Origin of the sequence: Paenibacillus polysaccharolyticus (genome assembly GCF_023714295.1) — a bacterium.
In the GTDB taxonomy this organism is placed as follows: domain Bacteria; phylum Bacillota; class Bacilli; order Paenibacillales; family Paenibacillaceae; genus Paenibacillus; species Paenibacillus polysaccharolyticus_A.
This window is the reverse complement of sequence record NZ_JAMAUN010000020.1, coordinates 1-49,243: the sequence shown is the minus strand read 5'-3', so window position 1 is coordinate 49,243 and position 49,243 is coordinate 1. Positions and strand designations below refer to the sequence as shown.

The 49,243-nt window shown below is 46.1% G+C and carries 46 protein-coding genes, 1 tRNA gene, 1 rRNA gene, 1 other RNA gene and 1 riboswitch; of the genes, 12 read left to right on the top strand and 37 right to left on the bottom strand.

Features of this window, described 5'->3' with window-relative positions:
- Positions 1 to 318 precede the first annotated feature (318 nt).
- The 14 genes from M3629_RS27870 to rpoE all read right to left on the bottom strand — a co-directional run bounded on the left by M3629_RS27870 (position 319) and on the right by rpoE (position 13,745).
- Positions 319 to 588, bottom strand: coding sequence for a pro-sigmaK processing inhibitor BofA family protein (locus M3629_RS27870; protein WP_251512153.1), 270 nt, complete (start codon positions 586 to 588; stop codon positions 319 to 321).
- A gap of 56 nt (positions 589 to 644) precedes the next feature.
- Positions 645 to 920, bottom strand: a complete 276-nt coding sequence (locus M3629_RS27865) for a DUF2508 family protein (RefSeq protein ID WP_251512151.1) — start codon at positions 918 to 920, stop codon at positions 645 to 647.
- 191 nt (positions 921 to 1,111) lie between these two features.
- Positions 1,112 to 1,711 (bottom strand): recombination mediator RecR, encoded by a 600-nt coding sequence (recR, locus tag M3629_RS27860; RefSeq protein ID WP_062329683.1) that lies wholly within the window; start codon positions 1,709 to 1,711, stop codon positions 1,112 to 1,114.
- A 35-nt stretch (positions 1,712 to 1,746) separates the two neighbouring features.
- On the bottom strand, positions 1,747 to 2,058 hold the full coding sequence (locus tag M3629_RS27855) for a YbaB/EbfC family nucleoid-associated protein (RefSeq protein ID WP_251512149.1): 312 nt from the start codon (positions 2,056 to 2,058) through the stop codon (positions 1,747 to 1,749).
- A gap of 57 nt (positions 2,059 to 2,115) precedes the next feature.
- A complete protein-coding gene (gene dnaX / locus M3629_RS27850) occupies positions 2,116 to 3,861 on the bottom strand; it encodes a DNA polymerase III subunit gamma/tau (RefSeq protein WP_251512148.1) in 1,746 nt (581 codons plus the stop codon).
- A gap of 176 nt (positions 3,862 to 4,037) precedes the next feature.
- Positions 4,038 to 4,305, bottom strand: an RNA gene (ffs, locus tag M3629_RS27845) — signal recognition particle sRNA large type.
- Positions 4,306 to 4,456: 151 nt separating this feature from the next.
- A complete protein-coding gene (gene rpmE, locus M3629_RS27840) occupies positions 4,457 to 4,654 on the bottom strand; it encodes a 50S ribosomal protein L31 (protein WP_056698168.1) in 198 nt (65 codons plus the stop codon).
- 103 nt (positions 4,655 to 4,757) lie between these two features.
- Entirely contained in the window at positions 4,758 to 6,032 is a 1,275-nt protein-coding gene (locus tag M3629_RS27835; protein WP_251512146.1) for a radical SAM protein, read from the bottom strand.
- Positions 6,033 to 6,123: 91 nt separating this feature from the next.
- Positions 6,124 to 7,449 carry a transcription termination factor Rho gene (gene rho / locus M3629_RS27830; RefSeq protein WP_251512144.1) on the bottom strand — a complete coding sequence of 442 codons (1,326 nt, stop codon included), beginning with the start codon at positions 7,447 to 7,449 and terminating at the stop codon, positions 6,124 to 6,126.
- 497 nt (positions 7,450 to 7,946) lie between these two features.
- Positions 7,947 to 9,200, bottom strand: a complete 1,254-nt coding sequence (locus tag M3629_RS27825) for a UDP-N-acetylglucosamine 1-carboxyvinyltransferase (protein ID WP_251512142.1) — start codon at positions 9,198 to 9,200, stop codon at positions 7,947 to 7,949.
- 147 nt (positions 9,201 to 9,347) lie between these two features.
- Positions 9,348 to 10,202 carry a class II fructose-1,6-bisphosphate aldolase gene (gene fba / locus M3629_RS27820; protein ID WP_056698160.1) on the bottom strand — a complete coding sequence of 285 codons (855 nt, stop codon included), beginning with the start codon at positions 10,200 to 10,202 and terminating at the stop codon, positions 9,348 to 9,350.
- 259 nt (positions 10,203 to 10,461) lie between these two features.
- A complete protein-coding gene (locus tag M3629_RS27815) occupies positions 10,462 to 10,848 on the bottom strand; it encodes a response regulator (RefSeq protein WP_353056786.1) in 387 nt (128 codons plus the stop codon).
- Positions 10,849 to 11,074: 226 nt separating this feature from the next.
- Positions 11,075 to 12,679, bottom strand: a complete 1,605-nt coding sequence (locus M3629_RS27810) for a CTP synthase (RefSeq protein WP_251512140.1) — start codon at positions 12,677 to 12,679, stop codon at positions 11,075 to 11,077.
- A 493-nt stretch (positions 12,680 to 13,172) separates the two neighbouring features.
- Entirely contained in the window at positions 13,173 to 13,745 is a 573-nt protein-coding gene (gene rpoE, locus M3629_RS27805) for a DNA-directed RNA polymerase subunit delta (protein WP_251512139.1), read from the bottom strand.
- Between the two features lie 480 nt (positions 13,746 to 14,225).
- On the opposite strand from rpoE, the gene M3629_RS27800 reads away from it, so the two are divergent.
- Positions 14,226 to 15,380, top strand: coding sequence for a S8 family peptidase (locus M3629_RS27800; protein ID WP_251512137.1), 1,155 nt, complete (start codon positions 14,226 to 14,228; stop codon positions 15,378 to 15,380).
- 372 nt (positions 15,381 to 15,752) lie between these two features.
- Here M3629_RS27800 and argS read toward each other — a convergent pair whose 3' ends face one another.
- The 5 genes from argS to M3629_RS27775 form a co-directional block, all read right to left on the bottom strand.
- Positions 15,753 to 17,432 carry an arginine--tRNA ligase gene (argS, locus tag M3629_RS27795; RefSeq protein ID WP_251512135.1) on the bottom strand — a complete coding sequence of 560 codons (1,680 nt, stop codon included), beginning with the start codon at positions 17,430 to 17,432 and terminating at the stop codon, positions 15,753 to 15,755.
- Positions 17,429 to 17,854 carry a DUF1934 domain-containing protein gene (locus tag M3629_RS27790; RefSeq protein WP_251512133.1) on the bottom strand — a complete coding sequence of 142 codons (426 nt, stop codon included), beginning with the start codon at positions 17,852 to 17,854 and terminating at the stop codon, positions 17,429 to 17,431. The genes argS and M3629_RS27790 overlap by 4 nt, the downstream gene beginning before the upstream one ends.
- A 403-nt stretch (positions 17,855 to 18,257) precedes the next feature.
- The gene (locus M3629_RS27785) at positions 18,258 to 18,563 is read right to left on the bottom strand and encodes a DUF6171 family protein (protein ID WP_251512132.1); all 306 of its coding nucleotides are present in this window, start codon (positions 18,561 to 18,563) and stop codon (positions 18,258 to 18,260) included.
- Between the two features lie 3 nt (positions 18,564 to 18,566).
- Entirely contained in the window at positions 18,567 to 20,048 is a 1,482-nt protein-coding gene (locus M3629_RS27780; protein WP_251512130.1) for an alpha-N-arabinofuranosidase, read from the bottom strand.
- A 216-nt stretch (positions 20,049 to 20,264) separates the two neighbouring features.
- Positions 20,265 to 21,473 carry a hypothetical protein gene (locus M3629_RS27775; RefSeq protein WP_251512128.1) on the bottom strand — a complete coding sequence of 403 codons (1,209 nt, stop codon included), beginning with the start codon at positions 21,471 to 21,473 and terminating at the stop codon, positions 20,265 to 20,267.
- Positions 21,474 to 21,816: 343 nt separating this feature from the next.
- Between M3629_RS27775 and M3629_RS28550 the strand changes: the two genes are divergently transcribed.
- Complete coding sequence (locus M3629_RS28550) at positions 21,817 to 21,948, top strand: hypothetical protein (protein ID WP_260410934.1); 132 nt, start codon at positions 21,817 to 21,819, stop codon at positions 21,946 to 21,948.
- A 238-nt stretch (positions 21,949 to 22,186) separates the two neighbouring features.
- Here M3629_RS28550 and speB read toward each other — a convergent pair whose 3' ends face one another.
- On the bottom strand, positions 22,187 to 23,056 hold the full coding sequence (speB, locus tag M3629_RS27770) for an agmatinase (RefSeq protein ID WP_090924873.1): 870 nt from the start codon (positions 23,054 to 23,056) through the stop codon (positions 22,187 to 22,189).
- Between the two features lie 14 nt (positions 23,057 to 23,070).
- Positions 23,071 to 23,898, bottom strand: a complete 828-nt coding sequence (gene speE, locus M3629_RS27765; protein ID WP_251512127.1) for a polyamine aminopropyltransferase — start codon at positions 23,896 to 23,898, stop codon at positions 23,071 to 23,073.
- Between the two features lie 259 nt (positions 23,899 to 24,157).
- On the opposite strand from speE, the gene M3629_RS27760 reads away from it, so the two are divergent.
- Positions 24,158 to 26,236, top strand: a complete 2,079-nt coding sequence (locus M3629_RS27760; RefSeq protein WP_251512125.1) for a transglycosylase domain-containing protein — start codon at positions 24,158 to 24,160, stop codon at positions 26,234 to 26,236.
- A gap of 190 nt (positions 26,237 to 26,426) precedes the next feature.
- Here M3629_RS27760 and M3629_RS27755 read toward each other — a convergent pair whose 3' ends face one another.
- The gene (locus tag M3629_RS27755; RefSeq protein WP_123067156.1) at positions 26,427 to 26,930 is read right to left on the bottom strand and encodes a YwhD family protein; all 504 of its coding nucleotides are present in this window, start codon (positions 26,928 to 26,930) and stop codon (positions 26,427 to 26,429) included.
- Positions 26,931 to 27,031: 101 nt separating this feature from the next.
- Here M3629_RS27755 and M3629_RS27750 point away from each other — a divergent pair, with 101 nt between their 5' ends.
- From M3629_RS27750 to M3629_RS27730, 5 genes are all read left to right on the top strand, one after another.
- Positions 27,032 to 29,023: a M1 family metallopeptidase gene (locus tag M3629_RS27750; RefSeq protein WP_251512123.1), complete on the top strand. Its 1,992-nt coding sequence runs from the start codon at positions 27,032 to 27,034 to the stop codon at positions 29,021 to 29,023.
- A 10-nt stretch (positions 29,024 to 29,033) separates the two neighbouring features.
- Positions 29,034 to 29,888 carry a hypothetical protein gene (locus M3629_RS27745; RefSeq protein WP_251512121.1) on the top strand — a complete coding sequence of 285 codons (855 nt, stop codon included), beginning with the start codon at positions 29,034 to 29,036 and terminating at the stop codon, positions 29,886 to 29,888.
- A 293-nt stretch (positions 29,889 to 30,181) separates the two neighbouring features.
- Positions 30,182 to 30,319, top strand: a riboswitch (cyclic di-AMP (ydaO/yuaA leader).
- 3 nt (positions 30,320 to 30,322) lie between these two features.
- Positions 30,323 to 30,793 carry a C40 family peptidase gene (locus M3629_RS27740; RefSeq protein WP_435368286.1) on the top strand — a complete coding sequence of 157 codons (471 nt, stop codon included), beginning with the start codon at positions 30,323 to 30,325 and terminating at the stop codon, positions 30,791 to 30,793.
- Positions 30,794 to 31,154: 361 nt separating this feature from the next.
- Positions 31,155 to 31,649, top strand: coding sequence for a GNAT family N-acetyltransferase (locus M3629_RS27735; protein WP_251512120.1), 495 nt, complete (start codon positions 31,155 to 31,157; stop codon positions 31,647 to 31,649).
- A 151-nt stretch (positions 31,650 to 31,800) separates the two neighbouring features.
- Positions 31,801 to 32,157 carry a c-type cytochrome gene (locus tag M3629_RS27730; protein ID WP_251512118.1) on the top strand — a complete coding sequence of 119 codons (357 nt, stop codon included), beginning with the start codon at positions 31,801 to 31,803 and terminating at the stop codon, positions 32,155 to 32,157.
- A gap of 129 nt (positions 32,158 to 32,286) precedes the next feature.
- Here the strand turns inward: M3629_RS27730 and M3629_RS27725 are convergent, their stop codons facing one another.
- Positions 32,287 to 32,580 (bottom strand): 4a-hydroxytetrahydrobiopterin dehydratase, encoded by a 294-nt coding sequence (locus tag M3629_RS27725; RefSeq protein ID WP_251512116.1) that lies wholly within the window; start codon positions 32,578 to 32,580, stop codon positions 32,287 to 32,289.
- A gap of 212 nt (positions 32,581 to 32,792) precedes the next feature.
- Positions 32,793 to 33,086: a hypothetical protein gene (locus M3629_RS27720; protein ID WP_251512114.1), complete on the bottom strand. Its 294-nt coding sequence runs from the start codon at positions 33,084 to 33,086 to the stop codon at positions 32,793 to 32,795.
- Between the two features lie 235 nt (positions 33,087 to 33,321).
- Here M3629_RS27720 and motA point away from each other — a divergent pair, with 235 nt between their 5' ends.
- Both motA and motB read left to right on the top strand, forming a co-directional pair.
- A complete protein-coding gene (gene motA / locus M3629_RS27715; protein WP_251512155.1) occupies positions 33,322 to 34,122 on the top strand; it encodes a flagellar motor stator protein MotA in 801 nt (266 codons plus the stop codon).
- Positions 34,109 to 34,927: a flagellar motor protein MotB gene (motB, locus tag M3629_RS27710; protein WP_251512113.1), complete on the top strand. Its 819-nt coding sequence runs from the start codon at positions 34,109 to 34,111 to the stop codon at positions 34,925 to 34,927. The genes motA and motB overlap by 14 nt, the downstream gene beginning before the upstream one ends.
- A 200-nt stretch (positions 34,928 to 35,127) precedes the next feature.
- Here the strand turns inward: motB and rluF are convergent, their stop codons facing one another.
- Positions 35,128 to 35,829: a 23S rRNA pseudouridine(2604) synthase RluF gene (gene rluF / locus M3629_RS27705; protein ID WP_251512112.1), complete on the bottom strand. Its 702-nt coding sequence runs from the start codon at positions 35,827 to 35,829 to the stop codon at positions 35,128 to 35,130.
- An 18-nt stretch (positions 35,830 to 35,847) separates the two neighbouring features.
- The gene (locus M3629_RS27700; protein ID WP_251512110.1) at positions 35,848 to 38,187 is read right to left on the bottom strand and encodes a PAS domain S-box protein; all 2,340 of its coding nucleotides are present in this window, start codon (positions 38,185 to 38,187) and stop codon (positions 35,848 to 35,850) included.
- A gap of 331 nt (positions 38,188 to 38,518) precedes the next feature.
- On the opposite strand from M3629_RS27700, the gene tadA reads away from it, so the two are divergent.
- Complete coding sequence (tadA, locus tag M3629_RS27695) at positions 38,519 to 39,019, top strand: tRNA adenosine(34) deaminase TadA (RefSeq protein WP_251512108.1); 501 nt, start codon at positions 38,519 to 38,521, stop codon at positions 39,017 to 39,019.
- A 47-nt stretch (positions 39,020 to 39,066) separates the two neighbouring features.
- The gene (locus tag M3629_RS27690) at positions 39,067 to 39,639 is read left to right on the top strand and encodes a GNAT family N-acetyltransferase (RefSeq protein WP_251512106.1); all 573 of its coding nucleotides are present in this window, start codon (positions 39,067 to 39,069) and stop codon (positions 39,637 to 39,639) included.
- A 163-nt stretch (positions 39,640 to 39,802) separates the two neighbouring features.
- Here M3629_RS27690 and M3629_RS27685 read toward each other — a convergent pair whose 3' ends face one another.
- From M3629_RS27685 to rrf, 11 genes are all read right to left on the bottom strand, one after another.
- A complete protein-coding gene (locus tag M3629_RS27685) occupies positions 39,803 to 40,897 on the bottom strand; it encodes a hypothetical protein (RefSeq protein WP_251512105.1) in 1,095 nt (364 codons plus the stop codon).
- 271 nt (positions 40,898 to 41,168) lie between these two features.
- Positions 41,169 to 41,321 carry a small acid-soluble spore protein P gene (locus M3629_RS27680; RefSeq protein ID WP_251512103.1) on the bottom strand — a complete coding sequence of 51 codons (153 nt, stop codon included), beginning with the start codon at positions 41,319 to 41,321 and terminating at the stop codon, positions 41,169 to 41,171.
- A 22-nt stretch (positions 41,322 to 41,343) separates the two neighbouring features.
- Entirely contained in the window at positions 41,344 to 41,520 is a 177-nt protein-coding gene (locus tag M3629_RS27675) for a hypothetical protein (RefSeq protein ID WP_251512101.1), read from the bottom strand.
- A gap of 25 nt (positions 41,521 to 41,545) precedes the next feature.
- Positions 41,546 to 41,887 (bottom strand): hypothetical protein, encoded by a 342-nt coding sequence (locus M3629_RS27670; protein WP_251512099.1) that lies wholly within the window; start codon positions 41,885 to 41,887, stop codon positions 41,546 to 41,548.
- A 136-nt stretch (positions 41,888 to 42,023) separates the two neighbouring features.
- A tRNA-Ser gene (locus M3629_RS27665) sits at positions 42,024 to 42,112 on the bottom strand.
- Positions 42,113 to 42,308: 196 nt separating this feature from the next.
- Positions 42,309 to 43,592, bottom strand: coding sequence for a serine--tRNA ligase (gene serS / locus M3629_RS27660; RefSeq protein WP_251512098.1), 1,284 nt, complete (start codon positions 43,590 to 43,592; stop codon positions 42,309 to 42,311).
- Between the two features lie 277 nt (positions 43,593 to 43,869).
- Complete coding sequence (pdxT, locus tag M3629_RS27655; RefSeq protein WP_251512096.1) at positions 43,870 to 44,460, bottom strand: pyridoxal 5'-phosphate synthase glutaminase subunit PdxT; 591 nt, start codon at positions 44,458 to 44,460, stop codon at positions 43,870 to 43,872.
- A 19-nt stretch (positions 44,461 to 44,479) separates the two neighbouring features.
- Positions 44,480 to 45,361, bottom strand: coding sequence for a pyridoxal 5'-phosphate synthase lyase subunit PdxS (pdxS, locus tag M3629_RS27650; protein WP_024628815.1), 882 nt, complete (start codon positions 45,359 to 45,361; stop codon positions 44,480 to 44,482).
- Positions 45,362 to 45,543: 182 nt separating this feature from the next.
- The gene (locus M3629_RS27645) at positions 45,544 to 46,935 is read right to left on the bottom strand and encodes a D-alanyl-D-alanine carboxypeptidase family protein (protein ID WP_251512094.1); all 1,392 of its coding nucleotides are present in this window, start codon (positions 46,933 to 46,935) and stop codon (positions 45,544 to 45,546) included.
- A gap of 404 nt (positions 46,936 to 47,339) precedes the next feature.
- Positions 47,340 to 48,797, bottom strand: a complete 1,458-nt coding sequence (guaB, locus tag M3629_RS27640; RefSeq protein WP_090924897.1) for an IMP dehydrogenase — start codon at positions 48,795 to 48,797, stop codon at positions 47,340 to 47,342.
- A 359-nt stretch (positions 48,798 to 49,156) separates the two neighbouring features.
- Positions 49,157 to 49,243, bottom strand: a 5S ribosomal RNA gene (gene rrf / locus M3629_RS27635); the annotation flags it as partial.

The following is a 49,243-nucleotide window of genomic DNA, read 5'->3' as shown; positions in this document are numbered from 1 at the left end:
AAACTCTCCAATAAAGTTATTGAAAAGAGCGATAAGCTCATTTTGAATCTGACGAGATTAAAATCTCATTTTTGATCTTGCAAGCAAGATCGATACTCACTCGTTGTTCAGTTTTCAAAGATCAAACTTGTTTTTCCGTCACCATCTTGTCTCAGCGGCGACTTTTATAATATATCATACTTTGTTTGTTTTGGTCAAGCGTTTTTTTGAAGTTATTTTTGAAGTTTGTAATGAACTTCATTTGTTTCAAACAAAGCGTGTAACCAAGCAAGCAAAGCAACGAGATATAATGTACCATAGATCACACTCAGTAGTCAACTACCCGAATAAAGATATTTTCAACCCCAATAAAAGCCCCACCCCCGGGAGTCCCAGAAATGTAACCGTACCGATTGTCGCAGGGTTTAACGGGATATAAATTCCCGTTATCCAACCCGAGTAATTTACGATATATATCCCAACAGCGGCTAATACCACATGAATTCCGATGGATGCAAAGACTGATAATCCTAAGCGTTTTCTAAATAAAATAACGACCAGCGCCAACAGAGAGGCAACCAATATACTTCCCAGAATAACACTCTTCATACACTACACCTCCAACTATATATCATTTCAACAATATACACAGTCGCCTACTTTAGTTACATACTAAGCTCTTGATCGGCAGTAACCATATCCATCCCACTCAACCGCTTGGCCCGCTTCAGATGAATCTGGTATTTTCTCTCGGCTGCTTCAAGCACATATATGGCATAATCGATCTCATCCTCTCCTAGAGCATCCTCAAACTGTCTCATCGCTCGTTCCCACTCTTGTTTGGCCTTCTGTACATCCGCATAAACCAACTCCGCTTCCCGTTTCGCCAGTTCTCTTTTCCTTCCATCCCCTAAGCTTCGGTTTTTTCGCCATATCAACATAAACACCATCCCTTTTTATCCATATATCACACTCTCATACATATCAAGGTAGGGACAAACTTAGAACTTGGACATTTGCTTTTAAAATAAAAAAAGAGAGAGCTGTCAGCTCTCTCTTGGAAATAAATCAATTTATTGAATTGTTTTCTAATAAGCACAAACCTCATCAAGCTCACATGCAGCTAGATACATTAGCGCATCTCCCTGCGTCCTTCCAGTGCCTTCGAAAGCGTAACTTCATCTGCATACTCCAGATCCCCGCCTACGGGTAGTCCGTGGGCAATACGTGTCACACTAATTTCAAATGGACGCACTAGACGGGAAATGTACATCGCCGTAGCTTCGCCCTCTATATTGGGATTTGTCGCCAAAATCAATTCTTTCACTCGCTCATCACTCAAACGAGTCAAAAGCTCTTTCAAGCGTATATCATCCGGACCAATTCCCTCCATTGGAGAAATCGCCCCCTGCAACACATGGTAGTACCCATCGAATTCCTTAGTCCGCTCCATAGCTACCAGGTCTTTCGAGTCTTGAACTACACAAATAACGGACACATCTCTCGACTTATCCTGACATATCCGGCAAGGATCCGTATCTGTAATATTACAGCACACAGAACAGTAATGGAGATTACGCTTCACGCTCACGAGCGCTTTGGCAAAATCAATAACGTCATCTTCCTTCATGTTAAGCACATGAAAAGCTAAACGTGCCGCTGTCTTTGGACCAACGCCAGGAAGTCTGGTGAAGGCATCAATCAGCTTGGCTATCGGTTCAGGATAATACAATCGGTTGTGTCTCCTTTTGACAGGATCAGTTTATATTAAAATAACCCCGGAATTTTCATGCCGCCCGTGAATTTACCCATATCCTGATTCGCAATTTCGTCTGCTTTGGTCAAAGCATCATTCACAGCAGTCATGACAAGGTCTTGAAGCATTTCAACATCATCCGGATCTACAGCTTCGGGCTTGATCGTGATCGCGAGTAGTTTTTTATGTCCATTAATTTCAGCAGTTACCACTCCGCCGCCAGAAGTACCTTGAACCGTTTTGTCCGCTAATTCCTCCTGCGCCTTCAGCATTTGCTCCTGCATTTTCTTCACTTGTTTCATCATTTGGTTCATGTTGTTCATATCCGTCATCTCCTTTTATATAGTTATCTCAAATTATACACATTACTTCGTAATGTACTACTCTTTAATGACTACGAGATCTTCGCCAAATAACTGAATAGCTTCATCAATCCAAGGCTGTTTATCGCCTGAACCACCGTCTTCATGCTCTGGTTCAAGCTTAAAATCCTCCTTTGGCGTTTCAGAAGCTCCTTCCATCGCACCAGTCCAGTCCCTAAGCATCATCGTCACAAGTCGAGCCGGACGCCCAAGCTGTTCCGAAAGCACCCGCTCAATGACATCACGATTCGCCTGTTTTTCGGTTGTTTCACGGTGGATGTTGTTCTTAAAAGCAACCAGCACATTGTCTTCGAGCAGTGAAACCGGCTCTCCATCCATAAACCAAGCATGAACCGTAACTTTCTCTTCTTTGACACGTTGCAAAATCTGGCTCCATTTTTTGCTGATCTCCGTGAATTGCGGAGATCCTTTGCGCGCAATATATTGATCCAAATTCGCCGGAAGCTTCACTGGAGCGTTCGCTCTGGACATTGGCGCACGTGTTGCCGGTCGTGCAGGAGCATTTGAAGCCGCATCCCCACCTGACAGACCACTCTTGAGCGCCCGATCTAGCTTTTTCTCCAGCTCAGCAAGCTGCTGTTTCAATCGATTGATCTCTCCAGTATCAGCGGGTGCAGAAGGAGAAGTCACTCCAACCGATGAAGTAGCTCCGCCCATAGCCGGGATACTACACAGTTTAAGCAGAGCCACCTCAAACAATGTCTGCGGCTGAACTGCATATTTCATCTCACTCTGGTACCGATTCAGCGTATCGATCATCTGAAACAACTGTTCCTTCGTAAACGATTCCGCCATATCTCGAAACGATTCCGGATTCAACACCCGATCCGTCAGTTTGTCCGCATCCGGCACCATCTTGATCATCAGCAAATCCCGGAAATAATAGAGCAGATTCTCCATACATTTATCTGCACTCTTGCCTTCATGCATAAAGCCTTCGATCATCTGCAAAATATGACCGACATCCCCTTTCAGCAAGGAGGCTGCGAGCTTGGCAAATTGTTCTGAAGGGATACCACCTGTCATATCCATAACCTGCTGATACGTTACTCGCCCATCGGTAAATGAAGAGATTTGATCCAACACGCTAAGCGCATCCCTCATCCCTCCATCAGATAGACGAGCGATGTATTGAAGCGCATCGTGATCCGCTTCCATCCCTTCTTGTTCACAGATCAAAGCCAATCTGGCTGTCTGTTCTTCAAGAGATACGCGGCGAAAATCAAATCGCTGACAGCGCGATATAATGGTAGCAGGCAAACGATGAGGCTCTGTCGTTGCCAAAATAAACATCACATGTGGCGGCGGCTCCTCCAGTGTTTTGAGCAAAGCATTGAACGCCTCTGTCGTCAACATGTGCACTTCATCAATAATATAAACCTTCTGCCGGACTTCGGTAGGGGCATACTTCACCTTTTCCCGAAGATCACGGATCTCCTCGACGCCCCGATTGGATGCAGCATCAATCTCCTGCACATCCATAACAGCGCCGTTCGTAATTCGGCGGCAAGCCTCACATTCGTTACAAGGCTCAGTTGCAGGTCCGCGTTCACAGTTTACAGCTTTGGCCAATATTTTGGCTGCACTTGTCTTCCCCGTCCCTCGGGGACCGCTAAACAAATAAGCGTGGGAAGTCCGCTGTTCACGAATCGCGTTCTGCAAGGTCTGAATAATATGTTGTTGTCCCACCATATCCTGGAACGACTGAGGACGCCACGCCCGGTATAACGCGATATGCTCCATGATGCGTTACCTTCCTTCCACTTCGCATTCGAGTCCGTTGTCGTCACCCCATTATACTATATTCCAGAGTGAATCCAAACTTTATCTGACTCATTTCATGCGCAGTTTTTTCAACATATCAAAAAAGACCCCTGCATTCATACTGCTGCAAAGGTCTTTACATTTATAAGGTTAAGCCGTGCACCTGCTATCGATATTTGCGATCCAAGCGGCACCCCTGAACAATAGCTCAGGCTAGGCAACCCTCCGGCACAAGAGTGATCTCACTTATGGCTGCTTCCTTCCGGACCTGACCAGGTTCATGAGTACTCATTGCGGAGGACCCAACCGTCAACACCACGTTCAGGGACCAAACCTCACATCGACAAAACCTCTAACAGGAATTCAACCTCGCTATAGCGGATTGCGAGTTACAGGGCACCGCTACCTCCCCATCTAGCACGGTAAGAAATAGTATAACGTAAGGTAGTCCAAAATGCAACCAGCTGGAAAATGGAAACTCCGCGACGCTCTGCATAAGCAACTAAAAACCCCTGCCAAAATAGCAGGGGTGATTGGGATACAATAATTAGACAATTCACAAGGAATTGTACGATTAGATTCCGTATTTCTTTTTGAAACGATCCACACGGCCGCCAGCATCGATAAACTTCTGTTTACCTGTGAAGAACGGGTGGCACGCGGAGCAAATCTCTACACGAAGTCCGTCTTTAACCGAACCAGTCTCAAAAGTATTACCGCATGCGCAGGATACTTGACCAATCGTGTATTTAGGATGAATTGCTTCTTTCATTACCTTTCACCTCTTTCCGCCCTGAGCCTCAAGCGGACCCAGAGTAAATGGCACAACACAGCAGATTATAACACGGCCTAAACCCGGTTGCAATCTAATTCATTCAAGAGGTAATCAGCTTTTTAGGGCGAGCCATCCCTGCTGGCGGAACATGCGTATACGACCCGATGACAACATCCGGCAACTCTTCCGCGAAAATCTCCAGCATCTGCTTCATTCCCAAAATATCGCCCTGTGCTGGTGGAATTAACTCCAGATAGCTCTCCGGGTCAATATTCAGGTTACGCATCTGAATCAATCGTAGGTTGGTGCGGCGTGCAAATTCAATCATTGCCTCAATCTCTTCCTCACGATCCGTTACACCCGGGAAGATCAGATAGTTAATGGAGGTATATACCCCTTGCTCCGCAGCGTACTTCATTGATTTCTCTACATTAGCCAATGTATATCCACGAGGTTTGTAATATGCGTTGTAGTGATCATCCAATGCACTGATCGTACTCACACGCATCAGATCCAGCCCTGCATCCACAATTCCGCGGATATGATCATTTAAGCCCGCATTGGTATTAATGTTGATATACCCCATATCCGTAATGGAGCGCACTTCGCGAATGGCCTCAATAATTAACTTGGCCTGTGTGGAAGGTTCACCTTCACATCCCTGTCCGAAGCTAATAATAGATTCCGGTGTTTTCAGATGTTCCAGCATCACTTCAACGATCTCGTCTACACGAGGACGGAAGTTCATCCGCGTCTGTGGTGATACGAAGCCACTGTCATCCGGTTGTTCAGAGATACAACCGAAACAACCGGCATTACAAGAGTACGACACAGGGACGCCGCCTTCCCAGCGATTCAAGAAAGTGTTCGAAGACGTGAGACACTCATAACCCAGTGCACAATTGGACAGGTGGGTGTACAAACGGTTCTCTGGATACTTCTCCGTAAATCGTTTAACCCCAGAGCGCACATCGTTACGATCACAGTTCATCGGATTCCATTTCTCCGGAGTATCGGACTGGGAAGCCGTAACGTAGAAACCGCCATCTTTCCAAACGACAGCCGAATACCCAAACAACGGTAGCTTGTATTCCTTATCCGTTTTCACATAACCTGGCAAGCACAGACGCGTAAAGCCTTGCGGCAATAGTGCACCTACGGCTTGTGTATCACTCGGCAAAGGCAACATCTCGCCTGTATCCGGGTCCATGCCGATAGGACGGGTGCTTGGAAGACCAACCAATGTTGCACCATCCGGCAGAGGAATCAACTCATCCTCCATTATCTCCACAATCATATCTCCGCTACGGGCGAGTCCGTACAGGGAGGGATGATCAAAAACATTACCTTTTTCATCTGCGTATACTAAATACATGATGTTCTCCTCACATCTATTGGGTTAAACCTGACGACGAGTATATATATGGCAGGGCTACGTTATACGAACTCAAACTGCAGTTCAAACGTTAATTCGATGTTCCTGATGTAGCCGTTTGTCTTGGGGAACGGCGAGTTGTTGTCGTTCCAGCATTGCTGGAGGGCACATTGCCAGTTGCATCAAATGCAGCCAGGAACTCGGCATTCGTTTTACTGTTGCGTAGTTTTTTCAGGAAACCTTCAACGAAGTCATGGGAATCATTCATATTTTTACGGATGGCCCAGATCGTATCCAGCTCTTCCTTGCTAAGCAGCACCTCTTCACGGCGCGTACCGGAACGGCGAATATCGATGGCAGGGAAAATACGGCGTTCAGCCAATTTGCGATCCAGATGAAGCTCCATATTACCCGTGCCTTTAAATTCTTCATAAATGATGTCATCCATACGTGATCCCGTGTCAATTAACGCTGTTGCCAAAATGGTCAGACTGCCGCCTTCTTCTACATTACGAGCAGAACCAAAGAAACGCTTCGGACGATGGAATGCTGCTGGATCAATACCACCACTTAGTGTACGCCCGGATGGCGGAATCACCAGGTTATATGCACGGGCCAGACGTGTAATACTATCGAGCAAAATAACGACATCCTTTTTGGCTTCAACCAAACGCAGTGCACGCTCCAGCACTAGTTCCGCTACTTTAATATGATTCTCGGGCAGCTCATCAAACGTGGAAGCAACAACTTCCCCTTTTACCGAACGAGACATATCCGTTACTTCTTCTGGACGTTCATCAATCAACAGGACAAAAAGTTCAATTTCTGGATTGTTAGTTGAGATGCTGTTGGCAATTTCTTTGAGGAGAAGCGTTTTACCGGCTTTGGGAGGTGCTACGATCAATCCACGTTGTCCCAACCCTACAGGGGCAAGCACATCCATAATACGTGTGGATAAATGGCTCGGGGATGTTTCAAGAACCAGTTTCTTCTGCGGATACAGTGGGGTTAATGCCGGGAAGTGAAGTCTCTCCGCAGCCGCTGATGGATTCTCACCATTCACAGCGTTAACTTGCAATAGACCGAAATATCTCTCATTCTCTTTTGGCGTTCGACATTTACCTGATACAAGGTCACCCGTCCGTAAGTCAAACTTGCGAATCTGTGAAGCTGAGATATAAATATCTTCCGTGCTTGGCAAGTAGTTGATCGGCCTCAAAAAACCGTAACCTTCAGGTAAAATCTCGAGCACACCCTGCATAAACATCAAACCACTTTGTTCCGCTTGCGCACGGAGTATGGCAAAGATTAACTCTTTCTTTTTAAGGGTCCCGTAATAAGGAATCTGGTATTTCTTCGCCAGCTTATAGAGGTCCGTTAATTTCATTTCTTCCAAATCGGAAATTTGCAGATCCATATAATAACCACCTATTCAATTAATGAGTCCGTGAAATGGATAGTTTCGTTAGCTAATTCAAGCCATAGAAAGCAGTTCTACCACAATCTCTTCTATCCATTGTACGGAATGTAACCGTTATAATGCAAATACATGTCTTGGTGTGTAAGTTTCCGGGTGGAATGGCCATTACATGGCATGATCCTTAATGAGTGAACTCCAAACATGGGGCGATCGATCCGGGAAGACCGGCTATGAAGCGCAGGTTCAAACAAATCCGGGGATTGTAGAAAGGGAATGATTTTCAAAAACAATATAAAGAATGAAGTGCTCATAAAGCCTTATGATGTTTATTTCAAAAAAAGACCCTCCGGAACCAGAACCTGTTACAGTTCATCATATCCGGAAGAGAATGCAAAATCTATTAGAATAGTTTACCCCATTCTACTACAGGTTATGCAGCACCGCTACAAATCACGCTTGAAGCAGAATGTATACGATGCTGCATCACGTAATACCTATTCGGTTTCCCGCCAAACGTCTGCACCAAGCAAACGTAAATTGGTCACCAAATGATCGTATCCACGATCGATAAACTCAACTCCCGTCACCTCAGTAACTCCTTCACTGACGGTAAGTCCGGCTATGACTAATGCTGCTCCAGCACGAAGATCCGATGCTTTGACTTTAGCCGCATTCAGTGCACTGCCTTCAATAATGGCTGATCGGCCTTCCACACGGATTTTGGCGCCCATGCGAACCAGCTCAGGCACATGTTTGAACCGATTGCTGTATACAAAATCGCTGAGTACACTTACACCGGTCGCCTGAGTTAACACACTGGTCATTGGTGACTGCAGATCGGTGGGGAACCCTGGATATACCAGCGCCTTCACATCAACATGACTGTACTGCGGTTGTCCTATAACCCGAATACTTTCGTCCAACTCCTCGATACCCACACCCATCTCCAGCAATTTGGCTGTCAAAGCCTCCAAATGCTTAGGAATGACATTATCAATGAGTACGTCTCCGCGCGTAGCCGCTGCGGCAATCATGTATGTTCCAGCCTGAATACGATCTGGAATGATGGAGTGGCGGCAACCCTTAAGCTCAGATACCCCTTCAATTCGAATCGTCTCTGTACCTGCACCTTTGATACTGGCACCCATAGAATTCAAAAGTGTTGCTACATCTATAATCTCAGGCTCTTTAGCCGCGTTTTCAATAATTGTAGAGCCTTTGGCACGAGTGGCCGCCAGCATAATGTTGATGGTCGCACCAACACTGCTTACATCAAGATATATTTTAGCTCCGCGTAGCTCTTTGGCATACAAATGGATCGAGCCGTGTTCATTTGTTACAGTTGCGCCAAGCGCTTCAAACCCTTTGATATGTTGATCAATTGGACGAGGTTCAAAATTACAACCTCCAGGCAAACCTATTGTTGCTTCTTTAAAACGTCCAAGCAGTGCTCCCATCATATAATACGAAGCACGAAGCTTCTTCACAGGACCGTTTGGCATTGGAATTGATTTAATATCGGAAGGATCAATTTTCATCTGACTGCCTTCCCAAGTCACACGCGCTCCGAGTTCCTCCAAAATTTCTGCATATACGGCCACGTCACTGAGTAATGGCAAGTTATCGAGCACGACCTCTGACTCGGCAAGCAATGCTGCAGGAATAAGCGCAATGGCGCTGTTTTTGGCGCCGCTTATAGTTACAGTTCCCTGTAACGGACGTCCGCCACTAATCATTAATTTTTCCATAAAGCTTAATGTCCCCCTACGTGTTTTGCAGCCGATGAACGGCAATACGTGCTGATGGCTAACGATGTAGAAATAAGGTGTGAAAATGGAAAGACACCGGCTAGGCGGTGTTCTTCCATTTCACAGTATGGAACTTTTAAAGATAAATTACGCTTTGTTGTTAGAACCAAACTCACGGATTTTACCTTTAACGGTTTCTTTGATTGCATCACGGCCTGGTACGATGAACGTACGCGGATCGTAAGCGTTTGGTTTTGCTGCAAGTACTTCACGAACTGCTTTTGTGAACGAGATTTGGTTCTCTGTGTTCACGTTGATTTTGGAAGTACCCAAAGAGATTGCTTTATCGATATCGTGCTTAGGAATACCTGTACCACCGTGCAATACGAGCGGAACTTGTACCGCGTCACGAACTTCTTCCATTTCTTTGAATCCGAGATTCGGCTCGCCTTGGTATGGACCGTGTACGGAACCCAGGGCTGGCGCCAAAGTATCGATACCCGTTTCTTTAACGATACGGATACATTCGTTCAGGTCAGCGTATTGAATACCACCGATAACGTCGTCTTCTTGTCCGCCTACAGTACCAACTTCAGCTTCTACAGAAACGCCTTTAGCATGTGCATATTCAACGACTTTTTTAGTCATTTCGATGTTCTCATCGATGGAGTGATGGGAACCGTCGATCATAACGGATGTAAAGCCAGCATCGATCGCTTCTTTACATTTGTCGAAGCTTGAACCGTGATCCAGGTGAATAGCAACTGGTACGGAAATTTTCATGTCGATCAAGAGTCCTTCTACCATTTTAACTACAGTAGTAAAACCGCCCATGTGACGTGCTGCACCTTCGGATACGCCCAGAATTACTGGGGATTTCTCTTCTTCAGCGGCAGTAAGAATCGCTTGAGTCCACTCAAGGTTGTTGATGTTGTATTGACCAACTGCGTATTTTCCTTCAAGTGCTTTGTTCAACATGTCTGTCATAGATACTAATGGCATGGTTTCAATCCTCCTAGGGGTTTGGGTTGTGTCTATGGTTTTTAGCCGAAATCACATACGGGCTTATTATACCACATCCCATGTCAAATACTAAACAAGCTTTTGCAAAAATGCTGTGCTTTGCAGCACAGTTTTCACAGACACGGCATGATGGCGTTACCATTTCCAATATTCCCTACACAAACAGGTGAAATACACCATTTTCTTATAATTACGTGCAGATGGTAGTTGACGCAAAAAAATCCTGTATCGACAGGATTTAGCTGCACTTGTTCGCAGCGCCATTGCGAAGTTGCATATTGACGGCTACACGCATCTCATCGATATCAAACGGTTTCGTAAAATGCATGAGTGCACCCAGATCGGTAGCTTCCTTGATCATGTCAAGTTCTCCATACGCCGTCATCATAATAACCTTGATGTCTGGGTCGATCTCCTTGATATGCTTCAGTATTTCAAGCCCATCCATTCCTGGAATTTTCATATCCAGCAAAACCAGATCCGGCTTGTCCCTATTTACAATCTCGAGTGCAATCTTGCCGTTCGCCGCCTGAAACGTGTTATACCCTTCACTGCTGAATACTTCCATTAGTAGAATACGAATACCGTTTTGGTCATCGACAATCAGAACTTTTTTCTCTTCCACGCTGTAACCTCCTAGAATTAGGAAAGCATATACACACTACATCTGGATAACTATCCCATAGTCGTCATGATAAGTATTCTACCTCTTCCATTAAAATCCTTCTATTATCTCAAATTGACAAAGAGTAAATCAATCTACATCTTTACTAAAAAGAAAAGGATGCCTCCGCGCTATAAAAGCAGCCAGAAACATCCTCATAATGCCGGGATTTCACCGATTCAATTTATTATTTCTCCGCGTTCTCCAAAGAAGCTTTCACGAACTCTCTGAACAATGGTTGCGGACGGTTTGGACGGGAAGTGAATTCCGGGTGGAACTGCACTGCCAAGAACCACGGGTGTCCAGGAAGTTCGACAATCTCAACCAGGCGTCCATCCGGTGATGTACCGGAAATAACAAGACCTGCTTTTTCAATCGCTTCACGGTATTCGTTGTTGAACTCATACCGGTGACGGTGTCTTTCATATACCAGTTCGTCATCATAACAAGCCATCGCCAAGGAACCTTCTTGCAGCTTGCAAGGGTACAGACCAAGACGCATCGTACCGCCCAGATTTTCGATATCTTTTTGCTCGGGCAAAAGATCGATTACCGGGAACTCCGTTGCCGGGTTGATCTCCGAGCTGTTTGCGCCGTTCAATCCGACGATGGAACGTGCATATTCAATTACGGAAACCTGCATACCGAGGCAAATACCGAAGAACGGAATATTTTTCTCACGAGCATAACGGATCGCAGACACTTTACCTTCAATGCCCCGGTCGCCGAAACCACCAGGAACGAGAATTCCGCCAACACCGTGCAGCATGTCACCCACATTTTCATCTGTAACATCTTCGGAATGAACCCAGCGGATCTTCACATCCGCGTTGGAAGCAAAACCTGCGTGTGACAAGGACTCTACAACGCTCAGGTAAGCATCATGCAATGCTACATATTTACCAACGATCGCAATCTCAACCGTGCGCTCCAATTTACTGATCCGGTTTACCAGACCTTCCCACTCGCTCATATCCGGTGCAGGAGTAGTCAGCTTCAGGTGGTTAACCACGATCTCATCCAGTCCTTCTTCACGAAGGTTAAGCGGTACTTCATACAATGTACTTGCATCACGGCACTCGACTACCGCATTCTCGTCAATATCACAGAAAAGTGCGATTTTGGCTTTCATGTCCTTGGACAACTCATATTCCGTACGGCAAACGATAACGTTTGGCTGAATCCCGATGCTGCGCAATTCTTTCACGCTGTGTTGTGTCGGTTTTGTTTTCACTTCACCGGCAGCTTTGATGTATGGAATCAACGTAACGTGAATGTACATCACGTTGTCACGGCCTACATCACTCTTAATCTGACGGATCGCTTCCAAGAATGGCAAACTTTCAATATCGCCCACTGTGCCACCGATTTCGGTAATAACGACATCGGAACCCGCTTCACGTCCAGCGCGGAATACACGCTCTTTGATCTCGTTTGTGATATGTGGAATAACTTGAACTGTACCGCCCAGATACTCCCCGCGACGCTCTTTGCTGATTACAGAAGAGTACACTTTACCTGTCGTGACATTGCTGTTTTTGGAAAGATTGATGTCGATAAAACGTTCGTAGTGGCCAAGGTCCAGGTCCGTCTCTGCGCCATCATCTGTTACGAATACCTCACCATGTTGATAAGGACTCATGGTTCCCGGGTCAATGTTGATGTATGGATCGAATTTTTGAATCGTTACCTTGAGTCCTCTGTTCTTCAGCAATCTGCCCAGCGAGGCCGCTGTAATCCCTTTGCCCAGGGAGGACACAACTCCGCCCGTCACGAAAATATACTTTGTCACTGTTATTACCCTCCTAATATAAGTACAGAAATTCAGGCGATATATGGTGTTATCGTAACCCGTTTCCCAGGTAATCATCGTTAAAAAGAGCAATGGCAGAAATTAACTGAACCTGCAATCTGCTCTTCTCAGCGAAGACGGTTTTAACTACACATCGTTCCTGGCGAAAAATAATGCAAACTTTCCGGGAGCCTTCATCCACGCTTGTCCCATCTCTAAACCTCGTCAGTAGTTCCATTTTCGTTGTTTGAACATACAAAAAACAGGCCGAAAAGGTTTGGCCGGGAGCAGTCGGAAAAGTAATCATTTGACATCATTCTGCCTCTAAAAATACAAAAAGAAAGTACTCCCGCAGGACGGGGCACTTTCTCTAAAAAACATAAATATATTGTCGCTCATTCATAAGCCCATGCAATAGTTTACCCGTTACCCCGTCTGCTGTCAAGGCTGACTATCGGGGAAAAAACGGGCAATTTTTCGTCAGCAAAAAGGATTACCGTTTATCGGAATCGTCGTCAAATTCATCCTCGTCTTCGGACTCTTCATCGTCTTCATCGAGGTCTTCATCTTCCAAATCGTCATCTTCAACCAGCACTTCTTCTTCACTGTCTTCTTCATCGAAGATGTCGTCATCATCGTCATCATCGTCATCATCTTCGTCTTGATCATCATCTGTGCTGTCGAAGTCTTCGTCACTGTTGTAGCTGTCGTCCTCTTCACCGAAGTCTTCGTCTTCCAGATCATCATCTTCATCGTTGATGATACGCGGACGCTTCGCACCTGTCATGGAATCTTCTGATCCAGCAACCGGATACCAGCGTTTCAATCCCCAAAGACTCGTACCGACGCATGCAAAACGGCCATCGATATTAATTTCGGTATACAGCTGGGCGATATACTCGTTGATCTCTTCATCTGTCATTCCGCGCTGTTTCGCTACCTCATTCATCAAATCCCGGTAGTAATACGGCGTATTAGCCGCTTTCAGCACCATAAAGGCCAGATCCACCAAAGGGATCTCTCTTACCTTTTCTTTATCAATTTTCAAATTGAGCGAGGTACTCACTAAAGACACTTCCTCTCACACATAATTCGCATTATATCCCCTGCAAACTGGATCGTTACGTATAACATATCCATTAACAAACCTAAGTAAAACCTATTTAGCGTTAAAAAGCAAGTTTTTATGTAAGCATGTCCCATATTTACACAGTCGCCCTTTAATCCATATTGCAATCTGCTCATCTTGATCGACAGAATGATAAGTAAGCAATGAATACCATGTACGTTATCACTATGAACAAAAGCCCAAATCATATGTAAAAGACGGAGTCCCCTCCGCCTTCTGACTGTATACCCTCGTAGGATTGCTCCTCACCAGGTTCCCCGCAAGAGCCCTCTAGCCCTCCATCCATCATATGTACCTGCGCCCGTTTTGACACGGAGAGAATGTGTTTTTATAAAAAAAGGGCAAGTTCCCCATGCGCCGGGATGAACGCATTCATAGAATACCTCAGCATGTTCATCCCGAAGGGGGCAGCCCATAATGGACTATACCGGTTTATTGCATCAGTTGATTGACGGAATGAGATGCCCCGAGCCTGCACACGGGGGACGTTATCTGATTCGATTCGCCAAACCGCAGCAGTACGAGGCCTGTCTCGTTGAATTATCCCGAATGCGCAATGAATTCACCGCTCTGGGAGGCGTTCGAACCTCAAGGCTTGCCAGAACTCTCATCGCTCCTGTCCAGAGCCCGGACGTGTTATATCGATACGGGGACGACATTACGTTAGAGGAAGATATTCCTGTATCACTGCATTCTACTGCACTCCACAACAAACCAAGCACCCCTCAAGGCATACCCTGGGGTGTGAAACAGATTCGAGCCCCTAAAGTATGGTCTGTTTCGACAGGACACCGGATCAAAATTGGTGTTATTGATACAGGTGCAGATTACCACCATCCTGACCTACGATACTCCCTTGCCCGTGGCATTAATCTGTTGAACCGAAGCTTGCTTCCCCATGATGACAACGGTCACGGTACCCATATTGCAGGAACCATTGCCGCAGCCAACAGTACTGAAGGCATGATCGGCGTTGCCCCTCGTTCAATAATCTACCCCGTCAAAGCCTTTGATCACAACGGCTCTGCTTATGTCTCGGACATTGTACTCGGCATCGACTGGTGTGTACGCAACAAGGTGGATATTATTAATATGAGTTTTGGTATGAAAACACGAAGTAAATCTTTGCTTGATGTGGTTAACCGTGCGTATCATGCAGGGATCGTTATTGTGGCTTCGTCAGGAAATGACGGCAAACGCCGCAGTATCGATTATCCCGCTCGATATCCGCAAACGATCTCGGTTGGTGCTACCGACAAAAACAGACGTATTGCTTCATTCAGCAATCGCGGTGCTTATGTGGATGTCTATGCCCCCGGGGATAAAATCGTGTCCTCCTGGGTGCAAGGCAAGCACCATGAGATGAGTGGCACATCCATGGCAACCTCCCATGTGAGCGGCGCAATCGCACTGCTGCTCGCCAAACATCCCGGCTTGTCTCCAGCCGAGATCAAGACCCTTGTGAAGCGCGCGACGGTTCCGCTGCGCGCACGCAAAAGCACCACCGCGAAGAGTAAAATCCGCGGTGGCGAGCTAGACGCCCTCAAGCTGATGCAAGAGGGCGACGGGTAACCCGGCAGCGCATGTGCGAGCCGCCGGCACACCTATGCTGCGCAGCAACGGATGCCGGCCACTGCCGGGCATGCCTTGCGCAGCAGGCAAGAGCGAGAGCAGGCACAACCGAGCCTGCTCTTGAAGCAGTGCCCGCGGCTGTGCCGATGCAGGGCACTGCTTGGTGCCCACGGCAGGCGGCAAGCCTTTGCCCTTTACGGGTACTTGGCGATCATCGCCAGTACCTGCAAAGGGCCAGGTGCTGGCTGCTGCCAGCCACGGGCACAAAAAAAGTCTCCATGCCCGCGCGCATTAGTAAATGCTCGCGCGGGGGCATGGAGACTTTGCCTTCGGCCGAGCGGCAGGAAGGTGTCCGCCACTTGGCCGAAGAAATTACATTTTGTCTGGTGCGGATACGCCCACCAGACGGAGCGCTGTCGCGATGACGGTGCGAACGGCGCCGATCAACGCCAGGCGCGCCTGGGTCTGCTGCGCGTCTTCGATAATGACGCGCTCAGCCCGGTAGTAACTATGGAACAGGGATGCCAGTTCGTAAACATAACGAATGATGCGATGCGGCGCATAACCCGTAGCCGCCGCAGCGATCTCTTCAGGTAATTCTCCCATTTTACGAAGAAGGTCATACTCGTGCTCGGTAGTCAGCTTGGACAGATCGATCTGTTCCAGTGGCAGCAGCTCGATACCTTGCTCTTCGGCCTGACGATACACACTGCACACACGCGCATGCGCATATTGTACGTAGAATACCGGATTTTCGTTGGATGTCGAAATCGCCAAATCCATGTCAAAATCCAGATGGGAATCCATGCTGCGCATCGTGAAGAAATAACGGATGGCATCAATACCCACTTCATCCATCAGGTCTTCCATCGTTACAGCTTTACCTGTACGTTTGGACATTTTTACTTTCTCGCCATTCTGGAACAAACTAACCATCTGTGCAATCAAAACAACCAGCTTTTCCGGATCGTTGCCTAGTGCCTGCATAGCTGCTTTCATCCGAGGAATGTATCCATGGTGATCGGCTCCCCAAATGTTGATCATCGTGTCATAACCACGGGAATACTTATCACGGTGATATGCAATATCTGGCGTCAGGTAGGTATACGTACCGTCGTTTTTGATCAGAACGCGCTCCTTGTCATCACCATATTGCATCGTTTTTAGCCAGGTTGCGCCTTCTTTTTCGTAAATTTCGTTGCGGTCACGTAGCTCGTCCAACACGCGAAGCACCTCACCGTTATCATACAGTGACGTTTCACTGAACCAGATGTCGAAATTCACTCGGAAGCGGTTCAGGTCACGTTTGATCTTGTCGAGTTCTTTCTCCAGACCATAATCACGGAAATATGCCGCGCGATCTCCCGGGTGCATAGACAGCAAGCTGTCTCCTTTTTCAGCAACCAGTTCCTTCGCGAAACCTTTAATGTCTTCGCCATGGTATCCATCTTCCGGCATTTCAGCTTCTTGACCCAGCTCTTGCAGATAACGCGCTTCAATAGAACGGGCCAGATTAAATACCTGGTTACCCGCATCATTAATGTAATATTCACGAGTTACATCGTAACCTGCGTAATCGAGGATGTTGCACAGCGCATCCCCTACAGCTGCTCCGCGGGCATGGCCCAGATGCAGACTGCCTGTCGGGTTGGCGCTGACAAATTCCATCTCCACCTTTTTCCCCGCTCCAACATCGATTCTTCCGTAGTTCTCTCCTTGCTCATGCACCAAGTTAAGCACGGGATAGAGATAACTCTTGTTCAATTTGAAGTTAATGAATCCTGGTCCAGCAATCTCCGCCTTTTCAATTCCGGCTTCTGCAAGATTCAGGTTAGCGATGATTTCCTCGGCAATCTGACGAGGGTTTCGCTTAGCAATCTTGGTCAATTGCATCGCTGCATTGGTAGCCAGATCACCGTGGGACTTCTCGCGCGGTACTTCTAGCGAAATAGCTGGAAGCTCTTCCTGTGTTACGATGCCAGCAGCAACAATCGCATTGCCGATGGCTGTACTTACCCGTTCGTTAATCGTATCTAGTGGATTACGTGTCATGAATTTGGTTCCTCCTGTATATGCAAACTAATCGCAAAATGTCCGGTCTCTTCATCAAAGCGGTAAAAGTCGTAGCTCCACGCTGCGCGTGCGCTCAATCCCTGAATGGAAAGTTCCAGCTTCTGTGTATGCGTGGACAGGGCAAACGACATATATGGTGAACGGTAGAAACCTGGAAGCTTACGGTTTAATTCAAACGTCTGCTCCGACTCCACCTCACCATGACGTATAATCTTGATGGATTGTCCGCCCAGCTTCAATGTTGTACGGGTAATGCCTCCCTCGGGCCCAGCCTGCGGTTCTTCGTAACGAACATATAAGTATGCCCCCTTGACCACCGCTTCTCCCTGCATTTCCTGCAGTACATCTTCCCCTTCATAACGGCTGTGCAGCCGGATCTGAACCGGTCGCATCTTCGACATGAATGTTAACCTCCATTATATTCGAGGCGACGCAAAATCAGGACGGCCGGTGAGAACAGTCCTTCCTGTATGGTTGTGTCGCTATACACGCTCATATTCCGAATAACTTACTCTCCTACACTCTACTGTATAACTATATCCAGTTCACCCGCTCAATTCAAATCCAAATTCAGAGTTTTTTTGTTAAGACACCAAAAAGGAGAGCCGCATCCATATCGCGCAACCCTCCCTTAATTCATATCTATCTCGTTATTTTGCTTCATCATCTGGCTGTCTGACTTCATTCATTTTGCCACTTTGCTTCATGAAGCTTGCTTTCTTACTTCATTATAATGACAAGTGTTCAGGCAGTATAACAACATACATGTATACCCTGTTCCAAACTGAAAATGATGCACTCCGTTCATGCCCACTGCGATGCATACGGGTAAGGGCAGGTAGAATCGGCCAGTTTGGCACGCACTTGTACAAAACAGCCGCAGTGCCTGCATGTTGTTCCGTATTGCAGATCAGGGCAGCCTGAGCAGATCGCAAGGCGACGCTCATACTCCTCATCCTCTACCGTAGTGCGTGAGCGTGAAGCGATCTCCACCAGACGGGCCATTTTGGCATCACTGATATGAATATCATACTGGCTGTCACAACCTTTACAGGGTTCGTTTCTTCCCTCCCGGGGCTGCTGTTGGTATTGGTGATTGCTAGGCTTCATACTTTAACCCTGAACAGCGACCACACCAACGGAAGCCGGAGGTAACACAAAACGCAGTGTATTATTCTCTAAAACAAGCCCTTCCCAAGTTACAAGTTTCACCTGATCCGGCTGTTCAAATGTATTAAATGCCCCAAAGTCAGTGTTATGGAGCAACTGCCCCGATACGCTTGCCGCTTGACCTGCCTCCAGTTGCAAGACTACTTCAAGCTCATCCGTATGACTCAAATTACAAGCGGTTAGATGAATAACACCGTCTTTGTTACGTGAGGCAGACAAGCTAAGCTGCGGAATCGTCTCTTCTCCAAACGTATATCCCGGGCTATCATAGCTAAGATCCAGACGCTGCGCATCCATATGAACTTGATACATATCAAACACGTGGTACGTTGGCGTCAGGAGCATTTTATCCCCTTCAGTGAGCACAAGTGATTGCAGTACATTGACGATCTGGGCCAGATTTGCCATATGCACCCGTTTATTATGCTGGTTGAAAATGTTTAGATTTACCGCGGCCAGCACAGCATCACGCATTGTATTCTGCTGATAGAGAAACCCCGGATTAGTTCCCGGCTCAACGTTGTACCACGTGCCCCACTCATCTACGATAATCCCTACTCGACCCTCCGGGTCATATTTGTCCATAATCTCGGAGTGTTTTACGAGCAATTCATCCATAAACAAAGTTTTCTTCAATGTAGTGAACCATTCAGCCTCTCCAAAACCGGTGGCATTCCCTTTGTCTTCCCATACACCCGTTGGAATTGTGTAATAATGAAGGCTAATGCCATCCATGAAACGGGCTGCTTCCCGCATCAACACTTCCATCCACTCATAGTTGCTATCGTTCGGTCCACAAGCAATTTTATAGATCTGATTTCCTGAATAATTACGTACGTATGTAGCGTAACGACGATATTCATCCGCATAATACTCTGGACGCATGTTGCCACCACAACCCCAGTTCTCATTGCCGACACCGAAATACTTCAGCTTCCACGGTTCTTCCCGGCCGTTTTGCTTCCGCCAGTTCGCCATAGGAGACTCACCATCAAACGTAATGTACTCTACCCACTCCTGCATTTCCTGAACGGTTCCGCTGCCCAGGTTGCCGCTAATATAAGGTTCAGCCCCCAGCAACTCACACAATCTCATGAATTCATGTGTACCAAAATGGTTGTTCTCCTCCACGCCCCCCCAGTGAGTATTGATCATACGCGCACGTTTACTTTTGGGACCCACACCATCTTTCCAGTGATACTCATCGGCAAAACATCCGCCTGGCCAGCGAAGCACTGGAATGTTCAGCTTCTGAAGTGCCATAAGCACATCGTTACGTATCCCTTCTGTATTCGGAATAGATGAATCTTCTCCCACCCATAACCCTTCGTAAATACAACGTCCCAAATGCTCAGAGAAATGACCATATATATTGCGATTTATTAATCCTTTATCTGAATCAGCCTTTAAAATAACATTAACCATTATTTCAACCTCCTTGAAATATGTTGTCACCGCTTACAATAACCTGTTTCCAGATAGGTTTCAACCCTTTTATTTCCTGAACAAAAAGCCCTTTTCCACGTTAGTTTTCAGGGAAAAGGGCTTTTTTGGATATCATATCTCTTCAATCGAATCAAAATGCCGTAGATATCCGTTTTGATTTGAATTAGCAAAGACATAAATTCATTCTATCATTTGTTAATTTTGTTCTGACTTGAATAAAATTTTTGGTAACCATGTCATTCCACCATCTGTTGTTGCATAAACGGCAGGTGAACTCCCGCTTGTCACCACAAGCCAGCCAGTCTTAACTGCCGGGAACGAGATACGGGAGCTATAGCCTTTAACTTTCAGATCATGGTTTTTCCACGTGGAGCCTACATCAAAGGAACGTCCAATTCCAATTCCAATTCTGTCCGCTGCAGGTGAGCCAGCCGAGAGATAGGCAGTTTGATTTCCGATCAGTGCCATGTTACCGGGATGCCCGCCAGGATTAGCCGGGCCGGTCCCATTGCCCTCTTGATTGGCACCAGGAGCTGGCCCTGCACCTGCTGTCGATTGGGCAAAAACTTGCCTCCACCGCTTACCTTGATCACCGCTCGCATAGAGTGAATACGATTGCTGGGACATGCCCGCATCTCCATACAGGATAGCATATACCTGATATCCATTTGCATACAGGTCCGCTCCGCTCCATGTACCGGATTGAACCAGAAGAGTCATAGTCCAGTTCTTGCCTCCATCGCTCGTCTTCTCAAGCTTATAACCCAATCCGGGTACAGCTACAACCGCATATCCCAGCTTGTCTGTAGTGAACATAGCGGCCCTCGTGTTAGCCGGTGTAGTTATTTTACTCCATGTCATACCGCCATCGGCAGTTCGATATGCTCCGTTATAGGTGTATCCATAGCCCGTATTTTTATCCCTGAAATCAATCCGCTTGAATGGTGCTATACCCGGTGTATCAAGTCTCTTCCAATGTGAACCCCCATCATCCGTACGAATAAGATAGGTTACAGTAGAGTCTTTCGTTCCTGCGAGTGCATAACCGGTGACGTTATTCGGAAAATTCAACTGTTTAAACTGCCACTGCCCAGTATAAATAGATTGCCAGGTACACCCTGCATTCGAGGTTCCAATCAGGAATCCATCGCCTGCGGCTCGTCCGGTATTTGGATTAAGAAAGTCAATATCCGTGAATTGCAACTGTTGCCCTTCCACGCCACTGCCCTTTTTCAATTCTGATGTCAGTCCATGATCTCCTGTGCCACATGTTGCGGTTGAAGGTGCTGCGCTAGCATCAGGCAATGTATGAGCCTGTCCCGTTCCCCATAATAGTGTAAGCACTAGAGTTATCACACTTGCTCGTTTCCATGTCTTGGTGTTCTTGGTTGTCTTGATTCTCATTGGTAACACCTCCTTCTATCGTTTTACCCCAAATCGTGCATCATAACGTAACATTTCGGGTAAACGCAGATGACAATTTCGCAAGAAAAAAACCACCTTTACCCATGATGGAGTTCATCTGGTTAAAGGTGGTGTGCAATACGTTATGTGTCTCTGTCTCCATTCATTCTTTATGACAATGAATAAGACTGAATAGCCATCATAACCCGTCATGGCTACAACAGGTTGAATTATAAATATGGTTGCAATAGGAACATATGTGCTATAATTAGAGGTATGGACTTATGATTGAGTGTGGATGTTTTATGATCACCGCGTTGCTGTCCGAAAGGGGGTGACGTCGATGGTCAAACTTGTGGCGTTGCTTGATGTAATCCGGTGGATTGCTGCGATCCTCAGCATTGTGCTGAGTGGACGAAGGCTTTACCGTTGGTTGCGTAAAAAGTTTCGTAACAAGCAAAAACCCACCTCATAAGGTTGATCGCCTGACGGTGGGTTTTGCTTGAATAGCATTATTTAATTCTTGCACGCCGTGACAATCCACAGCCTTTCGGGTCCTAAGAGTCATTACCGTTGGCGCGGTAATGGCTCTTTATTTAGTATATGGTCGAACCCGCAGACTCTATACTTCACGACCGCAATATATTAATTAAATATATTACTAACACTTCTGTTTCCAGTATAACATAGCTCGAAACAGAAGTTAAGTTCACTTACTTCACGAATCCAAGCAGCATTTCACGAATCAACTTGGCAGCTACGATCTGTGTCTGTTGTGTCGGATCATAGATCGGGGCTACTTCCACCAAGTCACAGCCAACAACGTTCACATCCGATCCAGCAATCATGTGTACCGCTTCAAGCAGTTCTTTGGATGTGATTCCGCCAGCTTCTGCTGTTCCAGTTCCTGGTGCAGCAGACGGATCAAGCACGTCGATGTCGATCGTTACATAAACTGGACGGTTGCCCATTTTCGGAAGAGCTTCCTTCATTGGAGCCGCTACTTCAAACGGGTAGAAGTTAATGTTCTCACGACCATACTGGAATTCCTCGCGGGAGCCGGAACGGATACCGAATTGATAAATATTTTGACCGCCCATCAGTTCAGCAGCTTTACGCACAGGTGTGGAGTGAGACAGAGGCTCGCCTTCATAGTGTTCACGAAGGTCTGCGTGTGCATCAATGTGGATCAGGATCAGATCCGGGTATTTCTTGTACATCTGTTGAATCACGGGCCATGTCACCAGATGCTCGCCGCCCAGGCCAATCGGGAACTTGTCATCTGCCAGCAGGTTGCCGATGTACTCATGGATAACCTCAAGGCTTCGTCCCGCGTTGCCGAACGGCAAAAGCAGGTCTCCCGCATCAAAATAGGTCATATCCACGATACTTTTATCCAGATACGGGCTGTACTCTTCAAGTCCAACCGATGCCTGACGGATATGAGCCGGGCCGAAACGCGAACCCGGGCGGAAGCTGACGGTGTAGTCCATCGGCATGCCGTAGATGACCGCTTTGGAGTTTTCATAATCTTCAGAGCTGCAAATAAATACGTTTCCTGAATAAGCTTGATCCAGTTTCATTGTTCATTTCCCCTTTATTTCGTTAAATCTTCCACGAATTTTGGAAGTACAAATGCTGCTTTGTGCAGACGCGGAGAGTAATACTTCGTATTCATCTCCGGAATTTGAGTCTCGTCCACCTGAAGTGGATCATGCCTTTTGCTGCCCATGGTAAATGTCCATAGACCACTTGGGTAAGTTGGAATATTACAGCCGTACACATGTACGATCGGGAAGATTTCTTTGACGTCTTTGTTCACCTTCTGGATCAGATCCGCCTTAAACCAAGGGTTGTCCGTCTGGGCAACGAAGATTCCGTCTTCTTTGAGCGCTTCATAGATCCCCTGATAGAAACCGCGCTCGAAGAGCGGAGCAGCAGGACCCACAGGTTCTGTTGAGTCTACGATAATGACATCGTACTCATCTTTATGTTCAATAATATGCATATAACCATCGTTAACGAGCACTTCCACGTTCGGCTCATCGAGCTTACCGGCGATTTCAGGTAAATACATTTTGGAATATTCGATCACTTTACCGTCGATTTCGACGAGAACTGCTTTTTCTACAGACGCGTGTTTGATGACTTCACGGATCACACCGCCGTCACCACCGCCAACCACCAGCACTTTTTTCGGATTAGGGTGAGTGTTCAAGGCCGGATGTGCCGCCATTTCATGATATACAAACTCGTCCTTAACCGTCGTCATCACCATGCCGTCCAGTACAAGCATATTGCCGAATTCTTCGGTTTCAACCATCGCGAGATCCTGGAAATCCGTTTGCTCCGTGACGTAAGTCTGCTTAATCTTAGCGGTAATGCCGAACACAGGGGTCTGCTTCTCTGTAAACCACAATTCCATGATCGCTACCTTCTTTCCATAAAAGTAATGAGTGATCATTTTAAAATGCATAATCACTGGTCTGTTCGTCCACACATGCTTTAGTATGTTGTGCCGAACCCTACCTTTTCATTACCCTTTTGCATTATACGCGATAGATGATTCAACTGTAAAACGGTTTTCAGGCCAAAATTGGCTAGAATTTGTTCACTTCACAGCAAGACTGAATATCCCGGTTGTTCCCTTCCCATACTGGAAAGAAAAGAGAGGAGCCCGTTCCATGAACAAGCCAAGTGTCAAGACCCGCAAACGCGGGTTCCGTGTACTCCGATTCTTCAAATATCTATCCATATTGATGGCGCTTGGCCTGATTGCCACAGCTGCTATTCTGGTATATCTATACGCTACCAGCCTTCCCTTGGCTGACTCGGATCGCAACTCCAGACTACTTGATAGTCAAGGCGAGGTGATTGCCACATTTTCCGCTGGCGGCAAGGATTCTATCCCCGTTCAACTTCAGGATATTACCCCTGACTTAGTGAACGCTACACTAGCCGTAGAGGATCGCAAATTTAGACAGCATTTCGGCTTTGACATCCAGGGCATGGGGCGGGCGGTTCTTGTCAATATTCAGCACATGCGAATGTCTCAGGGAGCAAGTACGTTAACGCAGCAGCTGGCACGTAACCTCTACCTATCCCATGAGAAAACCTGGACACGCAAAGCCAAGGAAGCGATGTACACCGCACAGCTAGAGATGAAATACAGTAAAGATGAAATTTTGCAGATGTACCTGAATGAAATTTATTACGGTCACGGCGCTTATGGCATTGAGGCAGCTGCGCAGATGTATTTTGGAAAATCCGCAAAGAAACTTGATCTGGCCGAGAGCGCTATGCTTGCGGGTATTCCGAAGGGACCGACTTATTATTCACCCTACAATCATATGAAAAATGCCAAGGATCGGCAGAAAATCGTACTGAAAGCCATGATCGAAACGGGTAAGATTACGCAAAAACAAGCAGACTCCGCCTATGAAGAAATGCTGAATTTCAAACCTGAGAGCGAGCGCAAGACAGTGGAAAACGCGCCTTATTTCCGCGACTATATTCGAAATCTCGCTGTGAAGGAGCTCGGCATCAGCGAAGCGATGCTGGATCACGGCGGGCTGAACATCTACACGACACTGGATTTACGTGTGCAGAAAGCTGCGGAAACGGCCGTTGTCAAAGGCATGGATGCAAAAAGCGAGCTGGAAACGGCACTCGTGTCCATTGACCCCCGCACCGGTTACATTAAAGCGATGGTTGGTGGCAAAAACTATCGTACCAATCAGATCAACCACGTGCTGACGACAACACGCCAGCCGGGATCAGCCTTTAAGCCGATTATGTATCTCGCTGCTCTCGAATCGAAGCAGCTTACCAGTGCATCCATTTTCAACAGCGAACCTACCCTGTTCCACTATGACAATGATCGCAAAACCTACAAACCCGGTAACTTCGGTGATAAATATTTGGGCGAGATTGATCTTCGGCAAGCCATCGCTGCGTCCGACAATATCTATGCTGTGAACACTATTATGAAGGTTGGCCCTGAGAAAGTCGTAAGTATGGCCCAGAATCTTGGTATCACAAGTAAGCTGAGTCCTGTGCCATCTCTGGCACTAGGTACTTCACCTGTCAGTCCGCTTGAGATGGCCTCCGCCTTCTCCGTTATTGCTGCCGGAGGACAAAGGACACCCCACGTAGCCATCTTGCAAATAACAGACGCGGCAGGACGCGTATTGTACGAATCTCCGCAGATCCAAGCAGAAACAGTGGTTGAACCGGCAGCAGCCTATGTATTGACACGTCTGATGGAAAGTGTGTTCGAGAACGGAGGCACGGGCAATCGGGTATCTGCTACAATTAAACGCCCGGTAGCCGGCAAAACGGGAACAACGAATACCGATGCCTGGTTGGTTGGATTCACCCCAGAGCTGTCCACCGCTGTATGGGTTGGCTACGATCAGGGCAAAGCGATCTCGACATCGGATGGCCGGCGCGCTGCACCGATCTTTGCTCAGTTTACGGAACAAGCCCTTGCAAGTGTACCACCCAAAATCTTCTCCGTACCTGATCAGGTCGTGAGTGTATACATTAATCCGGAGACCGGAAAACTCGCAGGCAACGGCTGTGAAGATAAGCGCCTGGAAGTGTTTATTCAAGGAACGGAGCCCACTGAAGTCTGCCGTGGCGAGGAAGAGAAACGGGATGCTGCGCAGGATGAAAAAGAACGTGCGGCAGAGAATCAAAAGGGAATTCAAGAGCAGAAGCATTCCTGGTGGAGTGATTTCAAACGCTGGTGGGTAGAGTGACGCATATCCGTAATGACTTGATTGCGTCATGAGATTACTGGGTTTAACAGACTCCATTCCATTTCAAGGAGTCTTCATAAATATGCAGATGACTGTATGGAGCCTTCGCTACGTCTTCATCTCATAAAATAAAACAAGCCCCGCAACCAGCTATTCCGGTTCGGGGCTTGTTGCTTTATCCTTTTTCCCCTTAGGCAAGTGCCTCTTTCAATTCATCCGGGGATGCATTCCACCATTCTTCATTATGAGAGATCAAAAGCGTCTTCAGTGCCGCTTTGTCTTCCGGTCCCAGCTCATCCAGCATAAATCGGCGTTTCATCGCATAATCCATCCGGTTGACGTGATCCGCAAGCAGTTTCCAACCTCGTTTGGCTTCCGTATCAATCCACATCTCACATGCCGTTGCCCCGCCATACAACTGTCCTTGCTCTGTACGATCCACAGCGACCCATACCAACCATACTTGGCGACCATTTGGAACATCTTCACGATTGGTTGAAAACTTGATTCCCCGTTCCACTTTACTCTTCGCGTGCATGGCACCAACGTCGATTTTGGCTTCACCCTGATCAATGATGACCGGTGAAAGGTTGTTCAGGTCAATGGAACCTGCACCGAAACCTTTATGTTTGCTTTTAGCACTCACGATATTCAAGGCAATCTGTTTCTTGCCGTTTTGCTCATTTTGGTCCATGTTCATAGCCTCCAAGAGTTGATATAAATATTTTAACTAATAATCGGCCCATTGCAAACATATACATGCTGTAGATGCTTGTCAACGGGAGGTATTTAACGATGATTCCACGACGCGCCAAGAGCTGGCTCATCATATCCCTGGCCTTATGCCTATTTGCAGGAGGGGTATGGATCACACTCGGTTACAATCGCTCCATCTCATCTGAGTTACCCGTACTCGCTCCAGAATCGGGCAAGCCTCCAGCCAAAACAGGAGCCCCCGCCCCCCCGGAAAGCGTACAATCTCCTACAGCCGAGGTATACAGCAAACGTGTGGTGGAATACCACATGGATGTGAAGCTAAACGAGGGGAACACACTACAAGGCACGCAGACCATAACCTGGACTCATCCGGGAAAAAAAACGGTGAATGAACTGTATTTTCATATGTACCCTAATGCATTCTCCTCTGGGGATACTACATTTATGAAAGAATCGGGCGGTAAACTTCGCGGCGATGTCATGCCCACAGATGGTTATGGCTCCATGAAATTTACTGACATGCAGACGGAGGACGGGCTCTCTCTGCTTCACCGGATGCAGTATGTACAGCCGGATGACGGAAACATCAAAGACAAAACGCTGATCAAGGTTCGTCTACCCAAACCCGTCAAAGGCGGGGAAAGCATCACAATCCGTACAACGTTCGAAGTGAGTTTGCCTAAAATTTTCGCAAGGATGGGCAAAACGGATGATTTTGTCATGGCAGGTCAGTGGTTTCCTAAACTCAGTGCCTACGAGCCTGTTGGAAGACGGGGCCGTACCGTAGAAGGCTGGAATCTGCATCAGTATCACGGGAACTCCGAGTTCTATGCCGACTTCGGTATATACAGTGTGCGTATCCGGGTACCCGAAACATACAAAGTAGCCGCAACTGGATTCCCAACGCAGCAGGCAGCCTTGAAGAACGGCGAAAAGGTATATCAATTTTATGCCGATGATGTGCATGATTTCGCTTGGGCCGCCTCGCCTGATTTTGTCTATGCGGAAGAACCCTTCTCTGCTCCCAACGTACCTGGCGTACGTATCAAACTCTACCTTGATCCGGCACATCAGGATTTGAAGGAACGTTATCTCTTTGCCGCCAAAGCCGCATTAACGAACTACAGCAAATGGTTTGGTCCCTATCCTTATGCCACGTTATCTATCGTCGTCCCGCCAAAAGCTGCAAACGGGGCCGGAGGTATGGAGTACCCTACACTCGTTACGGCTTTTGGAGCAGATGATACAACACCGGGTTACGATCTGGAGCGCACCGTTGTACATGAAATTGGACATCAATACTTCTACGGTATGGTTGCGAGCAATGAATTTGAGGAGGCCTGGCTGGATGAAGGGTTTACCTCCTACGCAGAAGATAAACTGATGGAACAGGAATACGGACTGATTCCGAACCTGTCGGTACAATCCGGTCTGATCACCTCTCCGGCTCCTCTAACACAGCCATCGTGGAAGTTTGACTCACAGAGTCAATATGCTTCCAACGTGTACACAAGGGGCAAACTGGTGCTTCTCGGCATTGAACAGCAAGTCGGAGCGAAGACCATGGAACGAATCCTTTCGACATATGTAAAAAAATATCGTTTTAAACATCCCGCAACGGGTGATTTTCAGAAGGTGGTTGAGCAAGTCACCCGCACCTCCTGGGCGGATTACTTTGACCAGTACGTCTACCGCAGCGGCATGGCTGATTTTGCTGTAGAGAAGATTAACGTTTCTTCTATAGAGAAGGATGGCAAAAAAATGTACGAGTCCTCTGTCACCATTGCCAAAAAAGGGAGTGACTTCCCCAAGGTTCCTGTTCGGATTGCGTTTGAGGACGGCCATACTGTAACCAAACACTGGGATGGCCGCGAGGAACGCATCACCTACAAGCTCACATATACATCTCCTGTCACCTGGGCCATGACCGACCCTTTGTATGACATCGTGCTCGAAAATCGCCATATGAACAATTTCCTGAGAACTAAACTGGATGAGCAAGCCAAATTTCGCTGGAACATGGGTTCTACGAAACTAATTGAAGCCATATTCGGAGGTCTGTCATGGTGAGGTGGAGACAGTGAAAGCAAAAATTCGTGAAGGTTGGTTTCTCGTCCGTCAGCATATGTTTATTGCGGCACTCTTGTTTATCTATCAATTAATGTGGGGTTACTTCATCTATCGATTAGTTCAATCGGCTGTCGTTCCTCTATTACTACGTTATCCAACGGATGATGTCGGCGAACTAAGCACACTTTTATTCAAAATGGAAAGCCAGCTCAGCTTGTCTGGTCCGGAGGTCCGGCATTACCTGTTGATTGTGGGCGGCATGTTGCTACTTCGTCTTCTAATCAGTCCTCTTATTCAAGCAGGGCTGCTTTACTCCCTGCAGCATTATCATTCTACAGAGGAACGCATTCCTTTCATTCGGGGTATTAAAAAGTTATGGAAACCGATGATGCTGTTACACACCATACGTACCGTTCTCATTTTCCTGCCTGCGTATTGGCTCCTACCCAAATTGTATTCTACAATTATGGACAGCTTTCACTCTCTCCACTTATTACTCCCAGGCATTCCATATGTAGCAGGCTGGATTGTTTATGGCTGGATTGTACATCATGCAGTGCTCTATATGCAGTTTGGCATTTCTGACCCGGAAGCAGAAGGGCCAATTCACGGGACGTTCAAGGGACTATGGATTGCTGTGCGCCGCATCCTCGCTGTCATCGGTATTATGCTGGTGTTAGGAGTCGTTCATTTGTTTGTCTTTGGCGCATTCACTTCGGCCTCATGGTTCCTCACGGGGCTATCCGGATTAATCCTGCAACAATCCTATCCGCTTGCCCGAAGCCTACTCAGTATGTGGAAAGTATGTAGTCATTTCCGTTTATGGCAGTCCACAGCCTCCAGAAATGAAAATCATATACGTTAAACTAGGATGTTATACACCATCTGATATCGCTTTCAAATATAAAAAAATGTTACCCTCTCATGTTAAACATTTCATTCGTTATTGCGTATAAATACGCAAACCTCGACCTCCCCCCGTCAAAGGTCGAGGTTTTTTTTGCTAATTTTACTGCTAAACGTTGCCAAAGTACTAAGCCTCTGGTACAATAAGCGCAGTGAGTTTTTAGTAACAACTTTGTAATCTTTAAATCCTTATTTGTAACAACTTTAAATTAAATCCTTAAAATTAAATTTTCTTTTCATTTTTCAGGTGCATAACTAGCATAGCCAAATTCCTGGCACCTGGGAAGCGGGGGAACCAGTTATGGGTGAATTGATCTTGAAACAGAGGGATCATAGGGGACCTTCAACCGAATCCTTAAGCTAACCTCGCAGGCGTTGGAAGGGGTATATCACTTGTTTAAGAAGAAACTGACCGCAGCAGTACTTAGCCTCACATTTGCATTATCACTTGGAGCAGGCAGCGCATTTGCAGATTCTAAGATGGATAAAGTTATTGATTCAGCAATGGGAACTACATACAAAAGCGGAGGAACAACGCTTGACGGTTTTGACTGCTCCGGATTCACACGGTATGTATTCGACAAATTAGGTATTGATTTGGCTCGTCAATCTAGCTCTCAGTACGACATGGGGGATTCCGTATCTCGCATGGAGATGAGACCTGGAGATCTGGTGTTCTTTAACACAACAGGTAAAGGTGTATCCCACGTAGGCATTTTTGTAGGAAGTGGCAAGTTTGCACATTCTTCTTCTTCCAAAGGTGTAACGATCAGCTCTTTGAGTGAAAACTACTGGGCTAACCGCTACGTTGGCGCTAAACGGATCATGAGCACGGACGCGTATGAGTCATTGGCCCTTGACTAGGTACAAGCTGTAATCAACATGATGTTGGAACCATGTAACTATACTGTAACGAAATGCGAAGTACAAACAGAACCGCCCGGTACATTCTCCGCAGGAATGTATCCGGCGGTTTTTTTTATGCTTCCCGACTCTGTTTGGTTTTTGATGATGCAAATCATGGTGTGTGTATGAACCAGCAGATTCGTCTTCTTTCGTTTGTCCGTGCCCTTATCATGTTTTTACCCAGACCGTTATAATATAAACGGAATGAACCAGACTTTTGTTTCAATTTTTTTCTGAACATTGGAAGACTTGCCAAATGAACAGCTCTTTTGTAGAGTGAACAAAGACAGGTAACGGAGAAAGGAGCATGCACTGTTATATGAAGAATGACGCCCCTTTGACGTTTCATGTGGTGCCTATGCAGGAAGATCATGCTGAACTCATATGTAGCTGGCAATATGATCCGCCATATAATATCTACAGCTGGCTACCTTGGGAACAAATGAAAGCATTAGAAGTCGAGTTCGGTGATGCACAGCTCAGGCAAGAACAATATGCCGTCATTCTGGATCAACATGACCAGGTTTATGGATTCGCACAGTATTTTCCGCTCCAGCATGTCACACGTATTGGTCTCGGTATGCGCCCTGATCTGTGCGGTCAAGGTCACGGCAAAGCATTCGTTACTGCCATCGTACAAGAGGCCATCCGCCGGAAGCCATCTGATGAAATTGATCTTGAAGTACTTACTTGGAATAACCGTGCAATCCAGGTATATCTAAAGAGTGGCTTCGTCATCCAAGATACATATGAACGTCAAACCCCAAGTGGTTTAAAACCCTTCCATTGCATGGTTTATGAAGGCCCTAGATAGTAAACTCGCGATTCAATGGCTTCAATTGGTCTCTCTTTTGTGATTAGTTTAAAAATTTACCACAAAATGCTATGATGTAGCGACAGCTTCCGTTATAATGATAGGGATAGTTTGAGTTAGATGATCTTTCATTCTGGAGGGGACATAAGGGATGCACAAATGGATCATGAGCGGGGTATTTTTTGCAGCATGTGCTTTAGCTATTGTTTTAATGTTTACGCTTCCAGGCAAAGAAGAAGTGGCTCAGGAAGCCAAACCAAGCATGCCTGAGGTGGCTATGGACGCTGGACAGGCTGAGACACTAGTGAAAGCCAACTGTATCTCCTGTCACGGCGATCAGCTTCAAGGTGGCGTAGGCCCAGCTCTTGCGAACATTGGTAGTAAAGACGATGTGGAGAAAATCTATTCCACCATTGTCAAAGGTAAAGGCGGTATGCCTTCGTTCAAAGGCAAGCTGCAAGATGAGGAAATTGCCCACATCGCGATGTGGCTGGCAGAGAAGAAATAATCGTTTATGCGCGTAAGGTACCAAATCAAAGGCATTAAAGAGGCTCTCGTCCTCCCGATAGGGAGACAAGAGCCTCTTTGAACATGTATTGCAAACATCATTCTGAAGGTAACGTTGCGTGGTGGCGTATTACACTCTCATTTTCTCAAAAGCTTCGTTATATTGCTCTGCTTCTTTGATGTCTACCGATGTAATGCCGCCTTCATCCCAAGACGTAAGACGCAGTGTAACCGTTGTATAATCAATTGTGATGAAAGGGTGATGATTGAATGCCTCCGAAATTGCGGCAACTTCATCTACAAATGCAATCCCTTTCATATAGTTAGAAAACACAAATTTGCGGACAATCCACCGTCCCTCTTCCAGTTCCCAGCCTTCCAGCCTTCCCAGATGAGCTTCGACTTCCTCTTGCGTAAAAACCATGCGTTATCTTCCTCCCCATATGATGAGACATCGCGGACTTACATCCACATGACCATCGGCACCTTTGCATGCTGCCCATACAGCCTTAAAGGCAGGCCACCGCCCAGCGGCGCCTTTTTCATGAGTATCATCTTACCACGTCAAAGCACCAAAATCCATAGAACAGACGGCTCAGTGCCTTGAGGCGCAAGGTTTTATCGTCGTTACATCCTTTAGATTAAAGGTACAAACGTTAGCTCTTCTTCTCCAATCAAAATATGGATCCGGTGTTGGTCTTTGTCATGGATCACCACACCGCTCCCAACCGGAATGACGGATTCTTCTCCAAGCGCGTAGAACAAGTCCTCCGCCAGTGCTTCATCCACCTCGAGCTGTTCAGCTTCCCCTAGTCTCCCCCACTCTTCCGCATCCATCTCAAAGAAAACATAGCGATCCGGTATGCGTCCAATAGCGACCGTTAAATCTGTCAATATTCCTTCATAATCACGTCCATGCTTTACGCCCATTGACTTTTCACTCCCACTCACCTTGTAAAAGGCGGATTTGATCTTATTATACCTGAAAATAACCCTTAAAAAAAAAGCCCATCCGGTCGATAAATACTATACATGACCGTTTCATTCGTTTTCGGCAGCCATAGAGGTAGCCAAACATGCAACGGATTGCGGCACAGCGTTCGTCCGGAAGCCCGAATTCAGCCGCTTGAAAGGATTCAATTTTATCTCATGGATGAGGTGTATGATGGAAATTTCAACGATTATCGGACTAGTTTTGGGTTTAGTCTCCCTTGTATTTGGTATGTTTCTGAAGGGTGCTCCGCTGATCAACCTCGTTAATAACCCGGCAGCATACGTTATTATCTTCGTTGGTACGGCAGGAACCATCTTTATGGCGTTTCCTATGTCTGAAGTTAAGAAGATTCCGAAGTTATTCGGTATCCTTTTCAAAAAGCAAGAACTGATTGACCGCGTTTCTCTGATCGGCACATTTATGGACTGGGCTTCCACTACCCGTCGTGAAGGTTTGCTTGCACTGGAGTCAAAAGTAGAAGAGATCGATGATCAGTTCCTTCGCAGCGGCATGCGGATGATTATTGACGGTAACGACCAGGAATTTGTCAGTGATGTACTGATGGAAGATATTCATGCAACCGAAGAACGACATCGCGGCGGCGCACTGATCTTCGCTCAGGCAGGGATGTACGCACCGACCCTCGGGGTTCTCGGGGCCGTCGTAGGTCTGATTGCAGCACTCGCTGATCTCAGTGACATGGAGAAGCTCTCTCATGCGATTGCAGCCGCATTTATTGCAACCCTTCTTGGTATCTTCAGTGGTTACGTGTTGTGGCACCCGATGTCCAACAAGCTGAAGCGGATGTCCAAGAAAGAGATGGAAATCAAGTTGATGATGGTTGAAGGGCTCTTGTCTATTCAATCAGGTGTGTCAACTATTGCCATCAACCAAAAGCTATCCGTATTCCTGACACCTTCCGAACGTAGACAACTGGAAGAGAAGGAGGGATCATCAGGTGAAAAAGGGTAAAAAACACGAACCGCACGAAGAGCATATTGATGAAAGTTGGTTGCTTCCCTATTCCGACTTGATGACCTTGTTACTCGCCTTGTTTATCACCCTGTTTTCCATGAGTTCACTGGATGCAGCCAAATTCGAGCAAATGGCCTCCGCACTAAGCAGCGCACTCAACGGAGGCTCCGGCGTTCTGGATCATACGTCAATGAATCCAACAGAATCCAGTACAGACCTCGGCAAAAACAAGGATGTACCGAAGGAAATCACAAAGAAAACACCTGCGCAGATTACAGACGCCCAGATGGCCCAAAAAGAACAGGAAGATCTAGAGAAGCTCAAGAAGCGACTCGACAAGTATATTGCTCAGAATGGGCTTTCAGACCAGCTAAACACGAAGCTTAACCAGTCTGAGCTCAAGATCACCATTAGTGATAAAGCGTTGTTCTCCTCTGGGCGAGCAGATGTGAAGCCTGAATCACGTTCACTGGCCAAGGCGATCTCCAGCATGCTGCAAGAGTTCCCTGAGTACGAGGTTGTCGTATCCGGTCATACAGATAATATTCCCATTTCCAATAACCAGTATAAGGATAACTGGGATTTGAGTGCAGATCGCGCTCTGAACTTTCTGAAAATTCTTTTGCTGAATCCTCAGCTCGATCCTTCCAAGTTCACACCTAGTGGATACGGGGAGTATCATCCAATTGCTAGTAACGATACAAACATCGGAAGAGCACAGAATCGGCGTGTAGAAGTGTCCATTATCCGGAAGTATCAAAGTAACAATGCGAATGTTAAATCCGTGAATGGCGGCAATTAGCAGTCCTCAGCACGGAATGAGTTTAAGACCGTTCTCCTTGAAACTGATGGAGAGCGGTTTTTCTCTTTTTGAGGCATCGAGTATATGGGTGTCCTTCTGTATTTAAATGAAAAAGCATTGTCTCCTCTTAAAGGAAACAATGCTTTTTCATTCGTGCTAATGTCAAGGCGGGCCTTCACCCGTTTCATATGCAGTATTTCTTATTCTAGCGAATAGTCCAGTAAGCTGCCCAGTTCTGCTTTTTCAGCAGATGTAAGCTCCCGCCATGTTCCTGTTGCTTGCTCTCCAAGATGAATATTCATGATGCGAATCCGCTTCAGCTTGCGAACCTCATATCCGAATGCACTGCACATCCGCCGGATTTGACGGTTCTTGCCTTCCGTCAAAATAATACGGAACACACGGTCTGTCATTCTCGTTACGGTGCAAGGCAGCGTCATTTCCCCTAGAATTTTAACACCGGTACTCATTCCCTTTAGGAAACTCGGTGTGATTGTGCGATCCACCGTCACAATATATTCCTTTTCATGACGATTTTCTGCTCTCAAAATCCGATTCACGATGTCTCCATCATTCGTCATCAGAATCAAACCTTCCGAATCCTTATCTAGCCGTCCAATGGGGAAGATTCGTTCATGATGACCTACAAAATCAACGATATTTCCCTGAATATGCTGTTCGGTTGTACTTGTAATGCCCACAGGTTTGTTCAGCGCGATGTACACATGCTTTTTCTTCTCGCTAATCGGCTTCCCGTTAATTCGAACATCATCGCCTTCTTCTGCTTGACTGCCGAGCTCCGCCTTGATGCCATTAATGGTCACCTGACCACTTTCAATCAATTTGTCGGCTGCTCGGCGGGAGCAGTAACCTGTCTCACTAATAAATTTATTAATACGCAAAAGGTCATCTCACCTCATCTAGTTCTCTTCATCTGGTTGTTGTTCTTCCGCTGATGGATCTGCCTCCTGTAACTGTGTCTGCACTTCAGAAGCCGGCAGTTCAATAATGACAGTGGTCCCTCTATTCATAACGCTCTTAATATCCATCATGCCCTTATGGGATTGAATAATGCGCTGACTTACCATGAGGCCGAGTCCTGTGCCGGATTCTTTATTCGTGAAGAACGGCTCTCCAAGCTTTGGCATCATTTCTTCTGGGATGCCGATGCCTTCATCCTTAATTTCAATTCTAACCCGGTTGGCCTGCTCGTTAACCTTCAGCTTGATATGGATGCTTCCTCCATTCGGCATAGCTTCCATACCGTTTTTGAGGACATTGATGAATACTTGCTTTAACTGATTCTCTTCACAGTGTACCATAGCTGAATCCGAAGATGCATGCAGGACAAACTCAACCCCGTGAAGATGAGCCTGACTATCCAGCAATGAGATAACATCTCCAAGAATGAAACGAATATCTCGTTCCTGAAAATGAACGGCTTGCGGCTTGGCCAGGATCAGAAACTCTCCAACAATTAAGTTGATTCGGTCTAGCTCGGATAACATCAGATCGAGATGACGGTGATTTAGCTTGTTGCTTTCCTGTTGCAACTGCAAGAAACCACGTAGCGTTGTCAGTGGATTACGAATCTCATGGGCTACACCAGCGGCGAGCTGTCCAACTGTCGTCAACTTCTCCGATCGTCTAAGCAGCTCTTCCATCCGATTACGGCTTGTAATATCTCTTGAGACACTGATGAGCGCTGTAATCTCACCAGCCTCGTCTCTTACAGGTGCTGTACTTACACTGACTTCAACCCGGGTTCCGTCTTTCTTCATCCAGATCGTTTCGTTAGACGTAATCGACATGCCTTCAATAAGCTGTGCATGCTGCTGCTTCATTTCCTCTTCCGCCTCAGGAGGAATAATTTTCAGCGAACGCCCTTCCACCTCACGGCTACGAAAACCATATAATTGTTCAAATGCACGGTTAACCCGTAGCACTTTTCCTTCAAGGTCTGTTATATGAATTGCATCTGCCGTTTGGTTAATGATAGACTCCAGATGCTCCTTCACTGCCCTATTTTCTTCATACATCTGTTTCAGACGACTTGTATAGTGACCCAGATTTCGAATCATCGCATTAATCCGGTTGGCAAGCTGCCCGAGCTCGTCCTTGCGCTTAATCTTCAAACGGAAATCAAAATGCCCATCCGCCACATCATTTACCTTGCCCAAGATCGATTGGATGGGGCGTGTGATGTAACCAGCGAGCAAGTAACTGCCAAAGATCACAATCTCCAGCAAAACCAGAGATATTGAAGCATGGCTGACCAATTGTTCGGATACCATCGAAGATATTTGCTTGTAATCCATGACAATACTGATTACATAGGAAGACTCGTTTGGTGTGAAAATCGGAATAAAACTCTTCAAAACCTTCTGATCATGTGTTTCACTCACAAAGGACACATTCTGCCCTGTGCGAACAGCTCGTACCACAGCACGATGGTCTTCATCTACCGAGCCATACTGATATGTACCAAACCGTATCGGTCTGTTATTCAGTTTGCTAAAGTTGATATCTCTTCCATCATCGCTCATATCTGGGCTCGCAAACGTCAACGGATTAATTCCTGTAATCTCCAAAATGGAGGGATTGACTTCGCGGATTTTAGTTAAGATTTCATCCGGGCTAGAGATCTTCACATAGTCATCTACTTCAGTATTATTATAGAAGGGGTTAATTATGTAATTTCTCTTGCCATCATGATAATAACCCCAGATATCAATATCTGTAGGATTGGACGTCGAATACTCGAAACCATCTGACCAGAAATGATCCAGCTTCTGTCCCTCGGGAATGGTTACCTGATGCTTCTCAAATAATTGTTTAAACGCCTGGTACCAGTACGTCATTGATTTCGTGGAAAGTCCAATCTCCTTTGGATCAGAGGACCGGTTAACCACAATATCATCATCGGTCTGTTCCAGCAGTGAGATATGGGACACACCTACTTTTTTACTCACACGAACTAGATCTTCATTGGTAATGTTCTTGATGTCTGGGTCTAATTCCTCTGCTGCCATAATAGAAGCAAGCCACAGATTGTTTCCGATCTGTCTTTTTACATAATCTGCACTGTACTGATTCTGTTCGACAGAAATTGCAATCTGTTTCGCAGTAAGCACCATCTTGTTCTCACTATCCTGCCTCAGATTCTCTTCTGTAGTATAATAACTCAGTGCGATATTTAATACCAAAATAACGAGCACTGAGCACGACATAATCATGGATAATTTCGTTTTAATAGACAAATTCGTTCTTCACCTCTCGGCTTATGCCCTCTGGCGATATATGGCAAAACCTATAACCATCATAACGCTTGTATGACTATTTGAAAAGGATAATCGCCCTTCGCCCGAAAGTTACCACTCTGGCTGAATAGATCGAATATTGTTGTTTGTTCACTTCTCATGAAATGCAATGAAATCTATCACTTAATTTGTCCACAAATCCACAGGGTTGTGGATAGTATGTTCATAACTATGTGATTAACTATTAGTTATCCACAGTTCTGTGCACAACATGTTAACAAACCGAATGTTTGTTCGCCGAATAAACGTTGATGAAAGGAGTTTTACACCTATGAAGGATGATTTTCCTCAGCCTGATCTCACAGCATTGACCGAAGAGGAATTGCATGAATATTGGATGAGGCAGGCTATTGCAGAAGCCCACAAAGCCGAGGCACTTGGTGAGGTACCAATTGGAGCCGTAATTGTGCGTAACAACGAGATTATCGGTCGTGGGTATAATCTGCGGGAAACCACACTCGATTCTACTGCCCATGCGGAAATGGTAGCCATTCGTGAAGCGAGTGAGGTCATTGGAGCTTGGCGATTACTGGACTGTGCACTGTACGTTACTCTGGAACCTTGTCCAATGTGTGCCGGTGCGATTGTGCAATCTAGGGTTCCACGCGTTATCTTCGGTACCGCCGATCCCAAAGCAGGCTGTGCAGGGACACTAATGAATTTACTCCAAGAACCGCGCTTCAACCATAGAACCGAGGTTATCCGTGACATTCTGCAACCAGAGTGTTCTTCCATGCTAACGCAATTTTTTAGACGTTTACGTAAAAAATAATACACTGATCCCAACGAAAAAATGCATAAGAAAGGATGTCTGCTACAATGGCACTCACACTATACGATACAGCTCACGGTATAAGTCTTCGTTTACTCACCACTCAGGATGCACAAGCCTATCTTGAACTGATTGAGCTTACACGCATCCCTTATCAAGCAGTTGAACCCGTTCGCGAAAATGATTTCTACACGCTTGAAGCTCAGACCCGGCGGATTGAGGGTCGCGTGCAAGCTGCTGACGAGGGTACCGGTTATCAGTTCGGCATCTTTACGATTAAAGATGATCTTCTCATTGGGCAGGTCAGTCTGAACAATGTTGTACTCGGCGTTGCAAACTACGCAGATATGGGGTACTTCATCCATCCAGACTATCAAGGCGGTGGCCGGATGACTGCAGCAGTGAAGCTGGCTGTAGCCTATGGGTTTCGTGCTCTAAAATTAAACAGGGTGCAGGCCGCTGTACTCCTCTCAAACCATGGCTCTAAGAGGGTACTGGAGAAAAACGGGTTCCAGCCCGAAGGAATCGCTCGTAAATATTTGAAAATAAATGGAGTCTACCAGGATCATCAAATCTACGCCGTGCTTGCAGAAGATTTAGACGATGAATCGCAGCGGTAGGCCCATTGCCGTGCCTCAGCTATCGTCTACATAAAAAACACCATACATCCCTTGTGAAAGAAGCCGTGTGATGACCAAACAAAACCCGCCTAGATACTAGCAGGAAAAGAGCATTCTCTGCTTGAGTATCAGGCGGGTTTTGTTCATAGATCAGGTTTAGATATTAATATCCGTAGGAGGAGTTCATCAGTTGCTCGAACTCTTCCATTGTAATTACATCGTCACCTGTCGGGATATTGATTTTGAATTCAGGCTTTTCGTTAATTTTAGTGTATGTGTTCGAACCAGTGAAGGCCAATTTCATTTCGTCTTTGGTATCTTCCGGTTTGATCAACATGTCAGCTACCATTTTTTGATAAACCGGGAAGTCGTTTTTATCCAACGCGAAATCAATGTTGAATGTGTTGATTGTCAGAACGTCTTTCAATTTATCTAGATCTTTAGCCATTTCAGCTTGATCTGTTTCAGAGATTTTCAAATCTTCTTTGGCTTTGTCGATATCTGCTTGGCTCAGTTGCAACATATCTCTGTACTCTTCTTTGGAGACAATATCCATCACTTTAGGAAGCGCTTTGGTTACCAGTACAGTAACTGCTTCTTTCACATTGTCATTGTTTACTGAGAATTGTACGACCTGCTTCGCGTCCACACCTTCAGGCAACTTTGCATCTTTGGTATCGAGGTTTTTGAAGAACTTGGCTTCATCATATTCACCCAGTACCGCATCCATGATTTCGTTGCTCAGCTTTTGTGTTTTGGCAGCGTCCAGTGCTTCGGGATTAAATTCAGTACCCTCTTGCTCCGCCAGCTTTTTCAAGTCGAATTCAATAAATTTGCCCACCATGTTTTCCGGAATCGGGAAGAATGGGATGTTTGGCACTTTTATATACAATTTCTCTTTGGTCATTACCATAGGAATGTTAAAAGTCATTCCCATATCACCTTTAAGCTCGATGCCAACGGTCATCTCTGTCTGCATTGGCTCGCTTTGGTATACACCGGTGACATTCAGCTGTGCGTCCTTCAGCATGCTCATAAACTGCGTCATGCTTGGGTCAGTCTGAGATGAATCAGCAGGTTTATAACTCAATTCATTGATTGTAAAGTTTGAACTCATTTCATACGAAGTTAATTTAGAAGCATTTGTTGCAGCCGTCTTCAATGCCTCTTTAGGTTCCTGCTTGCTACTACATGCTGTTAAAGCCAAAGATACGGTTAACAACAACGTAAGAAGAAGCGCCCCCATGCGTTTAGTCATTTGTTTCTCTCCTCTCGTGATAACCCCAAAAAAATAATTCAATATCAATGATATACCATCTCCACCGATACTGAAACCTAATTTGGGAAAATTGTGATTTTTCCTCTGGAAAATGGCTAGAAAGACCTATGTCAGGTACGGGATGATCTGACTGCTAGTCTTTCCATATGTATGAATACGCAAAAGCCCCCTGTTAGGTAACAAGGGACTTTTGAAATGAAGTGACTTTTTGATGTGTGATACTTATCTTATGCCCAAAGACATGATAGGGTTATCCCTCTGGATTTAGATGATCCACATGGTTCTGATTCTTCACTTTTTTAGAGCCAGACAATGGTTCCTGCATGGAAGTGCGCTTGGATGAATGACGTTGCTGATGGTTATCCTGAGCTTCGGGTACGGGAATTGCTTTCGGTTTACTCATATAAGTGCCTCCTCATTATAGGTTAAGAATGAGATGGATCTCTATCTTCCGTTTTATCATGATTTAATGCATCCTGATGGCGGCGATCATTGGAATCTTGCTGTAGTTGTTGCGCATGATGGCTGTTAACACCAGTCTGTAGCAGATCTTCAACAACATTTTGCAGGTTTTTATCCACGCCTGATCTGGCTTTAGTCATTCCATTCGGCTCCTTTTGGTTCGTGTTAAGATTTCGTTATCGATTGCAGTGACTGAGCACACTCGTGAATATGCCGAGTGTAGTCATGCGCGAGTTCCTGAATCGGTTCCGTACGTTCATCCGTTGCCCGTCCATCTCGTTCCACGTCAACTAGCTCTACACTGACCTCACGGGAATCAACATATTGGCATTTAAAATCAAAAGAGTACATTTCGTGGCCTGCTGTTGCAATGTGTATCCGAATCGCTTGATGATTTGCTTCGTCTGCCATAACCTGTGCCTGATCACCCACATTTAAGACTTCAGGCAAACGCTCCTGCCAAGCACCTACAAGTTCGTTCTGATCAATGTTAAGTTCGCGGTTCATCTTTACCACCTCCACTTCTATAACGTGCGGAAATGATGTTGTTTTTATGCATGCTGAGTAGTTACTCGTTTATATAAAATCAAATCAAAAAAGGACCCGAGCATTATTTGCTCGAATCCTTGTTATAAGTGTAGTATGGCGGAGAGGGTGGGATTCGAACCCACGTGGGCTTGCACCCTAACGGTTTTCAAGACCGCCCCGTTATGACCGCTTCGGTACCTCTCCAAAATTATTTTATAAACTTGCCACGAAAAGTATCATACCATAGATTAATGATGGAATGCAAGTTTTTATTTAAAGTTTATGTTTGTACGGGATTTATCAGCTGCCGGCACTGCAACACATCATCCGTTCCACCCGCCATCCTCAAATGGCGAATGGAGTAAGATGATTTGTTAATTATGCTATCTTAAACTTCGTACTATTTACGGCGAGCAATGACTTCAATTCCACCCATATATGGACGCAATGCTTCTGGAATAATCACTGTTCCGTCTTCTTGCTGATAGTTCTCCAGAATGGCTGCTACTGTACGTCCCACTGCCAGTCCTGATCCGTTCAGTGTGTGTACAAATTCAGGTTTAGCCTTAGGCTCTCTGCGGAAACGGATATTGGCACGACGTGCCTGGAAGTCTTCGCAGTTAGAGCATGATGAAATCTCACGGTAGGTATTGCTCTCAGGCAGCCAAACTTCAATATCATATGTTTTAGCCGAAGTGAAACCCATATCTGCCGTACAGAGCGTCAACACACGGTAAGGCAAGCCCAGAAGTTGTAGTACACGCTCTGCGTTTTGTGTCATTTTCTCCAGCTCATCATACGATGTCTCTGGTGAAGATAGCTTGAGCAACTCTACCTTGTTGAACTGATGCTGACGGATCAAGCCACGAGTATCCCGTCCAGCTGAACCAGCCTCTGAGCGAAAACAGGAACTATATGCAACGAAATGCTTCGGCAGATCATCGGCATTCAAAATCTCTTCACGGTGGTAGTTCGTTACGGGTACTTCTGCTGTTGGGATCAGATAATACTCGGTATCTCTAAGCTTGAACAGATCTTCCTCGAACTTCGGCAACTGGCCTGTTCCAAACAAGCTGTCCCGATTCACGATATATGGAGGCAAAATTTCTTCGTATCCGTGCTGATCACTGTGCAAATCCATCATAAAGTTAATCAAAGCACGTTCAAGACGCGCTCCAAGTCCTTTATAGAAGGTAAAACGTGAACCTGTCACTTTGGCTGCTGCTTCAAAATCAAGGATGTCCAGCTCCTGTGCAATCTCCCAGTGGGCTTTTGGCGTGAAAGAGAATGACTTCGGCTCCTCCCAACGACGAATTTCAACATTATCCTCTTCGGATCTACCCACAGGCACACTTTCATTTGGAATGTTAGGAATTGCCATCGTAAGGTCATTAATTTTAACCTCAAGCTCGCGTACTTCCTCATCCATCGCTTTGATTCGATCGGAGACCTCGCGCATCTCGACAATCAAATCATCGGCATTCTCACGATTCTTCTTCAGTCTGGCTACTTCTGCAGACACGTTGTTACGGCGACTCTTCAGATTCTCGCTCTCCTGCAGTAATTCCCGTCGCTTTGCATCCAATTCTGTAAACCCTGCAATCAGGTCGAGCGATTTGCCACGATTATTTAATGCTTCTTCTACACGTGCATATTCATTCCGCAATATTTTCACATCAAGCACTACGTACCCCTCCTAATAAACCTACATTATAGAGCCTCATGTCAGGCCCGTTCTCGAAACTTTCTCTAAAACACAAATAATATCTATTATAACCTACACTGCGCCAATAACCGAAAAAACAACCTATGTCCCCGTTTGCTACCTCCGCTGCATTTCCGCTGTGCAGCAGTTACAAGCAACATGAGGCATCCGTCCAGATGCAGCTGCCTCAGCAGCCTAGAACAGACAACTGAGGAGTGCTCCGATGACCGGGAGATCATAGGTTGTACATCATACTTTATTTTGCTTCTACCGATTGTTTATATGTCTTTGCCATGTCTACAAAGTAAGCATGTAAACGGTAGTCATCCGTCAACTCTGGATGGTAGGAGCAGGCCAGCAAATGTCCCTGGCGTGCTGTCACAATCTCATCTTTATACGTGGAAAGAACCTCGACCTGTTCGCCAACACTCTCAATTAACGGAGCACGTATAAATACAGCCCGTACCGTCTCTTCAATACCTTTTACTGGCAAGTCTGTCTCAAAGCTCTCTCTCTGTCTCCCAAAAGCATTACGGGAAACGGTCATGTCCATAAGTTCCAGGTGAGCCTCATCCTGACCTTGAATACGCTTCGCCATAACGATCAGACCCGCACAGGTACCGAATACCGGCTTTCCAGCTGCGGCGAAGGCACGAATAGCTTCCATGAACCCATACTTGCGCATGAGCTTCCCGATGGTTGTGCTCTCTCCACCCGGCAGAATCAAGCCATCCAGCTCCTCTAACTGCTGAACCTGCTTAATGGCTAAACCCTCAGCTCCAGCACGTTCAATACTGCGTATATGTTCTGTAACAGCACCCTGAAGTGCCAAGACGCCGATCTTCATGTTCTGAGTTCCCCTTCTCTTACCAGCCGCGATCCTGCATGCGCTCGGAAGGTGCAAGCTTGGAAATTTCAATACCCTTCATTGGTGCGCCTAAGTTTTTAGAAACTTCAGCAATCAATTTATAGTCGGTATAATGTGTTGTTGCTTCAACGATCGCACGTGCGAACTTCTCCGGGCTGTCCGATTTGAAAATACCAGAACCTACAAATACACCGTCTGCTCCAAGGTGCATCATAAGTGCAGCATCTGCTGGAGTGGCTACGCCGCCTGCTGCAAAGTTAACCACTGGCAGTTTTCCGTTCTCATGAACATCCAGCAAAAGCTCATAGGCAACGCCCAGGTTTTTTGCTTCGGCATACAGCTCATCTTTTGACATATTGGTTACTTTACGAATTTGGCCGTTAATGAAACGCATATGGCGTACCGCCTCAACGATGTTACCTGTTCCCGGCTCACCTTTTGTACGAATCATAGATGCTCCTTCACCGATCCGGCGAAGGGCTTCACCCAAGTCTTTCGCTCCACATACAAACGGCACAGTAAACTCATGTTTATCAATATGGAATACTTCATCCGCAGGAGTCAGTACTTCACTCTCATCCAGGTAATCCACACCCAGTGACTCAAGTACTTTAGCTTCTACATAGTGACCAATACGTGCTTTGGCCATAACAGGGATCGTAACAACTTTCATTACTTCTTCCACAATCGTTGGATCAGCCATACGAGCCACTCCACCTGCTGCACGAATATCAGAAGGAACACGCTCAAGTGCCATTACTGCTGTTGCACCCGCTGCTTCCGCAATTTTAGCTTGCTCAGCGTTCATGACGTCCATGATTACGCCGCCTTTTTGCATTTCAGCCATACCTCTTTTAACGCGTGATGTTCCCGTTTCCATATTCCAAGCCCCCCGTAGTGTATGTGTTGTCTCCCATTTTTCGATAAGCAAAACACCGCTTCTATTCAGATGGAAGAACCTTAGACTTTTATACTGTAATACGTAGAATTCTAACTTGATATTTTACCGGAAAAAGCGTAAATATACAATCCACTCATTCAGTATTAGTTTGTATTTTTCGGTTAAAACAAGTTTTTGATTCCATCGAACAGATCAACGAAGAAGTCTTTGATCGCACGGAAGAATAGGCGGAACCAGCCACCCTTCTCAGCCTCTTCGGCTGTAATCAGGTTTACCGTTTTTTCCTGAGGTTCCATTCCCTCTGCTTTGTAGGTGTAAGTGACCGTACCAACCTTAGTACCTGCTTTGATTGGTGCAACCAGTTTATCCGCTTCGGTTACACTCGCTTTGAATGTTACGTTCAGGTCTTGAGTACCTTTAGGAACAACAAAGCTCACTGCATTATCGGTTACGACAGGAACTGTTGTCTCTTTTCCTTTTTTCAGAGGTACCGTTTCCCAGCCTTTCACTTTGGTTTTACCTGCAACAGCCTGTTTTACTTCAAAATTATCAAAACCATAATCCAGCACCTTTTTCGTTTCTCTAAAACGTGCGGATTCGGAATCGGTTCCCATCACCACGCTGATCAAACGCATACCGTTACGCTCAGCCGTACCCGTAAAGTTATTGCCTGCGTTGCTTGTGTGGCCTGTTTTCATACCATCCAGACCTTCGTAAGCGTAGCTTTTGAAGTTGGTTATATTTTTATTCGCTTCCAGCATCCAGTTATAATTGATAATAGGTGCTTTGTCGTTCGGACGGAACTTGTAGGATTGAATCGTTGTAAAATCTTTGTAGTCGGGATGATCTCTGACGATATATCTACACAAAATAGCAGCGTCTAAAGCGGACATCACCGTTTCCTTGTCTTCTGCTGGACGGAATTCTGCTGGCATGTCTGCACGATCCAGACCAGTAGAGTTAATGAAATGGGTATCCTTCATGCCCATCCGTTTCGCTTCTTCATTCATCATTTTTACGAATTCGGCTTCCGAACCCGCAACATACTCGGCCAAAGCTACAGTCGCATCATTTGCCGATCCAACAGCCATAGCGATATACAGGTCTTTTACCGTATGCTGATCTCCTTCAGCCAGGAAAATGCGTGATCCAATACTCTTAGCAGCATTTTTACCAACCGTAACTACTGTATCCCAGCCAAATTTCCCCTGCTTCACTTGTTCTGCAACGATGTACTCTGTCATCATCTTGGTCATACTCGCCGGCGGCATTGCCTTATCCGCATTAACCGAAAGTAAAATCTGGCCGGTGGAAGCCTCCATCAGGACTGCCGATCTTACATCAAGTCCAAGCGAGTCTACTGAAGGGATACTAACGGCCTTTGCAGGCGTTTTCGTTGTTGTCGCTGCCGCAGTCAGAACCTGACCAGAGTCACTGGCAGCGGCCATAACAGGCATCACTGCAGACATGCATAGCATGTTAAGAAGCATAACGGAGGCTACGCTCTTTTTGAGGATCTGACGTTTTTTCTTATTCATGTGTTTGGCTTTCAATGATGAATACTCCCTTCGATCTGAAGCTTCTTAATGATGCCTCAGTGCAGCTCAAGCTGCTATTTTCATAGTCCCTGTCAATGTGTCAATGGATATGTGGTTCTCTGCTGAATGCGCCTGTATCGAAATGAGCAAGTTCGTTGCTCTAATATTCAGATCAATTGTCACTTCGCCCGCATCTTGCTGAATGCTTATTTTAATTCTCTCTAGTAGGATAAGTCATGGCTGACTTACCTTGAGTCTATAAAACAGTTCGTGAATCACATCAAAAAATAGCCGCAACGCCCAGATCCATACTTGGACGGTCACCGCTTGTTCTATTCTATCACAGGGGTATCCGCAAAAAAAGACAAGCCCGGCGAAAATCGCCGAGCCTGCCTTGGAAATGATTAACTCTCTTCGGATTACAACGAGTAGTTAGGTGCTTCTTTTGTGATCTGTACATCATGCGGATGGCTCTCGCGAAGACCAGCGCCTGTAATACGGATAAAGCTTGTGTCATTCCGCAATTGATCCAAATTGCTCGTTCCACAGTATCCCATACCCGAACGCAATCCACCGATCAACTGGTGAATGGTATCAGACAACGGACCTTTGTATGCTACGCGACCCTCGATTCCCTCAGGAACCAGTTTCTTGTCATCATCTTGGAAGTAACGGTCTTTACTGCCTTGTTTCATTGCAGCCATTGAACCCATACCACGATATACTTTATAACTACGTCCTTGGAAAATTTCCGTTTCTCCTGGACTCTCTGCCGTTCCTGCAAACAGGCTTCCCAGCATTACTGCATGAGCACCGGCAGCAAGAGCTTTGGTGATCTCCCCAGAGTATTTAATACCGCCGTCAGCAATGATAGGTACACCGTATTCACGCGCCACGCTTGCACAATCATATACAGCTGTAACTTGAGGAACACCAATACCTGCAATAACACGAGTAGTACAGATGGAGCCTGGCCCAATACCTACTTTAACAACGGAAGCTCCTGCTTCAATCAGATCACGTGTGGCTTCACCCGTAGCAACGTTGCCTGCAATAATGGTGAGCTCAGGGAAACGTTCGCGTAACTTGCGAACCGCTTCAATAATGTTAATATGATGTCCATGAGCTGAATCTACTGTAATCAGATCCACACCCGCTTTGACCAAAGCGTCTGCACGTTCAAAAGTATCTTTCGAGATACCAATTGCTGCACCAACCAAAAGGCGACCTTGCGCATCCTTGGCAGCTTGCGGGAACTGAATGGCCTTCTCGATATCTTTAATCGTGATAAGGCCCTTCAATGTATTGGACTCGTCCACCAATGGAAGTTTTTCAATTTTATGCTTCTGCAAGATACCTTCTGCCTCTTGCAGTGTTGTACCGACAGGAGCTGTAACCAAATTCTCACGAGTCATGACTTCACTAATCTTGATGTTGAAATCATGGATAAATCGCAAGTCACGGTTTGTCAGGATTCCTACGAGCTTCTGATCTCCTTCAACGATAGGCACACCAGAAATCCGGTATTTTGCCATAACTGCCTCAGCATCAGATACCAGATGTTCAGCCGTCAATGAAAATGGATTGGTGATAACACCGCTCTCCGAGCGTTTAACCCGATCCACTTCTTCAGCTTGTTGTTCAACGGACATATTTTTATGAATAATACCAATACCGCCTTCACGCGCAATAGCAATCGCCAATGTCGCTTCAGTAACAGTATCCATCCCTGCACTAATCAAAGGAATGTTCAATTTGACGTTATCACTCAAACGAACGGATACGTCTACTTCTTTAGGCAGTGTCTCGGATTTCCGTGGCACTAGCAATACATCATCAAAGGTGAAGCCTTCCTTACCAAATTTATCTTCCCACACGCAAGTGTTCCTCCTTATGTTTGCTCAGCTTTACGGACCAAAACCCGAAGATTCCAGGCTGTATTGTATGCCGAAAATTCGTTTTCTGAAAATATATTATTGTCCATCTTAGCAAAGCGATATTTAGAATGTCAAGGGAAACTCCTTGGAACAATTAGGTGTGCTTCCCCTTGTATACAAATGTGTTTCTTAGGTGGACAAGCCTTGATAATATAACAAAAGGCGTCCTTTTATTCAGATCGGACGCCTGCTTTTGTTTTGAGTGTAGTTTAAGTATTCCTTTAATGAAGATTTTTATGTTCTTCCCTAATTTAAACATAATAAAAACCACCGCCGAACATCATCGGCAGTGGTTCTTTGCTTGGCGGCGTCCTACTCTCCCAGGACCCTGCGGTCCAAGTACCATCGGCGCTAGAGGGCTTAACGGTCGTGTTCGGGATGGGTAC

What these genes read in the sequence shown, in the direction of transcription:
- M3629_RS27870 (WP_251512153.1), bottom strand. Translation starts at nt 588, where the DNA reads ATGAAGAGTGTTATTCTGGGAAGTATATTGGTTGCCTCTCTGTTGGCG.
- M3629_RS27865 (WP_251512151.1), bottom strand. Translation starts at nt 920, where the DNA reads ATGTTGATATGGCGAAAAAACCGAAGCTTAGGGGATGGAAGGAAAAGA.
- M3629_RS27855 (WP_251512149.1), bottom strand. Translation starts at nt 2,058, where the DNA reads ATGAACAACATGAACCAAATGATGAAACAAGTGAAGAAAATGCAGGAG.
- dnaX (WP_251512148.1), bottom strand. Translation starts at nt 3,861, where the DNA reads ATGGAGCATATCGCGTTATACCGGGCGTGGCGTCCTCAGTCGTTCCAG.
- rpmE (WP_056698168.1), bottom strand. Translation starts at nt 4,654, where the DNA reads ATGAAAGAAGCAATTCATCCTAAATACACGATTGGTCAAGTATCCTGC.
- M3629_RS27835 (WP_251512146.1), bottom strand. Translation starts at nt 6,032, where the DNA reads ATGTATTTAGTATACGCAGATGAAAAAGGTAATGTTTTTGATCATCCC.
- rho (WP_251512144.1), bottom strand. Translation starts at nt 7,449, where the DNA reads ATGGATCTGCAAATTTCCGATTTGGAAGAAATGAAATTAACGGACCTC.
- M3629_RS27825 (WP_251512142.1), bottom strand. Translation starts at nt 9,200, where the DNA reads ATGGAAAAATTAATGATTAGTGGCGGACGTCCGTTACAGGGAACTGTA.
- fba (WP_056698160.1), bottom strand. Translation starts at nt 10,202, where the DNA reads ATGCCATTAGTATCTATGACAGACATGTTGAACAAAGCACTTGAAGGA.
- M3629_RS27800 (WP_251512137.1), top strand. Translation starts at nt 14,226, where the DNA reads ATGGACTATACCGGTTTATTGCATCAGTTGATTGACGGAATGAGATGC.
- argS (WP_251512135.1), bottom strand. Translation starts at nt 17,432, where the DNA reads ATGACACGTAATCCACTAGATACGATTAACGAACGGGTAAGTACAGCC.
- M3629_RS27790 (WP_251512133.1), bottom strand. Translation starts at nt 17,854, where the DNA reads ATGTCGAAGATGCGACCGGTTCAGATCCGGCTGCACAGCCGTTATGAA.
- M3629_RS27785 (WP_251512132.1), bottom strand. Translation starts at nt 18,563, where the DNA reads ATGAAGCCTAGCAATCACCAATACCAACAGCAGCCCCGGGAGGGAAGA.
- M3629_RS27780 (WP_251512130.1), bottom strand. Translation starts at nt 20,048, where the DNA reads ATGGTTAATGTTATTTTAAAGGCTGATTCAGATAAAGGATTAATAAAT.
- M3629_RS27775 (WP_251512128.1), bottom strand. Translation starts at nt 21,473, where the DNA reads ATGAGAATCAAGACAACCAAGAACACCAAGACATGGAAACGAGCAAGT.
- M3629_RS28550 (WP_260410934.1), top strand. Translation starts at nt 21,817, where the DNA reads ATGGTCAAACTTGTGGCGTTGCTTGATGTAATCCGGTGGATTGCTGCG.
- speB (WP_090924873.1), bottom strand. Translation starts at nt 23,056, where the DNA reads ATGAAACTGGATCAAGCTTATTCAGGAAACGTATTTATTTGCAGCTCT.
- speE (WP_251512127.1), bottom strand. Translation starts at nt 23,898, where the DNA reads ATGGAATTGTGGTTTACAGAGAAGCAGACCCCTGTGTTCGGCATTACC.
- M3629_RS27760 (WP_251512125.1), top strand. Translation starts at nt 24,158, where the DNA reads ATGAACAAGCCAAGTGTCAAGACCCGCAAACGCGGGTTCCGTGTACTC.
- M3629_RS27755 (WP_123067156.1), bottom strand. Translation starts at nt 26,930, where the DNA reads ATGGACCAAAATGAGCAAAACGGCAAGAAACAGATTGCCTTGAATATC.
- M3629_RS27750 (WP_251512123.1), top strand. Translation starts at nt 27,032, where the DNA reads ATGATTCCACGACGCGCCAAGAGCTGGCTCATCATATCCCTGGCCTTA.
- M3629_RS27735 (WP_251512120.1), top strand. Translation starts at nt 31,155, where the DNA reads ATGAAGAATGACGCCCCTTTGACGTTTCATGTGGTGCCTATGCAGGAA.
- M3629_RS27730 (WP_251512118.1), top strand. Translation starts at nt 31,801, where the DNA reads ATGCACAAATGGATCATGAGCGGGGTATTTTTTGCAGCATGTGCTTTA.
- M3629_RS27725 (WP_251512116.1), bottom strand. Translation starts at nt 32,580, where the DNA reads ATGGTTTTTACGCAAGAGGAAGTCGAAGCTCATCTGGGAAGGCTGGAA.
- M3629_RS27720 (WP_251512114.1), bottom strand. Translation starts at nt 33,086, where the DNA reads ATGGGCGTAAAGCATGGACGTGATTATGAAGGAATATTGACAGATTTA.
- motA (WP_251512155.1), top strand. Translation starts at nt 33,322, where the DNA reads ATGGAAATTTCAACGATTATCGGACTAGTTTTGGGTTTAGTCTCCCTT.
- tadA (WP_251512108.1), top strand. Translation starts at nt 38,519, where the DNA reads ATGAAGGATGATTTTCCTCAGCCTGATCTCACAGCATTGACCGAAGAG.
- M3629_RS27690 (WP_251512106.1), top strand. Translation starts at nt 39,067, where the DNA reads ATGGCACTCACACTATACGATACAGCTCACGGTATAAGTCTTCGTTTA.
- M3629_RS27685 (WP_251512105.1), bottom strand. Translation starts at nt 40,897, where the DNA reads ATGACTAAACGCATGGGGGCGCTTCTTCTTACGTTGTTGTTAACCGTA.
- M3629_RS27680 (WP_251512103.1), bottom strand. Translation starts at nt 41,321, where the DNA reads ATGAGTAAACCGAAAGCAATTCCCGTACCCGAAGCTCAGGATAACCAT.
- M3629_RS27675 (WP_251512101.1), bottom strand. Translation starts at nt 41,520, where the DNA reads ATGACTAAAGCCAGATCAGGCGTGGATAAAAACCTGCAAAATGTTGTT.
- M3629_RS27670 (WP_251512099.1), bottom strand. Translation starts at nt 41,887, where the DNA reads ATGAACCGCGAACTTAACATTGATCAGAACGAACTTGTAGGTGCTTGG.
- pdxT (WP_251512096.1), bottom strand. Translation starts at nt 44,460, where the DNA reads ATGAAGATCGGCGTCTTGGCACTTCAGGGTGCTGTTACAGAACATATA.
- pdxS (WP_024628815.1), bottom strand. Translation starts at nt 45,361, where the DNA reads ATGGAAACGGGAACATCACGCGTTAAAAGAGGTATGGCTGAAATGCAA.